Source organism: Flavobacterium bizetiae, assembly GCF_902804475.1.
Classification (GTDB): Bacteria; Bacteroidota; Bacteroidia; order Flavobacteriales; family Flavobacteriaceae; genus Flavobacterium; species Flavobacterium bizetiae.
The window spans coordinates 1-50,449 of record NZ_CADCSU010000124.1 but is presented as its reverse complement, the minus strand read 5'-3'; the positions used below and the strand labels follow the sequence as shown (position 1 = coordinate 50,449).

General features: G+C 33.7%; 33 protein-coding genes and 1 other RNA gene. 21 read left to right on the top strand and 13 right to left on the bottom strand.

Features of this window, described 5'->3' with window-relative positions:
• Nucleotides 1–492 precede the first annotated feature (492 nt).
• Both FLACOL7796_RS17295 and FLACOL7796_RS17290 read right to left on the bottom strand, forming a co-directional pair.
• A complete protein-coding gene (locus tag FLACOL7796_RS17295) occupies nucleotides 493–1,536 on the bottom strand; it encodes an AMP-binding protein (RefSeq protein WP_173971981.1) in 1,044 nt (347 codons plus the stop codon).
• An 8-nt stretch (nucleotides 1,537–1,544) separates the two neighbouring features.
• A complete protein-coding gene (locus tag FLACOL7796_RS17290) occupies nucleotides 1,545–2,477 on the bottom strand; it encodes a CPBP family intramembrane glutamic endopeptidase (protein ID WP_173971980.1) in 933 nt (310 codons plus the stop codon).
• A 114-nt stretch (nucleotides 2,478–2,591) separates the two neighbouring features.
• Here FLACOL7796_RS17290 and arsC point away from each other — a divergent pair, with 114 nt between their 5' ends.
• Together arsC and FLACOL7796_RS17280 are read left to right on the top strand one after the other, a co-directional pair.
• Nucleotides 2,592–2,936 (top strand): arsenate reductase (glutaredoxin), encoded by a 345-nt coding sequence (arsC, locus tag FLACOL7796_RS17285; RefSeq protein ID WP_173971979.1) that lies wholly within the window; start codon nucleotides 2,592–2,594, stop codon nucleotides 2,934–2,936.
• Between the two features lie 93 nt (nucleotides 2,937–3,029).
• Nucleotides 3,030–5,546, top strand: coding sequence for an outer membrane beta-barrel family protein (locus tag FLACOL7796_RS17280; protein ID WP_173971978.1), 2,517 nt, complete (start codon nucleotides 3,030–3,032; stop codon nucleotides 5,544–5,546).
• Nucleotides 5,547–5,713: 167 nt separating this feature from the next.
• On the opposite strand, the gene FLACOL7796_RS17275 is transcribed toward FLACOL7796_RS17280, so the two are convergent.
• Nucleotides 5,714–5,884 carry a hypothetical protein gene (locus FLACOL7796_RS17275; RefSeq protein ID WP_089477451.1) on the bottom strand — a complete coding sequence of 57 codons (171 nt, stop codon included), beginning with the start codon at nucleotides 5,882–5,884 and terminating at the stop codon, nucleotides 5,714–5,716.
• 437 nt (nucleotides 5,885–6,321) lie between these two features.
• On the opposite strand from FLACOL7796_RS17275, the gene fumC reads away from it, so the two are divergent.
• Nucleotides 6,322–7,707 (top strand): class II fumarate hydratase, encoded by a 1,386-nt coding sequence (gene fumC, locus FLACOL7796_RS17270; RefSeq protein ID WP_173971977.1) that lies wholly within the window; start codon nucleotides 6,322–6,324, stop codon nucleotides 7,705–7,707.
• Nucleotides 7,708–7,839: 132 nt separating this feature from the next.
• On the opposite strand, the gene FLACOL7796_RS17265 is transcribed toward fumC, so the two are convergent.
• The gene (locus FLACOL7796_RS17265; protein ID WP_173971976.1) at nucleotides 7,840–9,042 is read right to left on the bottom strand and encodes an NAD(P)-dependent oxidoreductase; all 1,203 of its coding nucleotides are present in this window, start codon (nucleotides 9,040–9,042) and stop codon (nucleotides 7,840–7,842) included.
• Between the two features lie 240 nt (nucleotides 9,043–9,282).
• Between FLACOL7796_RS17265 and FLACOL7796_RS17260 the strand changes: the two genes are divergently transcribed.
• The 3 genes from FLACOL7796_RS17260 (at nucleotide 9,283) to FLACOL7796_RS17250 (ending at nucleotide 12,507) form a co-directional block, all read left to right on the top strand.
• The gene (locus FLACOL7796_RS17260) at nucleotides 9,283–10,485 is read left to right on the top strand and encodes a serine hydrolase domain-containing protein (RefSeq protein WP_173971983.1); all 1,203 of its coding nucleotides are present in this window, start codon (nucleotides 9,283–9,285) and stop codon (nucleotides 10,483–10,485) included.
• 67 nt (nucleotides 10,486–10,552) lie between these two features.
• Nucleotides 10,553–10,949: a transfer-messenger RNA gene (gene ssrA, locus FLACOL7796_RS17255) on the top strand.
• 118 nt (nucleotides 10,950–11,067) lie between these two features.
• Nucleotides 11,068–12,507 (top strand): FAD-dependent oxidoreductase, encoded by a 1,440-nt coding sequence (locus FLACOL7796_RS17250; RefSeq protein WP_173971975.1) that lies wholly within the window; start codon nucleotides 11,068–11,070, stop codon nucleotides 12,505–12,507.
• Nucleotides 12,508–12,605: 98 nt separating this feature from the next.
• Here the strand turns inward: FLACOL7796_RS17250 and FLACOL7796_RS17245 are convergent, their stop codons facing one another.
• From FLACOL7796_RS17245 to FLACOL7796_RS17210, 8 genes are all read right to left on the bottom strand, one after another.
• Nucleotides 12,606–14,408 carry a glycoside hydrolase family 2 protein gene (locus FLACOL7796_RS17245; RefSeq protein ID WP_173971974.1) on the bottom strand — a complete coding sequence of 601 codons (1,803 nt, stop codon included), beginning with the start codon at nucleotides 14,406–14,408 and terminating at the stop codon, nucleotides 12,606–12,608.
• 422 nt (nucleotides 14,409–14,830) lie between these two features.
• A complete protein-coding gene (locus tag FLACOL7796_RS17240) occupies nucleotides 14,831–16,240 on the bottom strand; it encodes a hypothetical protein (RefSeq protein ID WP_197913333.1) in 1,410 nt (469 codons plus the stop codon).
• 126 nt (nucleotides 16,241–16,366) lie between these two features.
• The gene (locus FLACOL7796_RS17235; RefSeq protein ID WP_173971973.1) at nucleotides 16,367–17,266 is read right to left on the bottom strand and encodes a PKD domain-containing protein; all 900 of its coding nucleotides are present in this window, start codon (nucleotides 17,264–17,266) and stop codon (nucleotides 16,367–16,369) included.
• A 223-nt stretch (nucleotides 17,267–17,489) separates the two neighbouring features.
• Nucleotides 17,490–18,584 (bottom strand): endo-1,4-beta-xylanase, encoded by a 1,095-nt coding sequence (locus FLACOL7796_RS17230; RefSeq protein WP_173971972.1) that lies wholly within the window; start codon nucleotides 18,582–18,584, stop codon nucleotides 17,490–17,492.
• Nucleotides 18,585–18,666: 82 nt separating this feature from the next.
• Nucleotides 18,667–20,259 (bottom strand): RagB/SusD family nutrient uptake outer membrane protein, encoded by a 1,593-nt coding sequence (locus FLACOL7796_RS17225; RefSeq protein WP_173971971.1) that lies wholly within the window; start codon nucleotides 20,257–20,259, stop codon nucleotides 18,667–18,669.
• A 33-nt stretch (nucleotides 20,260–20,292) separates the two neighbouring features.
• Nucleotides 20,293–23,319, bottom strand: a complete 3,027-nt coding sequence (locus FLACOL7796_RS17220; RefSeq protein WP_173971970.1) for a SusC/RagA family TonB-linked outer membrane protein — start codon at nucleotides 23,317–23,319, stop codon at nucleotides 20,293–20,295.
• A gap of 490 nt (nucleotides 23,320–23,809) precedes the next feature.
• Nucleotides 23,810–27,934, bottom strand: coding sequence for a hybrid sensor histidine kinase/response regulator transcription factor (locus FLACOL7796_RS17215; RefSeq protein WP_173971969.1), 4,125 nt, complete (start codon nucleotides 27,932–27,934; stop codon nucleotides 23,810–23,812).
• Nucleotides 27,935–28,150: 216 nt separating this feature from the next.
• Nucleotides 28,151–31,156 (bottom strand): V-type ATP synthase subunit I domain-containing protein, encoded by a 3,006-nt coding sequence (locus FLACOL7796_RS17210; RefSeq protein ID WP_173971968.1) that lies wholly within the window; start codon nucleotides 31,154–31,156, stop codon nucleotides 28,151–28,153.
• A gap of 281 nt (nucleotides 31,157–31,437) precedes the next feature.
• Here FLACOL7796_RS17210 and FLACOL7796_RS17205 point away from each other — a divergent pair, with 281 nt between their 5' ends.
• From FLACOL7796_RS17205 to FLACOL7796_RS17135, 15 genes are all read left to right on the top strand, one after another.
• The gene (locus tag FLACOL7796_RS17205; protein ID WP_173971967.1) at nucleotides 31,438–31,629 is read left to right on the top strand and encodes a hypothetical protein; all 192 of its coding nucleotides are present in this window, start codon (nucleotides 31,438–31,440) and stop codon (nucleotides 31,627–31,629) included.
• A gap of 6 nt (nucleotides 31,630–31,635) precedes the next feature.
• Nucleotides 31,636–33,702, top strand: coding sequence for a hypothetical protein (locus FLACOL7796_RS17200; protein ID WP_173971966.1), 2,067 nt, complete (start codon nucleotides 31,636–31,638; stop codon nucleotides 33,700–33,702).
• A gap of 673 nt (nucleotides 33,703–34,375) precedes the next feature.
• Nucleotides 34,376–36,244 (top strand): hypothetical protein, encoded by a 1,869-nt coding sequence (locus FLACOL7796_RS17195; RefSeq protein ID WP_173971965.1) that lies wholly within the window; start codon nucleotides 34,376–34,378, stop codon nucleotides 36,242–36,244.
• Between the two features lie 300 nt (nucleotides 36,245–36,544).
• The gene (locus tag FLACOL7796_RS17190; RefSeq protein WP_173971964.1) at nucleotides 36,545–39,826 is read left to right on the top strand and encodes a hypothetical protein; all 3,282 of its coding nucleotides are present in this window, start codon (nucleotides 36,545–36,547) and stop codon (nucleotides 39,824–39,826) included.
• A 148-nt stretch (nucleotides 39,827–39,974) separates the two neighbouring features.
• Nucleotides 39,975–40,166 (top strand): hypothetical protein, encoded by a 192-nt coding sequence (locus tag FLACOL7796_RS17185; RefSeq protein ID WP_173971963.1) that lies wholly within the window; start codon nucleotides 39,975–39,977, stop codon nucleotides 40,164–40,166.
• Between the two features lie 101 nt (nucleotides 40,167–40,267).
• Nucleotides 40,268–42,118, top strand: coding sequence for an autotransporter outer membrane beta-barrel domain-containing protein (locus tag FLACOL7796_RS17180; RefSeq protein WP_173971962.1), 1,851 nt, complete (start codon nucleotides 40,268–40,270; stop codon nucleotides 42,116–42,118).
• A complete protein-coding gene (locus tag FLACOL7796_RS17175) occupies nucleotides 42,118–42,744 on the top strand; it encodes a hypothetical protein (protein ID WP_173971961.1) in 627 nt (208 codons plus the stop codon). The genes FLACOL7796_RS17180 and FLACOL7796_RS17175 overlap by 1 nt, the downstream gene beginning before the upstream one ends.
• 166 nt (nucleotides 42,745–42,910) lie before the next feature.
• The gene (locus FLACOL7796_RS17170) at nucleotides 42,911–43,705 is read left to right on the top strand and encodes a hypothetical protein (protein WP_173971960.1); all 795 of its coding nucleotides are present in this window, start codon (nucleotides 42,911–42,913) and stop codon (nucleotides 43,703–43,705) included.
• 435 nt (nucleotides 43,706–44,140) lie between these two features.
• Complete coding sequence (locus FLACOL7796_RS17165) at nucleotides 44,141–44,335, top strand: hypothetical protein (protein WP_173971959.1); 195 nt, start codon at nucleotides 44,141–44,143, stop codon at nucleotides 44,333–44,335.
• A 65-nt stretch (nucleotides 44,336–44,400) separates the two neighbouring features.
• Nucleotides 44,401–44,871: a hypothetical protein gene (locus FLACOL7796_RS17160; RefSeq protein ID WP_173971958.1), complete on the top strand. Its 471-nt coding sequence runs from the start codon at nucleotides 44,401–44,403 to the stop codon at nucleotides 44,869–44,871.
• 21 nt (nucleotides 44,872–44,892) lie between these two features.
• Nucleotides 44,893–45,450, top strand: coding sequence for a DUF6046 domain-containing protein (locus FLACOL7796_RS17155; protein ID WP_173971957.1), 558 nt, complete (start codon nucleotides 44,893–44,895; stop codon nucleotides 45,448–45,450).
• Nucleotides 45,443–46,744: a hypothetical protein gene (locus tag FLACOL7796_RS17150; RefSeq protein WP_173971956.1), complete on the top strand. Its 1,302-nt coding sequence runs from the start codon at nucleotides 45,443–45,445 to the stop codon at nucleotides 46,742–46,744. The genes FLACOL7796_RS17155 and FLACOL7796_RS17150 overlap by 8 nt, the downstream gene beginning before the upstream one ends.
• A 9-nt stretch (nucleotides 46,745–46,753) precedes the next feature.
• Nucleotides 46,754–47,761 carry a hypothetical protein gene (locus FLACOL7796_RS17145; protein WP_173971955.1) on the top strand — a complete coding sequence of 336 codons (1,008 nt, stop codon included), beginning with the start codon at nucleotides 46,754–46,756 and terminating at the stop codon, nucleotides 47,759–47,761.
• A 4-nt stretch (nucleotides 47,762–47,765) separates the two neighbouring features.
• Complete coding sequence (locus FLACOL7796_RS17140; protein ID WP_173971954.1) at nucleotides 47,766–48,107, top strand: DUF4280 domain-containing protein; 342 nt, start codon at nucleotides 47,766–47,768, stop codon at nucleotides 48,105–48,107.
• 11 nt (nucleotides 48,108–48,118) lie between these two features.
• A complete protein-coding gene (locus FLACOL7796_RS17135; protein ID WP_173971953.1) occupies nucleotides 48,119–49,330 on the top strand; it encodes a zinc metalloprotease in 1,212 nt (403 codons plus the stop codon).
• Between the two features lie 116 nt (nucleotides 49,331–49,446).
• On the opposite strand, the gene FLACOL7796_RS17130 is transcribed toward FLACOL7796_RS17135, so the two are convergent.
• On the bottom strand, nucleotides 49,447–50,247 hold the full coding sequence (locus FLACOL7796_RS17130; protein WP_173971952.1) for an XRE family transcriptional regulator: 801 nt from the start codon (nucleotides 50,245–50,247) through the stop codon (nucleotides 49,447–49,449).
• Nucleotides 50,248–50,449: the final 202 nt, after the last annotated feature.

Here is a 50,449-nt window from a genome sequence, read left to right as displayed (position 1 = left end):
TACACTCAAAAGATACAAAAAAAAGGAGCAGAAAACATTTAGCTTCTACTCCTTTTAATTAACAATCATTCCTAAAGAAGGACTTTTTCAGTGTCCTCATTTTATCTCTAAAGGCTTTTATGCTTTATCCTTCCAATGGAGGAATTACGGGACACATATTCGGAGAAATCGAACAATATGGCGGTATATTAAAAGGGTCACAACTAGGTCGATCAACAAGGGGCTTAGCACAATCTATTTTATAACCATTCAAGGAATAGATATAATTACCGCCTTTAATTTGTTTTAGTTCGTCCTTGCCTAACACCTGAACATTTGGAAGATTTAGGATAAATTTCATTTTTATGAGGTTTTAAAGTTAATATGTTATAAATATAACTAAATTTTCTTACCTAATAACATAATTACATAAAACTAAACTTACTTTAAAACAAAATTCCAAATCCCAATTGTAAAAATTGGAATTTGGAATTTAAAATATTGGAATTTTATTTAAACCAAGCTTGGCTTACGTAATAACTTTCCGTTTTTATTCTCTTTAAACTTCGGAACAAAAACAATTTCTTTTGGTTTTTCATACTTTCCTAAACCATCAAAAAACTCCGGAGTAAATTCTTGTTTTTCACCTTCGACAACCAAGATTAATTTTTCTCCCAAAGCAGTATCAGGAACTCCTGTTACAAAAAATCTGGTATTTATTTTACCAATTAGTTTCGCTTCTATTTGTTCCGGAATCAGCTTAACTCCTCCACTATTAACAACATTATCAATTCTTCCCAGGAAAATAAATTGATTCTCTCTTATTATTTCGACCAAGTCATTGGTAACAATTGGTTCATCTGAAATTGTTGCAACATTAATAACAAGACAACCACGATCATCCTGACTAATTTTTGCATTTGGTAAAACCGTAAAAACGTTCTCTCCTACTTTTCTCGCAGCAATATGAGTAATCGTTTCGGTCATACCATAAGTTTCATACACTTCGGTTTTGATTAGCGGCAAAACCTTTTCTTCAAGAGCAGTATCCATTTTAGCCCCGCCAACAATTATTTTTTTGACATTTTTTAAAGCCTCAATCGAATTCTGAACCTGTAAAGGCACCATCGCAACAAAATCATACACCTTTGTATTCAAAGCCAATGGTTGCGTACTCGGCGGTACAATATCCAATTCAAGACCTAAAATAATAGCGCGTACCAACATCATCTTGCCGGCAATAAATTGTACAGGCAAACAAAGCAATGCCTTATTTCCTGGCTCTAATTCGAAGAAATCTCCAGTTCCTAATGCAGACTGAATCATCGCTTGCTTTTCTAATCGTACTAATTTTGGAAGTCCCGTGGTTCCGGAAGTTTTCATCTCGATATAATTCTTATCATCGAACCAATCGAGCAAAAATTCGCCTATCGCCTGCTCATTGCTATCGCCCTCCTTAATATAATCATAAGCAACACGACGCAACTCGTCAGCGTTTAAATGAAAACTATTTAACTTAAAATAGTTGTGAACATTTTTGTGTGTTAATTTTGACATGATATTTATTAATTTGAAATTTCTACAACATTTATTTTACCCGTTAATTTTTCTTTCCAGTTCGTCCAGTTGTATTTTTTGCTAAAAATAAAAAGCAAAACAGGGTAAATCACTACAACTGGCAATATCACATCCAGACCGGCAGATGGTTCTGAAAGATCTTTAAAAAGAGAATGGGTTTGAAAAACAGACCAATCTGAAGTAACCAGCAAAGCACCAATTAAGTTGTTGGCCGCATGAAAACCCAAAGCTAGTTCGATCCCGTCATCCATAAGGGTGATAACACCCAAAAACAAACCGGTTCCTATATAATAAATCATAATAATGTAACCCATTTTGGCAACTTCCGGATTAAAGATGTGCATCATTCCAAAGATTAGAGACGTCATCATTAACGGAAACCATCTGTTCATTGCCAAATTAGCAAACCCCTGCATCAAATATCCTCTAAAAACATATTCTTCAGTACTGGTTTGAATAGGTATTAAGATCGATCCTACTACAACTAAAATCAAAAAAGGAATCAATTTAAAATTCCATACATAATTTTCAGGAGAGGTCAAATACACTATCACAAAGCTTAATAAAGTAAAAAACGTCCATATCCAAAAGGAAAAACCAATACGTTTCCAGTCCACTTTTCTTCTTGCTGTGGTAACAGATAAAAGCGTTTGATGATGCAAATATTTTACGACAAAATAAATACCTGCAAAGGCAAAGGCAAACGAAATCATAACCAAAAACAAAGTAAGATTAGGTTCGAATATTTTCATAATGGCAGCATTATCTGTAGGCATTACCTCTTTACCTGTAAAAGTTTTAAATAGCACCGCAACCGAAAAAGGAATCTGACCTATAAATGAAGCAATAATAATTAAGATTGACCCGATAAGATACAACCAAAATTTATTCTGAGATTTAATTCCTTGTTCTAAAAACATATGTATAATAATTTAAAAATGAGAATTCAATTTGATAAGTAAATCTTACTTTTGGTCTTGCTAAAATACCTAATTTTTAATTTAATTATCTTATAACAGCTTAAATATAACAAAATGATACAAATTTATCATAACCCACGTTGCGGAAAATCAAGAAACTGTCTGGCTTTTATCGAGCAAACCAATAAGGAATATGAAATTATCCCGTATCTGACAGAAACTCCCTCTGTTGACGAACTAAAAACATTACTTAAAAAATTAAATATTCAACCGGTTGATTTGGTTCGTACTAAAGAAAAAATATGGATCGAAAATTATAAAGGAAAAGAATTGACCAATGACCAGATTATTGAGGCAATGGCAAATAATCCTATTTTGATAGAGCGACCAATCGTGATAAAAGACGGAAAAGCAATTATTGGGCGAGATTTAGATCTTGTTGCTTCTTTTTTAGATTGATTATAAAAAGTATTATTAACATTTATTTATGATTTCTCGCTTTAAACCAAAAGGTACATTTGCGGTCTAAAGAAAAAAGAAACCAGAAATAAAATGAAACAAATCAAATTTGCTGTATTACTTGTAGTGCTATTTACAAGTTTTTACAATTATGCCCAACAAGGACCACCAGCCAACAACAAAGTAAAAGTTACAGGAAAAGTTTTCGAAAAAATAAGCAAACAACCTCTTGAATATGCCACCATTTCGATCACAGCTCCAAATGATACCAAAGTCATTGCTGGCGGAATCACAAATCCTAAAGGGGAATTTGATGTGGCCGTTGCTCCTGGAACATACGATATAAAAGTTGAATTTATTTCGTTTAAATCAACAGAAATAAAAGGAAGAACTATTCAGGGCGACACCAACTTAGGAGTTGTAAATTTATCTGAAGATGCTGCACAACTAAATGAAGTTGTAGTTCGCGCAGAGAAATCTACAGTAGAAATAAAACTGGACAAAAAAGTATACAATGTTGGTCAGGATATGATGGTAAAAGGCGGAACAGTAAGTGACGTTCTGGACAATGTACCTTCTGTTTCTGTGGATACTGAAGGAAATGTAAGCTTAAGAGGCAGTGATAATATCAGAATCTTAATAGACGGAAGACCTTCAAACGCAATTAACGTTGCCGAAGCTTTACGTCAGCTTCCTGCCGATGCTATCGATAAAGTTGAAGTAATCACCAACCCATCTGCGCGTTACGATGCCGAAGGAGGATCAGGATTAATAAATATCATCCTTAAAAAAGGAAAAAACCAGGGAGTAAACGGAACTTTTATTGCCTCTACAGGTATTCCTGAAACTTACGGTGCCAGTGCCAACCTGAACTATAAAACAGAAAAAGTAAATTACTTTACTACTGCAGGATACAACTACAGAACCAACGAAGGTGGCGGATTAACTAATACAGAATATTTTAAAGCCGACAAATCGACTAAAGGTTACCTGGATGAAGATCGTGATACCAAAAGAACAAACGAAGGATTCAACGGAAGAGCCGGTATAGAATGGACTATTGCACCTAATACTTTTTGGACCAACGCCATTAATTACCAAAAAAGCACAGGCGATACCAGAGATTTAATTAACTACAATAATTTTGATGCTGCGCATACATTTACCGGAACATCTTTTAGATTAAACAACGGAGATACTGATAGTGAGAATGTAGAATATACTTCAAACTTAATCAAGAATTTCAACGATAAAGGACACAAACTTACTGCAGATTTATCGGTTTCAAGAAATACAGATGATAGTAACAGTATTATTTCAGGGTCACAAAATTTCAACAATACTTTAAACGATCAGGTTCAAAAACAAATACAACTTCAGGCTGATTATGTTTTGCCATTAGGTGAAGGAAGTCAGTTCGAAGCTGGATATAAAGGTAGTTTTGGAGACCTGAACAACGAATATTTAATAACAGATAATAAAGGTGTTAAAGATGATAAATTATCCAACACTTTAGAATACAAAGAAAACATCAACGCGATTTATACTCAGTATGGTTTCAAAGTAAACAAATTCTCTTATTTATTTGGTTTGCGTTGGGAAGACACCAACATTCAGGTGAACTTATTAGACAATAACGATTTCAATACTAAGAAATACAACAATTTATTTCCTAGTGCTTTTATTAGTTATGAAATTTCAGAACAAAGCAGCTTCTCAGCTAGTTATAGTAAACGTTTATCAAGACCAAGAGGACGTTTCATGAACCCCGCAACAAACTACTCCAGTAATGTTAATATCTTTCAGGGAAATCCTGATTTAGATCCTTCTTTAACTGATAAATACGACATTGGATATATCAAACGTTGGGACAAAGTAACTTTTAATACCTCAGCCTATTTCGAAAACACCAAAGATGTTTTCAGTTTCGTGAGAACTCCTACAGGTAGTGTTGTAGATTCTGAGGGTAATGTCGTAACTCCTACACCAGAGAACCCTGTTGAAGATGGAATTCCGGTTATTTTAAGCCGCCCTATTAACTTAGGAAGAGAGCAAAAATTTGGTTTTGAATTTACACTAAATTATACTCCGCTAAAAAAATGGAGAATCAACAGTAACTTCAATATTTACAACGTAAAAACTACCGGAAGCAATACTTATACAGATAACAAAGGAAATGTAGTCGTACAAGATCTGGACAATCAAGCTACAACCTGGTTTGCCAGAATCAACTCTAAGCTAACTTTACCATACAAAATCGACTGGCAGTTAAGCGGAGTATACAACGGCGAGCAAAAAACAGCTCAGGGAAAAAACTTGGGACAATTTGCTATGAACACCGCTTTTAGTAAAGATGTTTTAAAAGACAAAGCTACAATCGCATTCAATATTAGTGATATTTTCAACTCAAGAATCATGAGGTCATATACGTACCTTCAAAACGATACAACACTTGAGAGCCAGACATCATATGGCGAAATGCAATTCCGTAAACGTCAATTCAACTTATCTTTTACGTATCGTTTCAACAAACCTAAAAACGACAGAGAAAAGAACGGAGCGCCCAAAAATGAAGGCGGCGGCGATGGCGGAGGAGAATTTCCGGGATAATATTTCTTAAAATTCCAACATAAAAAAATCCAAATTCCAATTTTGTAAAACTTAGTATTAGTTTAGAATTGGAATTTGGATTTTTTTTATTGGAATTTATTTCACTTATTCACATAAAAAAAAGGACTCGCAAAAACGGGTCCTTTTTTTATAAAGTCAACTTAAAATTAAATTGCTTGTTCTGCTTTTTTCTTTGCTCTTTTCTCTTTGATCATTTCCCAGCTTGCTCCCGTAACCCAATAAGATACGAAACCAACTAAGAAAAACATCAACCAAAACCCTATAGTTAGTATGGTCAAGAAAAGTAAAAAGCCTAAGTACTGTGAAAATTCAAACATGTTTTCCGGAATTTTTGAATGTAAGGACAAATGTATGTTTTATATTTTTCGTTAGCAATAAAAACCAAATCAATTTTCATAAAATCACAATAATACGTATATTTAAACTCATTTTAAATAAGCTTTTTTCTCGATAATTATTTAACTATCTAAACTAGAAGAGTATGAGTATTTTCAAGAGCTATTTCCCGCTATCCGTTACAATCTTTTATGTTTTTAAAGAAAAAACATAAAAGGATTTCCACTTCTATCGGGGCTAAAAATTCATTTTCAAAAGAAATTCCAATCACAAAAGAAAAAAAATCCGTTTCAATCTGCGTCTTTACGAAGTAAATCAGTCTAATCCGCGTTCAATTTACCTCAACAAATCACGCCTAACATTTCACAACAACAATTAACAACTCACAGATTACAAATAACATTTTACAAATAACATCATGAAATACAGAATAGAAAAAGACACCATGGGCGAAGTTCAGGTCCCTGCAGATAAATATTGGGGCGCACAAACAGAACGTTCCCGTAACAATTTCAAAATTGGCGCTTCGGCTTCAATGCCACAAGAAATCATCGAAGGTTTCGCTTATCTAAAAAAAGCCGCCGCATACGCCAATGCCGATTTAGGTGTTTTACCCGCCGAAAAACGCGATGCCATTGCCGCAGTTTGCGACGAAATCCTCGCTGGACAACTTAAAGACGAATTTCCGTTAGTTATTTGGCAAACAGGTTCAGGAACTCAAAGCAATATGAATGTGAACGAAGTCGTTGCCAATCGTGCACAAGTTTTAAAAGGCTTTAATATTGGCGAAGGCGAACCTTTTATCAAAGCTAATGACGATGTCAACAAATCACAATCATCAAATGACACCTTCCCTACTGCCATGCACATTGCCGCATATAAAATGGTAATCGAAACCACTATTCCCGGAGTCGAAAAACTACACGCCACTTTAGCCGCAAAAGCAAAAGAATTCAAAGATGTTGTCAAAATTGGCCGTACCCATCTTATGGATGCCACGCCATTAACTTTAGGACAAGAAATTTCAGGTTATGCCGCTCAATTATCATTTGGATTAAAAGCTTTAAAAAATACTTTAGCACATTTATCCGAAATCGCTCTTGGAGGAACCGCAGTAGGAACAGGATTAAATACACCAAAAGGATACGACGTAAAAGTTGCTGAATACATTGCAAAATTTACCAACCTGCCTTTCGTTACCGCCGAAAATAAATTTGAAGCTCTTGCAGCACACGATGCTATTGTAGAAACTCATGGCGCATTAAAACAATTGGCTGTTTCGCTTAATAAAATTGCAAACGACGTTAGAATGCTTGCTTCAGGGCCACGCTCCGGAATTGGAGAAATTCACATTCCTGAAAACGAACCAGGATCATCTATCATGCCCGGAAAAGTAAACCCAACACAATGCGAAGCCTTGACTATGGTTTGTGCACAAGTGATCGGAAATGATATGGCAATCGCCGTTGGCGGAATGCAGGGACATTACGAACTAAACGTTTTTAAACCCGTTATGGCAGCAAACTTCCTGCAATCAGCACGATTATTAGGAGATGCCTGCGTTTCCTTCGACGAACATTGCGCTCAGGGAATCGAACCCAACTACAAACGCATCAAAGAATTAGTAGATAATTCATTAATGTTGGTTACAGCTTTAAACACCAAAATAGGATACTACAAAGCAGCCGAAATTGCTCAAACCGCACACAAAAACGGAACTACTCTAAAAGATGAAGCCGTTCGTCTAGGTTACGTAACTCCCGAAGATTTTGATGCCTGGGTAAAACCGGAGGAGATGGTTTAAAAAAGTTATGAATTATGAATTATGAGTTATAAATTATGATTGAAAACAAAAGGCAGAAGATTAAAAAAATCTTCTGCCTTTTCTATTATTTCTAAAAATTACAATTCATAACTCATAACTCACAATTCATAATTATTTACCGTCTACATAATCTTGTAAATAACTAAATCTCTCCGTCAACTTTCCTTTTTCGGTTATTTTTGCTCTTTGCAGGATTCCGTCTTTATCTCCATTGAAGAAAGCAGGAATTACGTGTTCCATAAATTGTTCTCCAAAACCTTCGCTGGCATCTTTAGGAATTTCGCAAGGCAAATTATCTACCGCCATTACCACAACAGCTGCAGGATGAAACACCTCAACTTCTCTGTCTTCTAAAGGGAAATAACCATAAATAGGCTCTTCAATCGTCGAAGAACGCACAGTACAAGCTATTGGTCCATTTACGTCACACGAAATATCGGCTACTACTTTTAATTTACAATCACTTGCATTCAGCATTTCTTTGGTTAAAATCATCGGAGCGCCAGTAGCATAAAAATGTCCGGCAAAATAAATATCCGAAACTTTAGTAAACTTTTCAAAATCTGAAACATATTGGTCAGGATGTTCGATAAAATCTCTAAAATCGATCACTTCTCCATCAATACGTTTATTATATTCTAAAACATCTAACTGAACATATACAGGCTGCGCATAGTTTTTAGTCAAATAATTTTCGACCGTAATTTCTTTTACCTTAATAGCATCAAGAATTTCTTTAGCACCGCTGCCTACTTTTCCGGTTCCGGTAACCACAAATTTTAATGCTGGTAAATTAAGACGTTTTAAATGTGCGATTAAAGCATCTTTGCCTGCAAGAGTTTCTGCTTTTGGCAATTTGAATAATTCAAATTTTATCCCAAAAGCACGAATTCCATTATAAACCCCCACCATTCCGGCGTATTTTCCAAAACCAATTAAACGACGATTTTGATCATCGACAATGGTTTCGTGATCATATAAATCGATATTTTTTTCTAAAATCGCTTTTAGTAGTTTCTGATTGTAAGGCTGTTTCTTAATAGTATGAGAAAAAAAGAAATAGGCTTTATCCGGAATCAAATTATCGACAGGAACCTCTTTTACTCCAAATAAAACATCACATCCGGAAATATCCTCTGTAACTGTGATTCCCATACTTTTATATTGAACGTCAGAAAAAATCCTGATATCAGAACTCTCTACCTCAACAATAGCGTCGTGATAGGTTTGTTTTAGTTTTGCAAGTTCATTAGGCGAAAATACAACACGTCTGTCCGGTGGATTCTTTCTTTCTTTTATAATTCCAAATTTCATTTATATCCGATTAAAATAATTATTAATATAACTTTTTCACTTCAATTTGTTTCAAATATAACAAATTTAGTTAAAGTTTTGTTGTTAAAATACAATTTAGAATGTTTTAAAACCGTTAAAAGCTGACAAACAATCAACTAATTAAATAAAGTCTTAATATTTTGTTAAAATCAACTTTCAGGTAAACAAAAAATGACGAAACTTAAATATTGAATTCTATATATTTGTTTTTAAAGAATGATGAAAATGAGCCTCCTTAAAAAAACAAATATACCACAAATACTTTTCTCAATACTAGTTTTAAGTTCTTGTGGTAAAGACAAAACAACACAAACAGATACTGCCACAGAAGTCGAAGATACTTTACCTAAAATGAAACCGTTAGCTCATGAAACTAAAATTTCACAAGCTTATATAAATTCAGTTGCCGGACGAATCAATCACTTTTACAATAAAAATTGGCCTAACAATACCATGAACGGAAGTTTTTTAGTGGCAAAAAATGGTCAGATAATTTTTGAAAGATATAATGGTTTCGCCAATAAAAACGAAGGAACTAAAATTACAGCCGAAACTCCGGTACAAATTGCTTCAGTAAGTAAAGTTTTGACAGCAACTGCGGTTTTAAAATTGGTAAATGCAGGAAAAATTGATTTAGACCAAAAAGTAAACACAATTCTGAAAACATTTCCGTACCAGGATTGTACGATCAGAATGCTTTTAAGCCATCGCAGCGGAATGCGTAATTACGCTTATTTTACAGACAGAGATAAATCGGTTTGGGACAGACATAATCAGCTTACAAACAAAGACATCTTAAACATTTTAGCGACAAAAGATATTGCTTTAGAATCTAAAACAGGAACACGTTTTAGTTATTGCAATACCAATTACGCCATGCTTGCGCTAATTATCGAAAAAATCACAGGTCTATCCTATAAAGAAGCCATGTCTCAAATGATTTTTAAACCTTTGGGCATGACGCATACGTATGTTTTTGATGATGATAAAGACCGAAAAAAGATTGTTCCTTCTTATAAAGGTAACGGTGTAGAAATAGGTTTTGATTATCTTGATAATGTATACGGAGATAAAAACGTATTTTCGACTGCAAGAGATCTTTTAAAATTTGACCGCGCCAGAAATGCTCCCGGATTTTTAAAACCTGAACTTTTAAAACAAGTTTATACAGGTTATAGTAATGAAAGAAAAGGAACAAAAAATTACGGTTTGGGAATTAGAATGATCAATTGGGAAACCGGACAAAATTATTATTTCCATAATGGTTGGTGGCATGGTAATACCTCATCGTATATTCCGTTAATGAAAGAGCATGTTACGATAATTGCTTTGTCGAATAAAATGACAAGAAACACTTATGCAGTTCGTAAACTGGCTCCTATTTTTGGTGATTATCCGTTTAATTTCAAAGATGAAGAATAATATTATTTTTCTGAAAAATTTATTACAAAACTAACTTCAAATAGTATAAATTTGCAAACTCATTTTTGGGGTCGACTGGTTTTGACAGCAAGTCGAATTGAAAAGTAAGCACGTCGAGCATTGAGACCTTGCTCGTAAATATAAGATCTTACAATTTTACACGGCGAAAATAACTACGCTTTAGCTGCATAATCCGAATTATAGTAAGATTAAGCCACGTCTCTATCAGATAGAGAAGCTGGATTCTCCTTGAAAGCCTTGGTTTGTGGCGGTCAGTACAGGGGAACCGTAAAAATAAACCTAGATTTCCATGAGCTTCGGGTGGATATCGAAATTAAGAAGATAAGTGTTGAGTGGTTGTTCCTGACCTAGCTTAACATCGAAAATCCAATCAGGAAATAAACGTGTAGAAAGCTCTTTAGTTGCTTGTTTGGACCCGGGTTCGATTCCCGGCGACTCCACAAAAAAACCTGTAAACTCTTTGTTTACAGGTTTTTTTTATATTAAAACTCAGCATATCAGCGTAATGAAAAAATGATCATTACATTAGTATCAGGATCAAGTTAAATAAAGAGCATAAAAGTGGAAAATCAACAAACGAGCTGGACTACTTGTCCGGAATGCCAGGGACGCGGCAAAAAAAGCCGAAGAATTAGCAAGAAAGCACGACTGCTCTACCAGATTGCTCTTGATCAATTTGAAAAAACCAACGAAGGAACAGCTCCGGTTTATCCCAAGGGCAATTTATATGTATGTGCAAACTGCAACGGCTCAGGATTGATTCCGTCTATGAGCGCTCCTCTGGCTGATAAAGAAAACTTTCCTCATGTTGCTATTATTGGCGGCGGTATTGGTGGTGTAGCTCTCGCAGTGGCCTGCCTACATCGCGGAATTCCTTTTACTCTTTTTGAACGTGATCATAACTTCGAAGCCCGATCTCAGGGTTACGGACTCACCTTGCAACAAGCCAGCAAAGCCATCGAAGGATTGGGCATTTTTTCATTGAAAGATGGCGTTGTTTCAACCAGACATTTGGTGCATACTACAGAAGGAAAAGTTATTGGAGAATGGGGAATTAGAAAATGGCTGCAATTTGATACTAAAACAGCAAATAAACGTACTAACATTCATATCGCACGGCAATCTTTGCGTTTAGCATTACTGGAACAACTAGGAGGTTATGATTTTGTACAATGGGATCATCAATTGGTTGATTTTAAAGAAAATGATAACGAAGGTGTTGATTTAAAATTTCAGGTAAATGGCGAAATAACAAACCTAAAAGCCGACCTATTAGTAGGAGCCGATGGTATTCGCAGTTCCGTAAGACGATTGCTAATTGGTGAAGACATTACTCCTTTGCGTTATCTGGAATGTATAGTAATTCTGGGTATTTGTCCTTTAGAAGCTATTGCAGCAATTGATAGTGATTTATTAGATTCTGCAACGGTGTTTCAGACCGCTAATGGCAATGAACGCATTTACATAATGCCTTATACATCAGATTCTGTGATGTGGCAACTAAGTTTTCCAATGTCTGAAGAAGAAGCTAAAACACTAAGCGCTCAAGGACCTCAAGCACTTAAAGAAGAAGCATTTCGCAGAACACAATGGCACGATCCTATTCCGCAGATCATAACAGCAACCCAACAAGCTCAGGTTTCAGGATATCCGGTATACGACCGGGAATTACTTGATGCTACACTATTGGCGAAAGCCGGAAAAGTAACTTTGATTGGAGATGCTGCTCACCCAATGAGTCCGTTTAAGGGACAAGGTGCGAATCAGGCATTACTGGACGCACTTGCATTGGCTCGTGGAATTTCTAAAGGATGCAGACCGATGTCGCAATGGAGAAAAACAGGAATAAGAGCAAGTGTCTTAAATGAATTTGAAACGGAAATGTTAGAACGAAGCGCCATCAAAGTAAAAGATTCTGCCGAAGCCGCACAGTTTCTTCATTCTGAAATTGTACTTCGCGAAGGTGATGAACCAAGAGGAAGATGCTTAAAGAAAAAATAAGCTTACTTTCTATTACATAAAAATCTTATTTATATATTTAAAAAAAAGCGGCTGCCTGAAAAGACAACCGCATTTTTTCTAACTAATTTATTCCAACTTTATTTATATTCCTTTTCTTTTTGCGCGTACCAGTCTTTCATTACATAAAAAGCTTTCTTTTTAATTCCCTGATCTGAAATTAAACCTTTGCGATTAAAGAAATCCTGAATGTTAGGCAATTGTCTGCGTGGCGATCTAAAATCGACTAAAATCCATGGAGAAACTCCGGCTAAACCTTCTATTCGATTGAACATTTGAGTGTTTTGAACGTACAATTCTTCCTGATATTCTTCGTTCCAGCGTTGTGTTTTGTCTCCGTGTAAACCTTGCAGTGCTTCGCCTCCAAATTCGCTTATGATAACGGGTTTGTTATACGGAATTATCCATTGCATGTCTTTACAGGATTCGTTTGTTCCTCTGTACCAGCCCAAATATTGGTTAAAACTCACAATATCTACATATTCGTTCATATTGTCATGAAGTGTGTTTACATTGTTTGGACTCTTGGTCACTTCCATAGCCATACTTATTAAACGGGAATTGTCCTGCGTACGGGCATATTTAGCCAGTTTACTCAAAAAGATATCTCTATCGTCACCATGTGGTGTTTCGTTTGCTATAGACCAAATTACGATGCCGCAACGGTTTTTATCTCTGTAAATCATATCGTGCAGCTGACGTTCGGCATTGGCGTACGTATCCGGATTTGTCCATGAAATAGTCCAATACACCGGAACTTCAGACCAAATCATTAATCCCATTTTTTCGGCTTCTTTTACCATGTTTTCATTATGCGGATAATGTGCCAGACGAACATAATTACAGCCTAATTCTTTTGCCCAGGTCAACAACGTAACGGCATCTTCTGTAGACCAGCCTCTTCCCGATCTAAACGGCGCTTCTTCGTGAATGCTGATCCCGCGTAAAAAGACTTTTTTTCCGTTTAGCAGAATTTCTTTTCCTTTGGTTTCTATCGTTCTAAAGCCAATTTTATCTGCAATACTTTCATCGGCTTTGTCAATAGTAACGTCGTATAATTTTGGTTTTTCCGGTGTCCATAAAACGGGATTGGTTTTAATTTCAAAATAGGCCACTCCCTTTGCATCTGTTGTGATGCTTTTTTTGATTTTTAGTTCTGGAATTGTAATCGAAACCGACTGATTTACTGTTTCGTTGTTCAGTTTTACCCAGCCTGAAATTTTTGTTCGGTCTTTTTTATCTAATTGAACCAGATAATCTTCTATATAAGTATTGGGAACCTGCGCCAAAGTAACGTCTCTTGTAATTCCGCCGTAATTCCACCAATCCATATTTACGGTTGGAACATTGTCTTTATGACGTTTGTTGTCGACTTTTACCACTACAAAATTATTTCCGTCAACGAGCAGATCAGTTACGTCAAAATTAAAAGGTGTATAACCGCCAACATGAGTTCCTGCTAATTTTCCGTTTACATATACTTTTGCATCGTAATTGACTGCTCCAAAATGAAGAATACCTTTGGTTTGAGAACTCTTTTTATAGTTGAAGTCTTTCTCAAACCAAACTGTTCCTTCATAAAAAAACAATCTTTCGTCTTTTGAATTCCAATCAGATGGAATATCCATCGTGGCCGATGTTGCAAAATTATATTCGGTTAAATCTGTGGTGTTGAATTTTTTATTTTCGAAAAATCCGTTGTTCTTAAAAGGCATTAAGCGATAATCGTAATATCCGTTTTCGAGCGGATCTACAATATAACTCCATTTTCCGTTTAAGGTGATGTTATTTCGAGCTGAAATATTGGATAGTAACGGAATTTCCTGCGCCATCATTTTTCCAAAAATCAGAAAAGTAAAACACAGCATTATTATTTTTCTCATAGTCAAAATTGTTTTTTTATTTTTAATTATAAATTCTTATCCTTATTCGCACTTTTGTCATTCTGATTTCTATGATATTATGAATCTTTTTTAGGAGCTAATCCCGCTATTCGTTGCAATCTTTTGCTCCATTTCATTACACAAAAGGATTTCCACTTCTATCGGGGCTAGGATAATCATTTTCATTAGAATGTTTCCGTTTAATACATCATTTCGACAAGATTTAACCACAATATTGTCATTCCGAGGAACGAGACTCGAGCGATAGCGAACAGGCGAAGCAAATCTCCGTTAGTAGCTCGACAAACTATACACTCTGTGTTAATTTCTTGCGAAGATTTCTCCTCCGTCGAAATGACAATATCACGAGTAATACTATGCGATTGCATTGATTATGATTACTTCAATTAAAAAAATAAAATTTATTGTTTATCAAAATACTTTGTCAATTCAAACGCATTATCATTGATTATTTTCATCTCTTTTAATAAAGGTTTGTAGGGCTCAAATGCGCTGTTTACAATTCCTTTATTCGAATCTCTGTTAGAATAATCGGTGCTTAAATCTTCCGGATCGTTGTCCATGTATTTGAACCAATGCCAGCCAACCGAATTTTTATTTTTAAGCAATTCTAATGTGAAATTCTGGTAAAAAAGTCCTCTTTCTTTTTGAGTTCGAACCAGCCATCCTGCGCCTGTATTATTGGGCAATCCGGAATCTTCTCCTTTGGTGTACCATTCTGTAATTAAAAACGGTTTTCCGGACCATTCTCCCCATTTGTTCATTAAATCCTGGCTCGGTTCCCATTTTCTGTAATGGTTAATCGAAATGATATCCATGTACTTTCCAGCCACTTTAAAAATCTCCGGATTCGTTAATTCCTGCTCTTTATCCTGATTAAATCGGCACCCTAAATAAAGATGGTTCGGATCTGCTTTTCGAAGCGCTTCTGTTACCTTTTTCATATAGGTTTCAAAGTAAAAAGCGGTAAACGCCATGCGGTCTTCCTGAGTAATATCTGAGGCCGAAGCGCTAAAACCTTTTCTTTGATCGAACCATTCTTTTGCGGCAATATACCCCTGTTCATCTTTGGCCAATAAAGTTAAATGTTTATCTAATGCGTCGTTATACCACGGAAGTTCATTATCTGTAAAATAACCCATCAAATACTTATCATTTTTATATTGAGAAAGGTCTTTAAACGCTTTTTCGATATAGACATCAAACTCTTTATCAAAAACCATAACCAAATCAAAACGGTAATTCTGCCAGCTGGCTTCTTTATATTTTCCGCCGAATTTTTTAATGTGATCGGAATGATACATACCCATTGGCGAAATAATTACAGTATAAACCAGCGGATTTTCTCCTTTTCTTACCAAGTCTGTATTCGACCATGCGCCTACTCCATTAAATCCGTTATCACGAAGTAATTTTGATTCCTGTTTCAGCCAATTTTCAGGACTTCCAAATTTTTTATCAAATGCTTTTTGCTGATTTACAGACCGACCCGCATTAAAAACGGCAACTCCTTTGTAAATAAACGGATAACCTTCGGGATCAATAATCCACCATCTGTTGTCTATTTTTTGGGTTCTAAAAAATCCTGTCGCTTCTTTCTGCCAAACTTTTGATCCGCCGTAAACAGAAATAGGTTCTTGTTTTTTAATTTTAAAACCGGGAAGTTTATCAATCGTTTTGGCTTCATACGAAACCCATTTTGGGTCTAAGGCATTTTGTCTGGCTTCAACTTTTTGATAGGCAATCGTATTTTGTGCCTGCAGGGAAATCAGGTTCATTAAACAGAATATTAGATAAAGAAAATGCTTCATTACATTAGTTTTTTATTTTTTTGAGAGGTATTTTTAGTATTCATTTCTCAGTCGCAGTCGCAGTATTCAGGACTGAAAACTGTGACTGAAAACTGAGAACTGATTTCACTCTATGTGTTTAAAAGATTATTTCGATAAATAAATATGATCGAAATCGAAAACGTAATTATTTAAAGCTCTTACATCTTCCGGATCAACGCTTCTTAAAACCAAAATATCTTTGATTTTTGTCAGGTCTAATGCCGGATTTTGTTTTTTGTATTCGGCAATTGGAATTTTAACCATATTCCAGCTTCCATCTCTTTTAAGTCCGTACAAATTGCTTGTGGCATCAAATTCTACATAACCAGTATTTGAGGCATCTTTCATTCTAAATCTGATTTTTCCGGTGCTTGTCGTTCTTACCGCCATATTAATGTAAGTGTAAGACGAGATATCTGTGAAATTTACAAATGATAGAATTGCCATTGCCCATTTAGCTTCGGCTGCAGGCGGTGTTGCTGGAAGAGAAAAATTTCTATAAGCACCTTCATAACCATCAACGGCCACTTCTTTAATTACAAACTGATTGCTTGAAACCCAATTTAAAACAGGAGCTGTTTTGGTAAAATCAGGGTTTTCAGAGTAAATTTTAAGGGCATCAGCCGGAATAACAATTGGCGGTGTTGCAGGAGCCTCAACCTCTACTGTAAAGGTTTTCTTTTGGGTGGTATTATCAACAAAAGTGATTTCGAGAGTCGATGTAAAAGTTCCTCCTTTAGTATATTTTACCTCAACATTTCGCTCGATTGAAGAGCCTGGAGAGCCGCCCTGAAAAGTCCATTTTACAGCACGGACTTTTGTTGATGAATCGGTATAGGTTACCGTTTCTCCTGCTTTAACAGACGTGTTGGTTGAAACCGCATTTAATTCTCCTTTGTTATAAAGATATACTTCGCGTACATCATCTTCACAGGAAAATAATCCTATGAAAAGCACTAAAAACAGGTATTTTAGTTTAATTATATGATTTAGTTTTATGGTCATGATTTCTTTTTTTTGGTTATTTTTTTGAGAGAGAATAGAAGAAAGAGTAAAGAGAATAGACTTCTCAGCAAATCTTGATTCCTGTTCTTTTTAGAAAATAGAATAAAGAATATAGAGAACAGATTTCTCACTTAATCTTGCTTCTTGTCTCTTATTTCTCTTCTTTTAGATCTATTCTCTATATTCTATATCTCTATATTCTTTCCTCTATAATTCTAAAACTCTATTTTAATCCGTCTAAAAATCCTTGATAAGCTGGTTTTTTATTATAATCAGCATCTAACAGCAACGGATATTCTTTTGAATGCCAGAAACTTGTTAGCCAGGTATATTTATCGGTTACGCCCCAGGTTGAAATGGCGAATTTTTGATTTTGAGGCAGTTCTTCATACATTGTAGTAATGAATTTGTAGGTTTCAGATTGCTTTTGCGCTTCGGCATCATTAAAGACATACGAATCTGATTTTCCGGTATTTACTTTTATGTCTAATTCTGAAATATGAACTAACAATCCTGTTGAAGCAAGATCTGTAAAACCGGTTTTCATAGTTTGCCTATTGGTATCTGTCGCGTAATGAAACTGATCTCCTACACCATCAATTGGCACTCCATTGGCTTTGAATCTTGTGACCATTTTTTTGATGGCAGCTCTTTTTCCTGCATCAATAACAACGCTGTAATCATTGTAGAATAATTTCGCATCAGGATCAGCTGCTTTTGCATATTTAAAACATCTTCCGTAAAAACCAATTGGGTCTTTAAAAAGCGGATTTATAACGGCTTCGTTTCTCAAAGCACCGCCATCTGCAAAAATCTCATTTACCACATCCCAGCTTTTTACTTTTCCTTTGTAATGTCCTACAACATCGGTAATGTAAATTTTAACTTTGGCTTCAAAAGCAATAGAATCGTATTTTGCATTTTTAAACCAATCCGGAAATGAATCGTACCAAACCAATGTATGTCCGTGAATTTCCAGATTATTGTCTTTTGCAAAACTGGTCAGATAATCGCCCGCCGTGTAATTGTAAGCGGTGGCCGAAGTCCAAATGCTGGCCATTTTCATTTCGTATTCGGCAGTGATTTGGCTGTAATGTTTCAGAACTGCATTTTTGTAATTGGCTTCGCCTTGTAAATCCTTCATTTTAACGGCAGCTCCAATTTTAAACTTTGCTTTTTCTTTTAAAGTTTGCGTTACAGGATTCGGATTAACCGGAGTTTCATCATCAACATTAATGAAAACTGTTTTTTCGTCGTTGCTGCAAGAAGCAAACAACAAAACGGTTAATAGACCTAAAATATATTGTTTCTTTATCATCGTGTTATTTTTTATTTGATGCGGAAACCAAAACTGAATTCAGTTTCCAGATCTATTGTTACTAACAAAAACTTGATTCTTATTAATTATATCCTACATTAAATCCTGCCGGTTTTCCCATTAAATCAATCTGACTTTGCGGAATTGGCATATTGACCATTACTGGCGTCATTTTTAAAGGCACTTCACCCGCACTGGTTCCGGATGGACTTGAACGGAAATATAAATTTTGTCTTTCTACCAAAAGTCCTAATCGTTTTAGCAAAAACCATCTGTTGTTTTCGAATGCCAATTCTCTGGCCGATTCATCTAAATAATTGTTTAATGTCCAGGTTGGCAAATCAAAAGTGGTTACGGCACTTTCGGGATTTCCTGTATAACCTCTTCTTCTCACTTTGTTTAAATAAGCAAGTGCTTTTGTATCGTTACCCAGATTATGATAGGCTTCTGATGCCAGTAAATAAGTTTCGGCTAATCTGTAATACATATAATCTTTATAACTGTTGGATGTCATTGGCAGTTTTTCTGTATCGTGGTATTTTTTCAAACTCCAATGCCAGGCTCTGTAATTTCCGCTTGGAGCTGCAATTGCTGGATTGGTAATAGATTGCCCGAATTTTGGATTTCCCGGAACATTAATTTTATAATCCTGATAATTATCTGAATAGTAATAGGTTTTGAATCTTAAATCGTTGGTCTGATCGTAAAGAGATTTTAAATAATTGTTTGGATAAAACCATCCTAAAGACTGACCTCCATACGCCACATCCTGAATAAGTTCGCTTGCATTTAGTTCGTATGTGCGTTGCGTAAAAACACTTCCTAGCCAGAAACCGCCACCGCCTGCCAAATCATCACTTGGACCTAACAGAAAGTCTCTTTGATAGGTAAAAAGTGATTCTCTATGGTTGGCATTTTGTCCCCAAACCTCAGCCAATGGCACTAAAGCATGCGTTCCGTCATTAATAATCGCATCAAATTGTGCTGCTGCTTCGGCCCAGTTTTGCTGCCATAAAGCACTTTTACCTCGTATGTGTCTTGCAACGCCTTGTCCGTAACGTCCGGCATCTACTTTAAACGGAAGATTGGCTATTGCATAATCAAGATCTCCATCGATTAATTTGTAAACATCTGCATCGCTGGCTACTTTGTAGGTTACCGGATCGTTAATATTTTCCGGCGTTGTTGGAATGGTATCAATTAAGATACCGCCATACATTTGCTTTAAATCCAGATACAATTCGCCTCTTATTACGCGAGCTTGTGCTACTAATCTTTTCTTGGCATTGGCATCCATATTAATATTTCTTGCCGAAGTGATAATAGCAGAACATCTGTCGATAATTTTATATCCCTGAATCCATTTTGATCCTGTAAAAGATTGCGGATTATGGCCTGTTCCGTAAGGTGTATTCCAGGTTCTGTGCAATCCTAAATCCGTGGCAACCATAAAGAAAACATTCGCCCATAAATCATTATTATCTCCAGATGGCGAATTATAATATCGCATCTGGTTGTAAAGCGCGTTTACTCCAACTTCCAGTCCGGCAGGAGAATCGTAGATATAATCTACAGAAATCTGATCTTTTACGTCTTCTTCCAGAAAACTTTCGCAAGAAGTCAATCCTAAAGAAAGTCCGAATATCAAAACAAATAGAAAATTTATATTTTTCATGATCTTGTTATTTTTTTAATTTATTAAATGATGTTAAAAACCTACTTGTAAGCCTATAACACAGGTAACAGGTTCTGGAAAATCGTTTATATCTTTTTCAGGACTATAAGATTGGTAATCAGTTATGGTAATTAAATTACTACCGGTTACATAAAGTCTCATATTGGTTAAACCTAATGATTTAAGGGTGTTTTCAGGGAATTTAAAACCAAGCGATACGTTTTGTAAACGAATATAAGAGGCGTCTTGTAAGCCTAAAGTATTGATGTACGGCGGATCGTTTCCGTCTCTTGGTCTTGGCCAGTTTCCTCCAGGGTTTTCAGGCGTCCAGTAATTTTGTTTTACACCATTTTTAACTCCTCTTAATGATCCTCCTTTTACATAATCGTATAAAAATAAATTGTCTCTGGTAACGCCCTGAACAGTATAAATATCTGCCGAGAAATCGAAACGTTTGTATTCTAAACTCACAGAAAAGGTTCCGAACCAATCCGGTAATTTTGAAGTGATTACTCTGTCCTGATCCGGATTTGGATTTGCACCGTTTGACGGATCTGCATCGTATAATTTTATATCTCCCGGATATAAAGTTGTTCCTGTAACAAGCGGAATATTTTCTCCTTGCTGATAAATTCCAACGGCTTTATATCTGTAATACACATCAATTGGTTTTCCGATAAACCATAGATTTCCAACAGAATCATCTTCTTTTCCGTCTCCGTTGGCATCTTTACCGTAAATGCTTACGATACTGTTTTTGTTTTTAGTAAAAGTGGCTCCTACATTCAATCTAAAATCTTGCTTTTTGATAAGATCTCCATTCAAAGTAATTTCTAAACCTTTGTTATTTACTTTTCCAAGATTGGATAATTTGGTTGTATATCCTGTATTCGCATTTAAGGTTTCGTAAATCAATAAGTCTGAAGTATCGGTATTATAAACCTCAACTGTTCCCGTTAATCTGTTTTTGAATAAACCAAAATCTGCTGCAAGGTTTAATTGTGTTGATGTTTCCCAACGTAAATCCGGATTTGACAATTGAGAACCCGGAACGTAACCCGATACTTTTATTCCGTTTATAATATAATCTCTCTGATCTGCCACAGCCATACTTTGGTACGGATCTTTAGGCTGATTCCCTACTTTACCATAACTGGCTCTTAATTTTAAATTGCTTAAAACAGGAACGTGTTCTTTCATAAAACTTTCATTTGAAACATTCCACGCCGCATTTACAGCCGGAAAAAATCCCCATTTATTATTTTTACCAAATACTGATGATCCATCGGCTCTGCCTGAAACCGTAAAGTAATATCTATTATCAAAATCGTATTCTAATTTTCCGGCAAAAGAAATTAGAGAGCGTTCGTTACCACCGATTTCCGGCGTGTTCAGGAAAGCACTTTCCAGACCATAAATCCCTAAAATATCACTCGGAATTCTACTGGATGAATTTTTAAACTCATTATATTCTGATGAAGTTATTTCGTAAACTCCCGTGGCGCTGAAGTGATTTCTTTCGGCAAGGTTAAAGTTGTAGTTCAAAATATTACTAAACTGATATTCTACATTATCTTTAAAAAGAATACTACCGCTCCCTTGTCCTGAATTGGCAATTCCGGAAAGTGATTTCGAAGAATTAAAATTCATTGCTTTATAATTCCATGATCGTCTACTCGCGTTTAGTTTATAAGTGAAACCTTTTAATATGTTGATATCAAGAAAAACATTCATAATGTCATTTCTATTTAACTCATTTGTATTGGTTTCATAAATATCGATAAGCGGATTTGGCGTTTCCTGAATGCCACCAGGAAGATGACGGAACGAACCATCGTCGTTATAAATTTTACCCAACGGTGAGGTATTTATGGCATTATTCAAAATATTACCCACATTTGGACGATTTGACTCAGAAAACTGAAGCGAAAGATTCATTCCTACTTTTAGCCAGTCGGTAATTCTTTGATCAACATTAATTCTCATGGCCACCTTTTCGAAATCGGTTTTAGGTATAACACCCGAAGTATTGATGTAATTTAAACTGGTAAAAATGCTTGTTTTATCTGTTCCTGACGAAACACTCAAACTATGGTTGTTGGTAACACCAGTTCTTAAAGCATATTTTTCCCAATCGATATATTTTCCTGATTGTACAGATTCTAATTCAAGCGGAGAAAAAACCTGATCGTCCGGTCTGTAAACTCCTCCGTTGCTTGTTCTATAAGCTTCTCTTTTCAACTGGGCAAATTCTTCACCGCTATAGATATCAAAATTCCTGTTGATTGTCTGTACTCCGGAAAATCCATTGTAGGCAATTTTTGCTTTTCCTGTTTTTCCTCTTTTGGTTGTAATTAAAATAACTCCATTTGATGCTCTTGCCCCATAAATAGATTGTGCAGCAGCATCTTTTAAAATTTCTAAAGAAGCAATATCATTGGCATTAATATCGTTAATGTTTCCTATTACAATACCATCTGCAATTACGATTGGTTCGTTGCTTCCGTTAATGGATTTTTTTCCTCTAATTTGTATCGAAGATGAACTTCCCGGACCACCATCGGCCAGACTAACCTGAACTCCGGCTGCTTTACCTCTCAACATTTCTCCAACATCAGAAGTAGCTACTTTAGTCATGTCACCCGGTTTTACAGATGCCACAGAACTTATTACGTCGCTTTTCTTTTTGGTACCATATCCCACAACTATAATTTCGTCTAGTGCCTGAGAACTTGGTTTTAAAACTACTTTTAGATTTTTTTTGTTTTCTGTTTCAACTGAAACCTCATCCATCCCGATGAAAGAAAAAACGAGTGTACTTTTTGAAGTTGTACTTATAGTAAAGTTACCGTCAAAATCTGTTTGAACTCCTTTTGTTGTTCCTTTAACATGTACGTTTACACCTGGTAAAGGCAATCCTGCATTGTCGACTACTTTTCCTGAAATCGAACTTTCCTGCGCACTCATATTAAAAGTGAGCATGCACATAAACAGAATTAAAACTAGTTTTAGATAATTTCCCTCAAGAAAAAGCATCTTTACGTGTTTGTAATTTTTCATTTTAATTTTTTGGTTAGTTAGTAAATCATTGTGATTTTCATTGCAAATGTGATTAATAAATGACGTTTTATAGGGAGGAAGATATTCGTTTTTAGGGGCGTCAATGTGTTTATTTGCAGTTTTAAGCTATTTAAAAACAGTATTCGTAATAAAAAACTTAAAATTTTGAAATTCGATTAATTTTCAACTTTCCAATTTAGTTTTAACTGCAATCCCGATAACTATCGGGAGCAAAGAATAAAAACGCAATCCCGATAGCTATCGGGAGCAAAGGATAAAAACGAAAAGTCCGCAAAGCTTTAAATAAACTTTGCGGACTTTATGTATAATTAGACGCGGATTTTACTGATTTGCTATCGCAAAGGCGCGGATCAAAACGGATTTTGAGTTTTTAAATATGATTAAAAAAATCTGCGTCAATCAGCGTTTTCGCGATAGCGAATCCGTTGCATCAGCGTTCCATTAAACTTTACGATTAAAATATTTACGGTTAATTTTTCGCAGCTTTATATTCACTAGGCGATAAATTGTAAAATCTTTTAAATTCTTTGCTAAAGTGTTTTCGATCATTAAATCCTACCATATTGGTCACTTCAGATACGGAATAACTGGTATTGAGTAATAAACTGGCAGCTTTCTTTAATCGCATATTTTTTATAAATCCGGCGACCGACTGATTCGTGAGGGTTTGCACTTTTTTGTAAAGCACGGTTCTGCTCATTCCTATTTCGCGGACTAAATCATTAACATCAAAATCGGTATTGTCGATATTGGCTTCGATGATCTGGGTTAGTTTTTTGACGAATAAACCTTCGGGCGTATTTACATTTTCTTGTTCAGAATCTGAAATAAATCTTTCGCCGTATTTCTGACGCATTATTTCTTTGGCTGATAATAAATTAGCTATTGTCAGTTTTAATTCTTCTATGCTGAAAGGTTTCGAAATATAGGCATCTGCTCCTGTCGAAAGTCCTTCGATTCTATTTAAAGTGGATGATTTGGCCGTTAATAAAATAACCGGAATATGATTGGTATTGAGGTTTGTTTTTAAAATTTTACACAACTCAAAGCCGTCCATTTCGGGCATCATTACATCGCTTACAATAAGATCCGGAATTTCTTTTTCCATATATTCAAGCGCTTTTATTCCGTCTGTAAATTTTAGGACTTTGTAATCGCTGTATAAAATATCATACACAAAAGAAAGTACTTCTTCATTGTCTTCTATAACGAGAATGGTCTTTTTGGTGCTGTTTTCCGGTTCTTCCAGATATTCTGCTTCATAGGTTTCAATTTCGGTTTGAACATCAGAAATTGGGTTTGCATTTTCTTCAATTTTAATGGCGTTCTCTACAATCTGAGATTTCTTAAAATGATCTTTTCCTTTCTTTAAAGTAATGGTAAATATAGTGTTGAAATTGGCATCGGCTTCTGTCTGCACCTTAATTTCTCCGTGATGCAATTCGACAATACTTTTGCTTAAAGCAAGACCAATTCCGCTTCCTAAATTAGCGCTTCCGCGATCGTCTAATTGGAAAAAGTTTTTAAAAATTTTCTTTTTTCTGTTTTCAGGAATCCCAATTCCGTTGTCTTTAACTTTAATTTCGATGGAATCTGAAGCTTCTTTTTGTTCTACAGCCAACGTGATTCGGCCATTTTTACTGGTAAATTTAAAAGCATTCGAAAGCAGATTATAAATCACTTTTTCCATCTGATTTTTATCAAAATAAATCAAAGCGGTATTGATGTTGAGAACAAATTTGTAGTCGATTTTTTTCTCGACCGCAAAGCCGCGGAAGGATTCGTAAATATCAAAACAGAAAGAAACGATATCCTGCTGTTCGCAATAAATTTTCATGCTACCTTTTTCAGCTTTTCTAAAATCCATTAATTCATTGACCAATTTTAATAATCGGTCTGAATTGTTTTTGATGACTTTTAGTTTGTGTTCGAGATTCGAATTTTTCTCGGCACTATTTAAAAGTTCCTCAACCGGTCCGCTGATTAATGTTAACGGCGTTCTGATTTCATGCGAAACATTGGTAAAAAAATCCAGTTTCATTTTGTATAATTCCTCTTGTCTTTCTTTCTCAACCTGTTCCAGATAAAAAGCTTGTTTTAATAATTCTCGATTTCTAAAAAATCTAAACAATAAAACGGATCCGGCCAGTAATAATCCGAAATAGAAAATATAAGCCCACCATGTTTTCCACCAGGGCGGTAACATAATTATTTTTAAGGTTTTAATGACAGGATTCCATTTTCCGCCTCCATCTGCTGTTTTAATTTTTAAGAGATAAGTTCCCGAATTTAAATTGGTAAGATTAATATAATGCTGTGAACCAATGGTATGCCAATCATCTTTATTAAAAGAACTTTCGAGTTTATAGGCATATTCGTTTTTTTCGGGAGAAACAAAATTCATTGCGCTGAATTCCAAACCAATATATCCCTGATCGTGATGCAGGGTAATTTCCTGAGTTTCGCTTATATCTTCTTTTAGTTCCACTTCTTTACTTCCGGGTCTGATTTCTGCATTATTCACGATAAGTTTCGTTAAAACGATTTCTGCATTATCCGGAGATTTGATGAGTTTAGACGGATTAAAAACGATCAATCCGTTTGAAGATCCGAAGATTAATTCGTTATCATTTAATTTTAAACTGCTGTTGTTTGAAAACTGTTTTACTTTTAAACCGTCTTTTGCGGAGTAAGAAGTAATTTCAAAATCAGAAATAGCGGGAGTTGTTCTCAATTTCTTTGTTCTGATTTTATACAGCAAATTGTTATCGCTGATCCAGATATTTCCTTGTGCATCTTCTGAAATGCTTTTTATGGTTTCATCTGTAAAACCCAGCGCACGGTTTATTTCGAAAAAGTGTCCGGCTTTTTCATTCAACAAATTGATGCCACCGCTTTCAGAACCTACCCAAAATCTTTTCTTAGAATCGGTAAACAAAACCGTAAGGCTGTTATTTGGCAATCCGCTGACTTTTCCTGATTTGTATATTTTCGTAACCCTTTTTAGTTTCTTATCAAAAAAGTTCAAGCCGTATTGTGTGGCAATCCACAAACCATTTTCGCGGTTTGCTATATCTGTAATAAAATTATCGCTGAGCGCATTTGAAGTCCCGTCGGCCATATAACTTTCTATGGTTCCGTCCGGGAGTATTTTTTTTAATCCGTTTCCGTTTGTTCCTACCCATAAATCTCCATTATCGATTAATAAGGCCGTTATAGGTCGATTACGCTCTTTCGGGTTTGGAGAAAGCGAAATTTTACTGAAAGTTTTACTGTTTTTATTGAACTTATATAATCCGTTAAAAGTACCGCAAAACAAATTTTCCTGATTCTGATTGACCAACGCGGTGATCATATTCACGCTTTTATCAAAATCATTAGTATCGATTAAATACGAGGAATTTTTGTTGTTTCTGAAATCCAGAAAATTCAAACCGCCGCCGTTTGTTCCTACCCAAACTGCATTGTTATTTTCTTTTGAAACGGCATTTACCAATGCACTGTTTAATCCAAAATTGGGTTTTATGACTTCTCTTACGTTGGTGAAATTCGTGTTCGTTTTCTGGAAAAAATTCACGCCTCCACCATTGGTTCCAATCCAGATATCATCGTGACGGTCTTTTAAGAAACACTTTATATCATCGTCTGACAAACTATAACTCGTTAACGGATTGTGTTGGTATTTGGTAAATTCATTTTTGTCTTTTTTATAAACACACAAGCCATTTTTTGTAGCAAACCAAATGGTATTGGCATCTACCGAAACAATATCATTTACCCAATTTGATGATAAACTTTTTTTATTTCCAGAATTTTGGAGATAATTCTTCACGGAATTTCCGGCTGCGTTATAATGGAAAACGCCATTGGCTTCGGTTGCAAACCATAAATCTCCATTTTTTTCTTTGATAATTTTCCAAATTTTCGAATGCAGTAAAGCGTCGTTTTCTTTTAAAGTTTTCGGAAGTTCTTTTCGCGATCCGTTTTTAGGGTCGAAACATTCTAATCCTTTTGCTGTGCCTACTAAAACACCATAATTACGATCATAAAACAGTGACAAAACCCTGCTTTTTCTAAAAGGAGAATTATGATCGTTTGAAATTTCTTCTAATAAATACTGCTTTCTGTTTAAGCGTTTAATACCGCCAAAAGTCCCAACCCAGATCCTGTTTTGATCGTCCTGAATGATAGATGAAATGTAGTTTCTGCCGCCTTTTACTTTTTGGACGTCGACTCTTAAAAAGTTATTTTCTTTTTTATTGAAGAGGTTTAGTCCGTTGTTGGTTCCTATCCAAAGTTCCTTTTGATTGTCTTCTAAAATTACATTGATATGGTTGTTGCTGATCGTATTTAGAATGTCTTTGTTGTAGACATATCTTAAAAAATTATATCCGTCGTAACTAATTAGTCCGTTTGCGGTTCCTATCCAAATAAACCCTTTTTTAGTTTGATGGATACTCGAAATCATACTCTGCGAAAAACTCACATCGTAATCAATATGATCAAAATATAAATCTGATCCCTGCGCCTCAACATTAAAGGAAACGGAAAGAAATAATACAAGGCTTAAAATACGGCTTTTAACGTTCTTCATAAATTGATTTACTTACAGATCAATGCTAAATTAATGTGTTCGATTTATTTGTTCTAAACTTAGAAAAAAAATAAACTAAACGCACTGCAAGATAAATCTAATACAAAAAAAGAGATGTCGCTATTTTTTCTTTTTAAGGGGTGGATTTGTACTTATTTTGATGTAATTAAGGTTGAAATGGGTATACTTTCCTATTCTGTATTTTTAATTTTCTTTTTATTTAGGGAGCTTAAAAGTAAAATAAATTCTTTGCACAATAGTTGACAAACTTCGCTCTTTGCTTCCATCGTCTTTTCGGTGTATATCCCCAACATTTAAATGAAGTATTAGGGATTCTCTTGAAGTTTCATTATAAATATAACCTTCTAATTTGCCTTTTCTTATGCGTACTAAGGCAAAAGCTCCACCTATAACTATCTGTGCAAGATTAGAATCGAAGTGTTTGTCAATACTTTCGATAAGATAAGTTGGAGTTGGGCTAAACTCCAGATCAATTTTTAATTCTTTACTGTCCGGTTTATTTACAAAATCATAATTAGTTTGTATTAATAATTTTAAGGTTTCTTCCATGATTTCATTAATTATTCGGTCTTTAAGAATAGCCTGCGCAAATTTATGTTTATAAAAATCAAAATCACGACTCTGTTTTCCAGTACCAGTTGCAAACTCATAGAGTAATATAGCAACTGTAGCGTCAGAGCTTTTTCTAAATAATGATTGTTTTCTATCTTCATCCGTAATGCCCCTGATTCCTGGATAAATTTGATTTGCCACTTTTTCAATTGCATTTCCAGCTATTTCATAAGGCAGCTGGTTGAATTCTTCTTTTACTTTATGTTGTATCTTCTTTCCTTTTTCCTCTATTTTTTCTACAATTTTTTCCTTCAGCATTTTCCTTATTTCATTAATTTCGACTATATTTTCATATAAATTTTTAATATAATCAATGTACGTTTCACTATAATGATTGCTTAATTTTGTTCTTTCAAATTCTTCTTTGATCTCATCATAAAGTTCTTCCAAATCAGACGTAATTTCTTCTTCAATATCTATTAATGAATATATAACCTCCTCAAATATTGAAATTCCTGTATTTAAAAAAGCTATGACAACCTCATCCAAATTCACCAATATATAGATTGACTTTTCTTTAAGTTTCTTTTTTATTCTAGATAGTCGGTCAAATAATTTGAATTCCTTTAAGTATTTTGGCTTCTCTTTTACTGCATCTTTTTGGTCAATTCTAAAGTATCTGGTTTTTCTGCTGTTTTCTCTAGGATTCTCAATTATTTTATCGAAATTATCAATTTTAAAAGTATCACTGAGTTTTAAATAGTACAATTCTTTTACCAGTATTTGTCCAAGCTTTACCCTGTCCTCATATTTCGCAAAATTGAAAATTACTTTTCCATTTTTAGTAAAATACTTTTCCATGATATCTTCAATTATATCCGGAGCCATCCAAAGTGCAAAATTTTTATTAATCTGTTTAACAATATCATCAAATTCTTTGTTTCCGGTAGTTTCCGAAACTTCATCAAATGATTTTTTTAGAAAACTGTTATTTAGATCCTTAAAAGAAGAGTTTATATAATCCTGAACCAAAGTTTGTTCAAACTCCACCAATTTGAAATCTAATTCTTGTTTTGATAAATTTTTAAAACTTTGTTTATTTCCTTTTGCATCAATAAATTCACCACTCAACTTTCCTTTTCCTTTTAAAAGTAGTTTTACGTTATTCATATTATCCGCAAATAAATACTTATTTCCTCCCTTTAAAAATTCATCCGTTTCATCAGATAAAAACCATAAATTTAAAGGCATTTCTGGCGCTCCTAATGCCATCTCGCCATTTAATGCAGTTTCAATAGATCCCATTGTTACTCTTGCAGCAGCATCAAACCATTCAGATATTATTCCTTTGGTTTTTAAATAGGCATCTACGAATTTGTAATAAGCATGTCGTTGTTCAATGGTGTGATAAAGATAATGTCGATCATTTAGAGTATTATACAATGAGGCTTTCCAAAAAGTAGACCTTTCGTCATCTGGCATAGAAATTCTATCTTTGTCATACCATTGGCCCAGTTTCAATTTAGGATATTTACCTATGTAGTAATAGTCTCTTGTCACTTCACCTGTGCCATATTTAATATCTAATTCATTTAATAAAGTTTTCGCCCAAATAAAATACATACTTTCTACTCCAAGATCCGGGTACATTTTTTGAGGAGTCAAATCCGGATATATTATTGTCTTAGTGTGAATTGTTATTTTACCAGGTAAATTAGGGAATACTGATTTTAACAACACAAACAATTCTTCGTGTTCTGAAAATAGCTGCTGAATATTTACATCAGGATTTTTAATTTCTCTAATCAATCTTTTATAATAAGCAAATATTTTTTTATCATCGCTTTCTTTTAGTAATTGATACAGCTTTGCAAGCATTGATTCGCTAACCTCTACCCAATTTAGACTCTTAGTAGTAACTTCATCAATTGCAGTAAGACGCCATTTTTTCAACCCAAAATACATTTTTGTAAAAAGTTCGTGTTCTGGTTTGCCATCAAAATCCTGAACCCTGGCTCCTTTCTCAAAAGCTTTAGAAATACGAGTCCAATATTTTATTTCGACAGTGTTCTTTGCTCCAATTGCAAGTTCTAATTTCTTTTTAATTTCTGCTTTAATAGCTTCTGGAGAAGGCTCATTATTATTTGTCTGAAATACTTCAGGTACTATGAGGGTTTGTTGAGCTGCAACATTCGCATAGGTTTGAGTTGTTGTGCCATTGTTTAAATTTACAGTAGTGTTATCTGATGTGGGAGAATTTATTGTTGTTCTGTCAGTGGTATCAATAACGCCTCCACCAATCAGAGCACTTTGGGCTGAAGTTGTTAAATTTGTTGAAAGACTAAAATTTGCTATTGTTTCCTCAGAAACCGAAGAAGTATTGCTCATCGATATTGCTGTTTTTTTGATTGTTTCAGCATTACTATCTTTGGCGCCTCCTTCGGTTGAGGCATTAGAATTGTTTAGAATAGTAGTTGTATTTTGATTTTTTTGTTCCTGCCATTCCTGCACTATATCTTTTTGCTGACTCATTTCTTTTGAAACTTTAGCAAGCTCTTTTATAATTGTTTCAGTTAAATCTTCTGAACTTTTAATATCAGCACTATTTTGTATTGAAAGATTGAAATTATGTATTACATTTTTACTCATCGCTAGGTGTTTTTCTGGATGTAAAAATAGTATCAAAGTTTGCGATTTCTAAATTTCAAACCACTTGAATTCAGTAGTTTCAGTACAAATACAACTTGCTGAAACTACTGAATTCAACTGATTTAATCTTATTTAAAAACACATTCCTTTTCCTACTTTTGTTTCCTCCAAAAACTTAAATGTACTTACTGCTTTTTATACAATTGCAATTTGTATCTCCACTTCTATTTCGTAAAAAATACCACTCGACTTTTATTATTAATCAATTTAAAATAGCCGTTATGGATTTTTTATTATCAACAGGCATAAGAAAAATGCCAAAAATCCCTGATAAGAGTAATTCTTATTCTTTCTATTCAAAGAAACCTTCTAAGAAGGAATTTACCTCAACTCTGCATGATCATCATGAAGATGAAATTAGATTGACAACTGAAAAAGTTGATTCTGTCAAAACCTATAATTATATAATTTAAAAAAACATGGCAATTCAGACATTAAATACCATAAAAAAATGGTTTAAAACTGGCTTAAAACCAACACAAAATCAATTTTGGGATACCTGGGATTCTTTTAGACATAAATTCGAACAAATTCCATTAAAAGATATTGAAGAACTTGAAACGACATTGCTCACAAAAGCTGAAAAATCTCAGCTAGAAGAACATCAAAATAATCCAAATGCACATGCTGAGTTATTTTCGTCCAAAGAAAATAAATCTGAAAAAGGCACAGCTGGCGGCTATGTTCCGCTAAATGAGTTTTCCAAAATTACCCATCAGTATTTGGATGTAGTTAATAATCTAACAACAGGAGGCGAAACTGCTTTACTTTCTGCTGAACAAGGAGTTATTCTTCAAAATCAAATTGACAGTATTAATACATTATTATCATCTGATAATGTTGACCTTGATACGATTCAGAAAATTGCAGATGTTGTTGAACAAATTCAAATTTCACTTAGTACAATTTTAGTAAATGACTTAACTACTGGAGGTGTTACAAAAGCTTTGACTGCTGAAATGGGGAAACTATTAGAAACAAGTAAAGAAGATAAATCTCAAAAAGGTATTGCTAATGGATATGCCCCTTTGAATGATTTGGCTAAAATTGCCAGTCAATATTTAACCATAATAAACGATTTAACAACTGGAGGCACAGCATCTATTTTAAGTGCTGAACAGGGAGTTATTTTACAAAATCAGATAAATGCCATCCATAAATTGTTATCATCTGATAATGTTGATTTAGATACTTTACAAGAAATTGTGGATGCCATTGAAGAGGTACAAATATCGCTAGATACTATATTAATAAATGACCTAACTACCGGTGGCGCTACAAAGGCTTTGACAGCCGAAATGGGAAAACAGTTAAATCAAATTAAACTGACTGGAACAATTGCTACGGATGCTGAAATGCAGATAAACGATACAATACCAGAAGATAACAAAGTTGTAAGTCGTTCGAAACTTTTTAATTGGTGGAACTGGATTAAAACAAAAGCTCAAACTATTAATGCTCCTTGGAATTTTTCAAAAGGCTTAAAAGTTAATGATACTGTAAGCAGTAACATAACCGAAATGCTTCAAGATATGTTTGTAGCACAATTAGATCGAGAAGATAATGGTATCACTAAAACTCAGTATGGATGGGAAACAATAAAATGGATAACTCCAGATGGATGGTCCACTCTACTTAAACCCATCACTCCAAATCAAAATAGGACCTTAACCCTTCCTAATAAATCCGGAACGATTGCGATTAGTAATGATTACGTTAAAACTGCCTCAGGAACAGCTACAACACCAGCGTTAATAATTCCAAACGGAGTTTTAACAACAATTCCTCAAAATGGAGCGATTGAAAGAGATGAAAACGGGAAATTATGGACAACACGAAATGGAAAAAGATACAGTATTTTAGAAGATGATGGAAGTGCAATACTAATGGTTTACAATTCACCATCTATTTTAACAGTAGTTGTTTATGCGGCAATTAATACCTCAAATTCAGCACAAACAATTGCAAGTCCAATTGGTGCATTCCCTAACGCTGGTTTTTTTAATATTAAAATGTTTAACCGCATTACTTTAACTAAAAACATTGGTTCAGTTATGCCAAATATTGTAAAGTTAGAAGTTTTTATACAAGTAAATAATGGCTTTTTTTACAGAACTATAGGAGGCCCGCGATGGAATCAATTAAAAATTTATGAAAAAAATAATTTATCAATACCTAGCCCTTCTAATGGCACCACTTTTTATGATTCTGCTTTTTCAGAAGTAATTGAAACCAGCTTATCTTCTTGGTCGGGTATAACACTTCCTCTAAAAACCGATAATGGTTCTAATGTTATTGTAGAATACACTGATTATTCACTTACTAACTTTACTAACGATGCTCCTTTACCAGCATCACAAGCATCTTTTAATTTTGTATTCAAAATGACTTTAGGATATGCTGATAGTACAAATGCTTCCGGTCAAAATGTATCATGGAAAATTACAAATGTGAATAAGGCGCTTTATATTGAAAAAATCAGGTAAATAAATTTTATATGTAGAACAATATACTTGAACAGTAATCATTTACAAAAATAAGTCGTTTAATAAAAATGAGGCTAGAGTAATACATGAATTAAAAAAAGGGGTCCTGTGTTTACTTTTTATTCCAAGACATAGTATTAGAGTATAATATTAAAAAAAACGATTACTGTATTAATTCAACCGTCTAAAACGTTCTCAGAAAGAGAGAAAAAATTTCTCCAGTATTAAAAAAATCTCTTAACTTTTTTAAACAAATTTGGCCGTTGGTAACTAGGATAAAATCTTCTTGTTGCTAACGGCTTTTTGTTGTTTTTAATGTACATGAAATCATAGCTGTAATACTTTAAAGTTAGATTACTTTCTACTGAAACTACCGAAAAACCAGGTCTGATTTTTCCATTTTTTGTATACTTCCGAAGTACTTTTACATCCTCAAAATTCTAATCCCGATTGTTTTTTAACAATATCCTTACTAGCTATTCGCTAAAAATAGCTTCCTACAAAAGAATACAAATCAATTAAAATAAATACCACTATGAATTTTCTTTTATCAAAAGGCAGGAGAAAAATGCCTAAAATTCCCGACAAGAATAGTTATAAAAATCAAATGAATCAGTCTGATCTGAAAGACATCAACTTCCAAAAACAATCAATTAATTAGACATTAAACATCATGGCAATACAAACATTAAACACCATAAAACAATGGTTTAAAACTGGTTTCAAACCAACACAAACTCAATTTTGGGATACTTGGGATTCCTTCCGACACAAATTTGAAAAAGTTCCAGTAAAAGATATTGAAGGAATTGACGAATTGCTTTTAACCAAAGCAGATAAAACCGTTTTAGATAATCACCTGGCCGATAAAAATGCACATGCTCCACAAATAAATACGGATTGGAATAGTGAATCTGGTTTTAGTCAATTGATTAATAAACCTGAATTTAAAACTATTAATGGGGAGCCATTGACAGGTGGTGGAGATATAGTTTTTGACATTACACCTTTATGGAGATCTGGTACAGGTAGTTATTCGATAACTACAATTGATGGTGATAATGATGCTAGTGGCGGAAAATCAATGGCTGTAGGCCATCAAACAACAGCGAGTAACTATGCTTCATATGCCGAAGGCTCATTCACACAATCGTCAGGAAATAATAGTCATGCGGAAGGGAATGAGACTGTTTCAAGTAGTAGTGCATCACATTCTGAAGGATATCAAACAAGTGCTGAAGGTCCCTACTCACATGCAGAAGGGCAAGCAACTAAAGCAATTGGTACTGGATCACATTCTCAAGGTTATAAAACTATTGCCAATGGTAATTATTCACATGCAGAAGGTAATCTAACTATAGCGTTTGGTGATTATTCGCATACAGAAGGTAGTCTAACTATAGCTCTAGGAGATAATTCACATGCTGGAGGTATTGAATCAGAAGCTAATGGTCTATACTCATTCGTTCATGGAAATAACTCATTTGCTAATAATGAGAATACTGTCGTTTTAGGTGCTAATATAACAGGTGCAGAAGCTAATACAACGTATGTAGATAAATTAAACATAAAAACTATACCAAATGGTACATTAGATAGGAGTTTAGGAGTTGATTCATCTGGTAATGTTATCGTGGGTTCTATTGGGAGTGGATATTCTCAAAATTTGCAAAGTATTTTAGATACAGGTAGTTATGCAGAAATCGACGAAGGAAATTCAATAATAGCAATATTTGAAGGAAATGCTAACAGTAGAGAATCAATATTAAGTTCAGGAAATGGAGATTTGCTTGCTGGTTTAACTGTAACAAATAATGATATTAACCTTATAGGTCTAAGTATCGCTACGGATAAAAAGGGAACTATTCAAATACTTGACTCTAAGCCTAATATATCATATATAAAGGATGCGTATACCGTTGCTAAAAATACTACAGTTACTTTTTCTGAACCTATATCAAATTCTCTTTTAAAATTCCCTGCAAAGCCAGAAGGTGATTATACAGTAGCTACCACAGATGATTTAGAAAAGCAAAATTTACAGCAAACATTAGATAATGGCCCAAGCGCAACTCTGACAAGTCCAAATGGAATAAATGATGTCGGAATAGATTTCCTTGCACTCGATAGTTTAGTATTCACAGGAATTTCTAGTAAGTATGGCGGAAATGGATCATCTTTTGTAGGAATATTTAACGAATCGCCTCTTTTGAGAAGAATATCTACTTCGGGTAGTCAATTATTATTAAAAATTGAAAAACCAAGTGATGAAGGAGATTCAAGTAAACACACTATTGTGCAAGTTCCTGCAAAGCCAAGTAGATTCGAGCCTTATACATTAGCTACCTTAGATGATTTATCAGTACTTATAGAAGATACTAATTTTACTACACGGCAAACGGTCTCTGAAATGGATATAGCTTATCCAAATGCCAGACCACGAGATAGAGTTATTTTCAGAGCTTATGCAGGAAACACTACTTTTATGTATGAAAAAACTTCCTTTGGTTGGATAATCTCAGAAGTCCTTATAGCATCTTAAATTTGGTTCTAATTATAAGTAATATAATTAATAACATAATAATGAGAAGTTATTAAAAAATACAAATCCTAAAACAGGTACATTTTGTTAGTATTTGTTCTAGCTACTATAGAGCTAATAATATACTCCTCTTTTTATATTGATGATTTATTCCATTGATGCTGACTCTTACTTCAAAATAAAAGAGATCTGAAAAATCAATATAAACAACGCAATAAATCAATCATTCAAAATAAAACATTTAATACAAATGTTGAATTTATCAAAATCTAAAACCACATAATTTAAAAACAAAAAAACATGGCAATACAAACATTAAATACTATAAAAAACTGGTTTAAAACCGGTTTAAAACCATCACAACAACAATTTTGGGACACTTGGGATTCCTTCCGACACAAATTTGAAAAAGTTCCCGTAAAAGATATTGAAGGAATTGACGAATTACTTTTAACCAAAGCAGATAAAACGGTTTTAGATAATCACCTGGCTGATAAAAATGCCCATGCTCCACAAGTAAATACGGATTGGAATAGTGAATCTGGTTTTAGTCAATTACTTAATAAACCTGAATTTAAAACTATTAATGGGGAACCAATAGTAGGAACAGGCGATATAGCATTAGACGTTGAGGGTTTAACTTTTGAACAAGTTTTATCAAATGGAAATGAAACAACTCAAACTGCTTTATTTAAAAGTTATGCAGATAGTGATATTTATACAAACGCTATTAGTGGACGGAATATTGAAATGACCCAATCAAGCACCGCCACCAGAGGTGAAAATAAAATAGCATCTTTAAATTTAAATAGCGAACAAATTGATTTTGTTAACTTAAATACAGGAGAAACTACAGCCTTGTTTGCTCAAGGTGTTGAATTTGGTAACTTAAATTCAAATCATTTTTCTGCATTAGGAATGAATCCAGCTACCACAGCAAGCTACTCAAATGTTTTAATGCCTGTAATGACAGAAGAAGGAGAAACAAAAACTTTAGCGACATTAAATGATATACCAACATTTTTACCAGTGTCAGCAACTCAATCAGGTATAGTTGATAATACTTCTTTGCAAGAATTGGGGGGAGTTGATAAGCTTATAAATGGAGTTAGGATAGGTAAAGGAAGTGGTAATGATCCAGAAAACAGCTCTTTTGGGTTATCAGCACTAAGTTCTAATACTACAGGAACAGCAAATACAGCTATTGGATCTGAAGCATTATTAAGCAATATATCTGCAAATAACAACACTGCTATTGGAAATTGGGCATTAAGGTTAAATCAAACCTCTCCAAGTAATACAGCATTAGGAGTAAATGCACTTACAAAATTATTAAGTGGAGTTGGGTTTAATACTGCCGTAGGTGCTTCTGCTTTAGGAGATTTAACAACAGGAAATCAAAATATAGCAGTTGGCGCCTCATCTTTACGCAGAGCTACAACTGGAAACTTTAATATGGCTATAGGTAATAATACACTATCTAAACTTACTACAACCAATAATAATACAGCTATAGGTGCTAATGCTGGTACTGGAATTACAGGAGCTAATAATACAGCTATAGGTTTTTTATCTAATGGTACATCGGCAGTAAGTAGTGGTAGTTATAATACAACTTTAGGTTATCAATCAGGGGGACAATTGACAACAGGAGGTGGGAATGTATTAATAGGAAGTTATGCCAATAATGCTGGTACAGGGTTTTCTACAGGTAATAATAATATTGCGATTTCTTCGGATTATTGGTATACCGGAGTAACTACAGGGAGTAATAATACATTGGTCGGTAATATTAGAGGATTATCCGCAAATGATTCTAACCTGATTATATTAGCTGATGGTAGTCAAAATGTAGCAATTAGAAAAGAAGCTGATAACAGATTGCTTGCTCCTACTTTGACAAATGATTTAATTGATTCAGGAGGAGCTAAATCTTTGTTGACTAAAGAGTATTTGGATGCTCATTCAGAAGGTGGTTCTCAAAACTTAGATGAAATATTAGATAACGGGAATATTGCTATTGGTAAGTTCATTAGATTAAATGAAGATTCTAATTTACAAACAAATTCTGTAGATATAAAATTCGACAAAACAGTATATAGAGACAAGCAACAAGGAACTCCATCTACCGAATATGATAAAAACTCTATAACTAAATTTGACGTTGTATTACAGGATGTTATAAGTGACTTTGATTTTAGCGTAGGGGTTGGTAATTTCAAATTGCCTGTAAAAACAAAAGGATCAGATTATACTTTAGCTACTACGGACGATATTACAGGAGGGTCTCAAAATTTACAACAAACTCTAGATAATGGTAGTACAGCAACTAGAGAAAATAGCTATATTAATTTATTGTCAGGACCCACTAAATCCACGGAAATACATTGGTCTAATGAGAGCGATGGTGTTACTGATCCAGCAATATATAGTACCTATTCTCAATTAGATGGTAGCATAACCCTTGAATCTGGGTCTTCCTTAGAGTCTTCTAATAACTATAGTAGTTTACTAATGTCTCCTGATAGCATGTATTTACGTTACTTTAAAGATGGCAATGGTACATTAGTAGGTTTTAGAGATCCTATCAATATGGACAATAAATTATACTTTCCATCATTACCTTATAATTCTCAAGGATATGATTTAGCTACCACTAGCGACATATCTTTACAAAAAGCATTGAATAATGATAGTTCAGCTAATGTTATTGACAATTTAATAGATATTACCAATACTGATTCAGAAACTGGCGAATCAACAAATTTTTATCTATTTCCTAATTCTATAGGATTTAGTGACTCTAGAGACGGTAAAGCTAGTAAAATAAGTATGCAGGATAGCGAAATAGAGTTAATTCAATCTACAAATTCTGGTTCATTTAGAACTAGTGTAACTATTACAGAACCAATCTCAGATTCTAATATAAAATTTCCTGCACCAACAGTAGCAGGAAATTATACACTAGCAACAACAAAGGATTTCAAAACCATCAATGGGCAATCAATTGTAGGCACTGGAGATATATCTGTTTATGACGACAATGTATTACATAAAACCGGTAACGAATCTAAAGATGGCGACCTTAATATAACCGGTAATCTGGGTATAACTGGTACTATAGAAATAACTGATATGGATACCTTTCCTCGTCCGCCAGAGACCAATATAATTCTTAATAAAAATGGAGATCTTACAGCTACAAATTTTATAGGAAGGTCAATAACTTCGTTCACAGGGCAATTTCATAGCAATGTTACGATAGGAACAGCAGGATATAACGGAAGTAAACTAGAGGTAAATGGAACTATCTCAACTAACGGAATCAACGTAGCCGCAGCATTGACAGAATCATCAGATGTCATATTCAACAGCACGCCTGTTGGTTCGCAGAGGACAATAGCAGGTAATACCATCCAAATAGCAGGAGCTACCGGTGATTACTTTTTAGAAACATTCAGATACAATGCATCTGATTACGGAATGCAGAGAATTACATTCACATCTACCGCATCAGCAGGCAGGTTCTTTATACGAACATTAACAGCCGGAGTTTGGTCTGCATGGATTGAAAAACAATAATGAATTTGTAAATTAAATACCCTTATAAAAGTTATTACACTACAATTTTTCTACCTCATTTATTATACAATGGATGAGGTAGAAAACATTAACACGTTCTATTACTTTAAAATATTATAACAAAAAGAATCAACCTCAAATTAATCTTATGAACAAATCAAAAATCACGCTAATTATTAGTCTTTTAATTGTTTTAACAGGCTTAGTTGACACAAAATTCGATCTCCTTCAAGATGCAGGATTATCATTGATAACCATCAACAGGATCAAATTAATTGGTCTGCTCCTATCAGCAGCATTACCAAATATTACTTCCTTATTTTCTACAGAAGAAAAATAAAAAAACATAATGCAAGATTAAAAGATATCAAAATCAGAAATAAATCTTTATCACCAATTAAAATAGTTGCTTAACAAAAATCTATAACTAAATAAAAAAACATGGCTTTACAAACATTAAATACCATAAAACAATGGTTTAAAACTGGTTTAAAACCAACACAAACTCAATTTTGGGATACCTGGGATTCCTTCCGACATAAATATGAAAAAGTTCCTGTAAAGGATATTGAAGGAATTGACGAATTGCTTTTATCCAAAGCAGATAAAACCGTTTTAGATAATCACTTGGCCGATAAAAATGCACATGCTCCGCAAGTAAACACAGACTGGAATAGTGAATCTGGTTTAAGTCAATTGCTTAATAAACCTGAATTTAAAACTATTAATGGGGAACCTATAATAGGAAATGGAGATATAATATTAGACGTTGAGGGATTAACTTTTGACCAAGTTTTGTCAAATGGAAATGAAACAACTCACACTGCTTTATTTAAAAGTTATGCTGATAATGATGTTTATACAAACACTATCAATGCACAAAACATTGAAATGACTCAATCAAGCACTGTCACTAGAGGAGAAAATAAAATAGCATCCTTAAACTTAAGTAGCGAACTAATTGATTTTGTTAACTCAAAAACCGGAGAAACTACAGCCTTATTTGCTCAAGGTATTGGATTTGGTAACTTAAATTCAAATCGTTTTTCAACTTTAGGAATGAATCCGGATACTACAGTGAACTACTCAAATGTTTTAATGCCTGCAATTACAACAGAAGAAGAAACAAAAACTTTAGCTACTTTAGATGATATCCCTGCATTTTTACCAGTATCAGCAACCCAATCCGGTATAGTTGATAATACTCCTTTACAAGAATTAGGAGGTGCCGATAAACTCATAAATGGAATTAGAATAGGCAAGGGAAATAATAGTACTGTAGCTACTAATACTGTCTTAGGATCAAACGCTTTAATGAACGCTACAACATCCATTCAAAATACAGCAATAGGTAGATCTGTATTAGCTTTAAATACAACTGGCAGTTATAACACAGGGGTTGGATCAGTTACACTTGCGAACCTAACTACAGGAACCCAAAATGTAGGAATAGGTGGAGCAGCTCTAAGATATTTAACCACTGGAAGCTATAATTTAGCTATTGGTACAAATGCTTTAGTAAATAATTTAACTGGAACTGGAAATGTTGCTGTCGGAACGGCAGCAGCAGCAGGAGCCTTAGGTAGTTATAATACATCATTAGGGTGGTTAAGTGGATCTAGTTCTACCATAACAGGTACAGGAGATAATAATATAACAATTGGATTTCAATCAGGGTATAATTTAACAACCGGAGCAGGGAATGTATTAATTGGAACACCTTTTTCAAATGCAGATCTTAATTATAGTACAGGAAGTAATAATATTTCAATTAATACAGGTCAAAGAAATAATGGTATAACTACAGGAAGTGGTAATACAATAATAGGTGGCGTTCAAGGATTGAATCAAAACGACGCTAATTTAGCAATATTTGCTAATGGAGTCGGAGATATCGCAATCAGAAAAGAAGCTGATAACAGATTACTTGCTCCTACTTTAACAAATACTATAATTGATTCAGGAGGAAATAAATCTTTAATTACAAAAGAGTATTTAGAAGAAAAGACTCAAATAAAAGACAAACAAATCATTATAAATGGAGATATAGATATTCAGGAAAATTGGAATGGCCAAACTATCATTTTTAAAAGTAGTGGTGTCGTAAGAATGCCTATTATCAATACAGAAGAATTTTCATTTAATGCAATCACACTAGAAGGTGTAAATCTAACTTGGCAATGGGCAAATCAAATTGAATGGGTGTTTGGAGAACCTGAAATTACTCCCGAGAAAAAGTATTTGAACCTTACTAAATTAGGAAATACCAACCAAATAATATTAAGTGTATAATGGGTATAAAAAAATATGTTTTTGGAAAGTCAAAGTCAAAAATAAACACGCGAATTGGAGGTATAGGTTTAGATAACCAGTTAAACACTCCTTTACTTATTGCGCAAAGGCTACAGATACCATTAAGCTCAATAAGTTTTTTTAAGATTGTTGATACAGATGTCGAGTGTTTTATTTCTACTCCTTACACAATTCCAACAATAGCATTTGAAGGCAATAAATATATGACTTTTTATGATGATTTAGACGGAATGGTTGAAAATATTAGCTATGGCGCTTTTTGGAGTGTAACTAAAATCTTAAAATTATATTTTAAGAATATGAAAGCTACATTTGGCGAAATTGACAGAAATTCTTCAATTATTGAATATGATTTCCCAAACTGCATATCCTTAGCGAATGGTACTTTTGGTACATCATATAGTGGAGCTAATAAAATAGTCAAAATACCTAAATGTCTAAATATAGGTTCGAGCTACTTAGATAATGGAGTGTTTAATAAATGGTGGGGTACCGCAAGATGGCAAATAACTGCCCATATATCTCAACAAACAATTAATAATGGAGAGCCTGATGGCGATCTGGTAGGATTAGCTCCAGGGTCTACAATAACATATGTCCCATAAACAATAATAAAAAAAGAATCCGATTAATTAATTTTATTTAACCAGTATTATCATTAAGGATTTTCAACATAATAAAAACAATAATCTCAATTTATCAAAACGTAAATAAAAAACATTTCAACTTGACACAATTAGGAAATACTAATCAAATAATCTTAAGAATGTAATGAGTATAAAAAAATATGTTTTTGGAAGCTTTAAGCAAAGTAAAATCGAAGTTACAGATCCAGATGCTCAATATTTTATAGATGTAGCACCAATTATTAACTATGTTCAGGCTAATGCAATCAACACTTTAGTAACTTCTTTAAAAGAAAAAAATATTTGGGATAAAATGCAAGCAATTTATCCTTTTGTTGGAGGGACAGCTAACACACATAAGTTCAATTTAAAAAGTCCAATTGATGCGGATTCCTCATTTAGAATAACATATTTTGGCATTCAAGAGCACAATAATAAAGGAATGGAATTTATTTCAGGAAGTTATGCTCTCACTCAATTTAATTTTAATAGAGATTCTGTAATCAATGACTTTCATTGGTCCTCTTATATAAGAACAGCTACCCCTTGCTATTTATTTCAAGGTGGTCGTTGTCAACTTTTTAATACTATAGGAGTAAATGGAAAAATGGCCGCAGTAAGTGACTTATACGACGATAGTGGTTCATTAAATTCAAGAGTAATGAAAGAAAATTTAGATGGAAAAGGATACTATTTAGCATCAAAAACTTTGATAAATGGCAGACACTCTATATATAAAAATGGAAATTTACTAAATATTAATTATGGAACTCAAGGCATCCTAAACAACAATAATGTATCGATAGGATCATATTTATACGGTTCTGATATGTCTATAATTTCGTTTGCAACCATTGGAAAAGGTCTTACAGATAATGAAAGTTTAAACTTATATAAGATAATTGAAGAATTTCAAACTTCATTGGGTAGACAGGTCTAGCATTCAACGAATGTAAAAAAATCATATGCAAAAATAAAATTTAATATCAATTCAAAAAAACTCATCTAGAATTAAGGAAATACAAATTTTTCAATAATTCTGGATGAGTTTTGTTATAATTATTTTAAAGCTAACTTAACTCTATTAATTAGGATGTAAAGTACTATCATAAAAATATGTAAACTTTAATACTAAAAAACCAATAATACAAAACCTACCACTAAATAAATTTCCACTGAAACTACCGAAAACCACCATCAAATTATTCGTTTTCTACCCTCTTCTGCCCTACTTTTACATACTCTAATAACAACTATTAGTATCCCAAAACAGACATAATATTACACTTTATTTTCAGATTTTTTTTGAGAATAGACACCTCATCTGTATACCATACTTTCAACAATCATATTAACAATTAAAGATCAACCAATCATGGATTTTACACCAAAAGATTTAGGCGAAACACCTAAAACACCAGACATGAGTAATTTCAAAAATCCTCTGGGGCAAACAACAGAAGGAAACATTTTTATAGAGAGTTTTACTATTACGCCATTAACCGTATCCGAAAAAAAAGAAAATCTGTCCGAAATTATTAGAAAAGAGAGCCGCGACGGCAGCATGTAAATTATCGTATTTATTAAAGTTAATTCTACATTTCAATAAAAAATAAAATCTCCAAAACCATAAAAATGCAAGACGAAATATACCTACAAAAACTAAAAGAAAAATACGGCACAGTATTAAAACTAACCTCAGATGACCAATTAACAACCACTTTTTGCAGAAAACCATCGTTCACTTCATTCCTAAATTATCAAAATAAATACAAGGACAATCCGCATGAAGCAATTCTCTTTTTATTTCAGGAATGCGTCCTGGATAAGGAAAATTATGATGACGAATTTATGCTTTCGGCAGGAAATTCTATTGTAGCCATGATTAAAAAAGATAGTGAATTCGTAATCGATGCAACACCACAAAAAGACGAATTCAAAAAATCGGCAGCACTTATTCGATATGCTTTTCAGGTAGATCCGTATCAATTATCAATGGATGAATTTTACAAATTACTTGAAGAAGCACTTTGGCTGCAAAAGCATAATGAGAAAAGAATGGAAAATACACTCATGACAGCCTTCGCACAAACATTTTCAAATTAAAAACAAAAAAAATAAATCATTATGAAATTCAATTTTAATGTAAACGAAATTTTAGATACCAAAGAAATCGAATATTCCGGTCTTAATTATAACGAATCAGAATCTAAAGATTTTATTATAGATAAAACCGGTGGCGAATTTAATCTAAGAGTTTTTGCTCCGTTGGTTTTTGAACCTCTGGTAAAAAAAGATCTCAATTTGGCCAGCTTACGAATTGATGCAGTTACAGTTAACTTAAGTCGCTCAAAAACAATTAAGAAAGAAGGAATCGAAGGACGAGACTCCACTATCAAAGAGCATATTACAAATGGTGATTTTAGTATTTCTATAGATGGATTAATTGCTAATGAAACCGGAGACGAATATCCAAAAGAAAAACTTTTTTTACTGAAACAATTCTTAAATGCACCTTATGCTTTAAGAGTAACACATGCTATTTTGAACCGATTTGGTATTTACGAATTAGTGATCGACTCCTACTCTATTCCATCAATTTCGGGAACAAAGAATATTCAAAAATTTACGGCCAGCGCCACATCAGACGAAACTGTAGAACTAATAATTAGAGACAATGCTTAAATTAAATGCTAAAATTAGGGTTTACGAAACCGTAAAACTTATCCCTATGCCTAAGTTTTATGAATTTACTTATGTCAAAAATGTAGACATAAGCAGTTCGTACAAATCGCTTACCGATACGGCTACTATTGTAATGCCTCAAAAAGTGTATACGGATACAAAAGGATTTGATCAAAACTTGTTCAAAAATGCAAACGGCGAAGAAAAAACAATTCACGATTTTTTTAAACTAGAAAATTTCATCGAAATATTTTTAGGTTATGATGATGATTACAAACCTGCATTTAGAGGATATATCACAGGAGTACAATCAGATACAAATACTACAATAACCTGCGAAGATGCCATGTATGCGTTTAAAAAAGTAAAAGCCGTAAAAGACGATGATGTTCAGGATAAAAATGATATTCTAAATGTTGTATCAACTAACCCAACCACAAATGTCGAAGGATTTAATCCAAAAACTTTCTTCGAAAAGAGAATCAAAGAATTGAATTTACCTTTTAAAGTAAACGCTCTCGATGAGGAATTGGGTAATATAATCATCAATAGAAATCAAAGTTTGGCCCAGGTTTTTGAGATGCTAAAAGACAAAGGAATCTATACCTATTTTAAAACCGAAAACCTGGCTCCTGTTCTTACTATTACCAATAATCCGCAACAACATACTTCGGCAGAATTAGCCGGTTTTATTGATCGAAATTTCATTAAAAGCCCATTGGCCGGAGCACTTGCCAAAAAACTAATCAATCAGGGACTTAGTCTTTTAAGTTCTAAATTAAATAAAATTGCTCAATCTGTTTCAGACGGATTTTTAGGAAAAGTAAGTTTTAGATTTCGCTATAATATTATCGAAGATAAACTGATTGTAGTAAATGAGTCTACAAAAAACACCCGTACAAGAGTCGAAAAATACTTTAAAAATTCAAATACTCCAATTTATATCGAATTAGGCGACCCAAATGGGCAATTAATTAAAACCCATGTTTTGCATGATGATAAAGATGATCTGCCTAAAGATCCCGAAGCTTTTAAAGAAACAGCCACAAAAGTTGCTTCAGAATTATATCAATATGCCGCTTTAAGAGCAATGCAATCTAAACCAAGCGGACTAGAAGGTTACTTTCTCACTTTTGGTGAGCCATTCGTAAGACCTACAGACAAGGTAATTCTTGAAAACGCCAAAGACAAAGAAAAAAACGGAACTTTTCAGGTCGAAAAAGTAGAACGAAGCTATGGCGAAAACGGCTACAGACAAAAAATTTATATAGGACGAAGAGTAGAAACAGTATAAAAAGACAAAATGGGAAATATAACAGATCTAATAAAAGATGTCTCTAGTAAAAATCAAACTATTGAAACTTTTGCAGCAAAAGTCATCGAAATAAATAAAGAAATAACATCACTCTATAACCCGGAAGACGCATATACTGTAAACATTATGCGTGCCGATGGTGCTATCATCAAAAATGTACGCTTAAAAGCTTCGATTCTGGACGTGGAACAAGGAATTATAACCATTCCTAAAAAAGATAGCTGGGTTTTAGCTACAACTATAGACGGAGTTGAAACCCGAGCATTTATTTCGGAGTTTTCTGAAGTTGATAGACTAATGGGGAGAATACAAGCTACAAGTGATCCAAAACTTTTTTTTGATTATAGTATTGATGGTAGTAATTTACATATTCGTTATATAAAAACGGATACCCAGTCAGAAAGTGATGAAACTAAAATTATTGATGTCGCTAAAATAGAATTTGACAAAGACAAAAATTTTAAAATAAGCTATTTTGATGAAAAAGAAAAACCATTGGCAATTACGCATTTTTCACCTAATAGCCTTACGACGACTTTCAATTCGATTGAAAATAATGAATCAAAAGAGCGATTGAATTTATCATTAAAAGAAGAAGAAGTATCCATTAAGTTTACAAATAAAAATAGTACTGTAAACAATCATACAACAATAACACCTTTGGAAACAATCTTTTCCTTAAAAGATGATCAAGGTGTTGAAAAACAAAAAACTAGTTTAACAAACAATAACGTAGAAAGTATTTTTTTTAAAGATGGAAGCCAAATTTCAAGGACAAGTTTAAACGAATTTAGGTCTGTAGTTATTTTAGGGGATAACATGTCATGGGTAAGCAAGGATAAATTAGAATTAAAATCAAAAGAAAGTATTCTTACCATTGACTCAACTGGAATTACATTCGATTCACAGAAAGAAATAATTATGAAAGGGGACTCTATAAAAATAGAAGCTACTGGAACTACAACAATCAATGGTGAATCTGTAAATATAAATTAATCTTATGGCCGAATATATAAGAAATGGAGCAAAACTAAAATGCTCCGCAGGAGAACTGGAGACCAATTTAATAGTAACCAATAGTAAAAAAGTTTTAATACAAAACGAAGCTGCTGCCAATGAAACAGATAATACAATAATTAAAAATATTCCCGTTTTTGGTCCATGCAAATTGCAGCCAAATGGCTCAAATTTCTTTCCCTGCAACACCAAACCTGCCACTTTACAATGGCAGGCCTGCAAAAGTGATGTCAATATAGGTGGTACAAAAGCGGCAATAGATACTTCATTTATAAGCTGTAGCGTTGGAGGTATAATAAAACCAGTCGATTCCGGTCAAAAATAAAGATATAAATAATGGGAAAAGTAAGAACTAGCTATATAAAAGAATACATAAGTCCTCCTAAATCAGATACCCGAAATGCTGAATTCATCGTTTATTTTAGAGAAACCAGCACATATAACGGTGGTTTTGGAATTGATTATATGAGCGGGGAACCTGAAAGATTAAAAAACAGTTCAGAAACAAAATATAGAAACGAAATTAGATCCGGAAACTGGGCCGATTTCGAAAAATTATACAGTCCAACAAAAATATACAACCAGCCTTACTATACTTCCTGGATAAGTATGTACAAAAATAATCTTTCAGTAACTGGAGAACTAGTAAAACTAACTTTATATGTTGAAAAACAATCCGGAGATTGGGATAATAAAGAGATTGTTGACGAAATTGTATTTCCTTCAAAAGAAGGTTTACGTTTTATTCCTGAAAGACTGCCTGCAAAAACGGCCAATAGAAAAGAAATTACTATTTTCTGCGATACCGAAATAAAAAGTGATTATGTGTACGAAGTTAAAGATCAAAATAATAATGTAATTGGGGTGCTAAATTTTTATAAGAATGCAACTAATCAGCAAAAAGAAATTGATGTAAGATTGGTAAATGTGAGACTTTTTGGTAACGAAACCTTTAATACCAACATTGAAGATCTAAAAAAATGGCTGAATAAAGAAGGGCTAAACCAGGCAATGATAAATGCTAATGTTAATTTTGTGGTTGAAGAACTTGATCTTTCACTTCCAAAATATCTAGCCGAAATTAATTTAACAAGAACAGACAATGGAAACATTCAAAATCACATATCTAATCACGATTTATTAAGTGAAACAATTCTAAAAAACGATCCAACCGCTAATAATACATCACTTACTTATTATTTTGTTAATAAAGATGCAGTAAACGGTGGTTATGATCCTGAAACCGGAAATCCGCGTGGATGGCTCAACGGCGTAGGATCTCGTTCGCCGAAAAAATATGTTATTATATATAATAAAACAAATAGTTTAGGCTATAAAAAGAGTACAACAGTACACGAAGGATTACATGCGTTAGGTGTACATCATTTTTTCAGCGACGGCCCGAATAGTTTAACGGGAAAATTTTATTTTGAAAAATACAAAACAGATAATATTATGGACTATTACAGGGATGGTACAACAGATAATAGAAAGCGACTCATAAAATGGCAATGGGATGAGATTAGAAAAGATCAGGTACTGAAGTAAAATTTTTAAATTTTCAACTTAAATTAATTCCTTAATCCTTATAAAGTCTTACAATATAATATTGTACCATAAAAACAAGAAAACGGCAACATAATGCTGCCGTTTTCTTGTTTTAACTAGTTTAACTTTTTTCTCAAAGTCTCTTCCATCTCATAAAATTTACTTTCAAGATCGTGAATCTTTTCATAAATATTAATAGGATCGGGCATTTGTTTAGAGGCATACATACTCGCATACCAAACCTCGAGAATATCCTCGGCATAAATAGAATACATAGGGTAATTTCCGTCTCTGTTGTCTGATTTCAGAATTAATTTTCCGCTTTCTCTAATTCGGTTTAAAACCCTTTTTACCACTACTCCATCATTCTTACTGATAATAACATAAATTCTTCCGTCAAGAATGTCATCAAAATTGTCTACATATTTTCCAAAAAGATAATCGCCGTCATGAATCGTTGTCGACATTGAGTTTCCTTTTATTTCAAAACATCTGTAAGTTCCGTTTTTTAACATTGGCATACTAAACGAAGGAAGACTCTCCATATATTCAGGATCAGAATAACCATCCAGATATCCCGCTCGGGCTTTTACTCCAACAAAATTGATATTTTCTTCTCCGTCTTCGTTTACTGTTATAATCTTTGGTAAATTTAAGCCAACTTCTGCACTTGTTTTAGAAACAAAAATTTCATCACTTTCTCCAAAAAAATATTCCGGATTTACATTACAGTGCGTAATGATACTTTGCAATAAATCAAAACCTGGCTTCGTTCTTTTTCTTTCTCCATCAGCTTGCAATCTTCCAATAGTGATACTATCTATTGTCGTGCTGGTTACCCCTATTAATTTCGCAAATGAGTTATTGTTTAACTTCATCTCGTCTATAATACGTTTTATTTTAGTATGTATTTCCATGTTGTAATTGCCTTTTTTTATTTATGTAATATGTTTTAATATTCATAACACATTCCACTATATGTTGCAAAACTAAAAAATATAAAACAAATAACAACATTCTTTTCTAATTATTTTACGTAACATCTGAATTTTAAGACATTTAAAACCTTTTTCTTATTGTATTACTCTAATATACAGGACAAAAAGCTAAATCATATTA

What these genes read in the sequence shown, in the direction of transcription:
- FLACOL7796_RS17230 (WP_173971972.1), bottom strand. Translation starts at nt 18,584, where the DNA reads ATGATAAAGAAACAATATATTTTAGGTCTATTAACCGTTTTGTTGTTT.
- FLACOL7796_RS17145 (WP_173971955.1), top strand. Translation starts at nt 46,754, where the DNA reads ATGGGAAATATAACAGATCTAATAAAAGATGTCTCTAGTAAAAATCAA.
- FLACOL7796_RS17190 (WP_173971964.1), top strand. Translation starts at nt 36,545, where the DNA reads ATGGCAATACAAACATTAAATACTATAAAAAACTGGTTTAAAACCGGT.
- FLACOL7796_RS17225 (WP_173971971.1), bottom strand. Translation starts at nt 20,259, where the DNA reads ATGAAAAATATAAATTTTCTATTTGTTTTGATATTCGGACTTTCTTTA.
- FLACOL7796_RS17195 (WP_173971965.1), top strand. Translation starts at nt 34,376, where the DNA reads ATGGCAATACAAACATTAAACACCATAAAACAATGGTTTAAAACTGGT.
- FLACOL7796_RS17140 (WP_173971954.1), top strand. Translation starts at nt 47,766, where the DNA reads ATGGCCGAATATATAAGAAATGGAGCAAAACTAAAATGCTCCGCAGGA.
- FLACOL7796_RS17160 (WP_173971958.1), top strand. Translation starts at nt 44,401, where the DNA reads ATGCAAGACGAAATATACCTACAAAAACTAAAAGAAAAATACGGCACA.
- FLACOL7796_RS17280 (WP_173971978.1), top strand. Translation starts at nt 3,030, where the DNA reads ATGAAACAAATCAAATTTGCTGTATTACTTGTAGTGCTATTTACAAGT.
- FLACOL7796_RS17165 (WP_173971959.1), top strand. Translation starts at nt 44,141, where the DNA reads ATGGATTTTACACCAAAAGATTTAGGCGAAACACCTAAAACACCAGAC.
- FLACOL7796_RS17290 (WP_173971980.1), bottom strand. Translation starts at nt 2,477, where the DNA reads ATGTTTTTAGAACAAGGAATTAAATCTCAGAATAAATTTTGGTTGTAT.
- FLACOL7796_RS17275 (WP_089477451.1), bottom strand. Translation starts at nt 5,884, where the DNA reads ATGTTTGAATTTTCACAGTACTTAGGCTTTTTACTTTTCTTGACCATA.
- FLACOL7796_RS17185 (WP_173971963.1), top strand. Translation starts at nt 39,975, where the DNA reads ATGAACAAATCAAAAATCACGCTAATTATTAGTCTTTTAATTGTTTTA.
- FLACOL7796_RS17240 (WP_197913333.1), bottom strand. Translation starts at nt 16,240, where the DNA reads ATGAAGCATTTTCTTTATCTAATATTCTGTTTAATGAACCTGATTTCC.
- FLACOL7796_RS17215 (WP_173971969.1), bottom strand. Translation starts at nt 27,934, where the DNA reads ATGAAGAACGTTAAAAGCCGTATTTTAAGCCTTGTATTATTTCTTTCC.
- FLACOL7796_RS17135 (WP_173971953.1), top strand. Translation starts at nt 48,119, where the DNA reads ATGGGAAAAGTAAGAACTAGCTATATAAAAGAATACATAAGTCCTCCT.
- FLACOL7796_RS17210 (WP_173971968.1), bottom strand. Translation starts at nt 31,156, where the DNA reads ATGAGTAAAAATGTAATACATAATTTCAATCTTTCAATACAAAATAGT.
- FLACOL7796_RS17130 (WP_173971952.1), bottom strand. Translation starts at nt 50,247, where the DNA reads ATGGAAATACATACTAAAATAAAACGTATTATAGACGAGATGAAGTTA.
- FLACOL7796_RS17260 (WP_173971983.1), top strand. Translation starts at nt 9,283, where the DNA reads ATGAAAATGAGCCTCCTTAAAAAAACAAATATACCACAAATACTTTTC.
- FLACOL7796_RS17265 (WP_173971976.1), bottom strand. Translation starts at nt 9,042, where the DNA reads ATGAAATTTGGAATTATAAAAGAAAGAAAGAATCCACCGGACAGACGT.
- arsC (WP_173971979.1), top strand. Translation starts at nt 2,592, where the DNA reads ATGATACAAATTTATCATAACCCACGTTGCGGAAAATCAAGAAACTGT.
- FLACOL7796_RS17155 (WP_173971957.1), top strand. Translation starts at nt 44,893, where the DNA reads ATGAAATTCAATTTTAATGTAAACGAAATTTTAGATACCAAAGAAATC.
- FLACOL7796_RS17235 (WP_173971973.1), bottom strand. Translation starts at nt 17,266, where the DNA reads ATGACCATAAAACTAAATCATATAATTAAACTAAAATACCTGTTTTTA.
- FLACOL7796_RS17200 (WP_173971966.1), top strand. Translation starts at nt 31,636, where the DNA reads ATGGCAATTCAGACATTAAATACCATAAAAAAATGGTTTAAAACTGGC.
- FLACOL7796_RS17220 (WP_173971970.1), bottom strand. Translation starts at nt 23,319, where the DNA reads ATGAAAAATTACAAACACGTAAAGATGCTTTTTCTTGAGGGAAATTAT.
- FLACOL7796_RS17150 (WP_173971956.1), top strand. Translation starts at nt 45,443, where the DNA reads ATGCTTAAATTAAATGCTAAAATTAGGGTTTACGAAACCGTAAAACTT.
- FLACOL7796_RS17245 (WP_173971974.1), bottom strand. Translation starts at nt 14,408, where the DNA reads ATGAGAAAAATAATAATGCTGTGTTTTACTTTTCTGATTTTTGGAAAA.
- FLACOL7796_RS17170 (WP_173971960.1), top strand. Translation starts at nt 42,911, where the DNA reads ATGAGTATAAAAAAATATGTTTTTGGAAGCTTTAAGCAAAGTAAAATC.
- FLACOL7796_RS17295 (WP_173971981.1), bottom strand. Translation starts at nt 1,536, where the DNA reads ATGTCAAAATTAACACACAAAAATGTTCACAACTATTTTAAGTTAAAT.
- FLACOL7796_RS17175 (WP_173971961.1), top strand. Translation starts at nt 42,118, where the DNA reads ATGGGTATAAAAAAATATGTTTTTGGAAAGTCAAAGTCAAAAATAAAC.
- FLACOL7796_RS17180 (WP_173971962.1), top strand. Translation starts at nt 40,268, where the DNA reads ATGGCTTTACAAACATTAAATACCATAAAACAATGGTTTAAAACTGGT.
- FLACOL7796_RS17205 (WP_173971967.1), top strand. Translation starts at nt 31,438, where the DNA reads ATGGATTTTTTATTATCAACAGGCATAAGAAAAATGCCAAAAATCCCT.
- fumC (WP_173971977.1), top strand. Translation starts at nt 6,322, where the DNA reads ATGAAATACAGAATAGAAAAAGACACCATGGGCGAAGTTCAGGTCCCT.